Origin of the sequence: Microbacterium sp. DT81.1, assembly GCF_049844955.1 — a bacterium.
Classification (GTDB): Bacteria; Actinomycetota; Actinomycetes; order Actinomycetales; family Microbacteriaceae; genus Microbacterium.
In genome coordinates, this window is the sequence record NZ_JBNCMA010000003.1 from 536924 (window position 1) to 591691 (window position 54768).

Genomic DNA, 54768 nt, shown 5'->3' on the forward strand with positions numbered 1-54768 from the left:
CCCGCCTCGGCAAGCAGGTGCAGCAGGTCATCCAGGCAGCACGCGCCGGCGACTGGAGCGAGGCCGACGGCGTCGTGACCGCCGGCGGGATCGCCCTCGAGCCGGGGGAGTACGACCTCGTGCTCGAAACCACGGGACGCCCGGAGGGCGAGGCTCTGGCCCTGCTCCCCTCTGCGGAGGGGGGCGGCGGCGGCTTCGTGCTGCTCGACACGACCATGACGCCGGAGCTGGCCGCCGAGGGGCTGGCGCGCGACGTCGTGCGCGCCGTGCAGGACACGCGCAAGGCGGCCCGCTTCGACGTCAGCGACCGGATCCGTCTCGAACTGGCCTTCGCCGACGGCGACGACGCCCGGGCGGTCGCGTCGGCCTTCGACGTCGCCGACGTCGCCGGGGAGACCCTGGCGACCGAGTTCTCGGTGCGGGGCTCCGCGGGCGAGACGCTGCTGGGCGAGCAGCTCGATGGACGAACGCCCGATCACTCGGCGGAGTTCGCCGCTGGTGCGTTCGCGAACGCCGGCGCCTTCAGGGTGTCGGTCCAGAGGCTCGTCTCGGCCGAGAAGCTGGGGGCGTCCGCGTGAACGACCGAGCGAGGGCGGATGCCGTCTACGCGACGCTGCTCGAGCGTCGGGGCGAGCGGTGGGTGCAGCCGCGCGTCGAGCGCACCGCCCGTGTGCTCGAGCTGCTCGCCGATCCGCAGCGCACGTACCGCGTGGTGCACGTCACGGGGACCAATGGCAAGACGTCGACCAGCCGCATCATCGAGAGCCTCGTGCGGGCGCATGGGTTGCGCACCGGCCTCTTCACCAGCCCGCATCTCGAGCGCTTCACCGAGCGCATCATGATCGACGGCGAGCCCGTTTCGGATGCCGCGATCGCCGACGCGTGGGACGAGATCTCGCCGTTCGTCGACCTGGTGGATGCCCAGCTCGAGGCCGCGGACGATGCGCCGCTGACCTTCTTCGAGCTGCTCACCGTGCTGGCGTTCGTCGCCTGCGCGGATGCCCCGGTGGACGTGCTCGTGCTCGAGGTCGGGATGGGCGGATCCTGGGACTCGACGAACACCGCCGACGGGGACGTGGCCGTCTTCGCGCCGATCGACATCGACCACGCCGACCGCCTGGGCGAGACCATCCGCGAGATCGCCTCCGTCAAGGCGGGGATCATCAAGGACGGCGCCGCCGTCGTCTCCGCGAAGCAGGACCCCGCGGCCGAGGCCGTGCTGCGCTCCGCCGCCGCGGCCCGTGAGGCATCGATCGCCTTCGAGGGCGGCGAGTTCGCGCTGACGGATGACCGCCTGGCCGTCGGTGGTCAGCTCATCTCGGTCCGCGGCCTCGCCGGCACCTATCCCGAGGAGTACCTGCCGCTCTATGGCGCGCATCAGGGCGCGAACGCCGCCCTGGCGATCGCCGCGGTCGAGTCCCTGATCGGCGGTGGCCGGCAGCCGATCGCCGGCGACATCCTCGCCGAGGGCCTGAGCGAGGTGCTCTCGCCGGGGCGCCTGCAGCTGGTGGGCGTGGCCCCGACGGTGCTCGTCGACGCGGCCCACAACCCGCACGGCGCGCGGGCGCTGGCCTCCGCGCTGACCGATTCGTTCGACTTCGACGAGTGGGGTGTCGTGCTCGGAGTGCTGGGCGACAAGGATGCCGCGGGCATCGTGGATGCCCTGGCCCCCCGCGCCGCGCACGTCTTCGCGACGGCGCCGGACTCGGATCGCGCGAGCGATGCCGACACGATCGCCGACCTGGCCGAGGCCCACGGACTCGCCACGACCGTGCACCACGACGTCGCCGACGCCGCCGCGGCGGCGCGGGAGTGGGCCGCGGCATCCGACCGCCGGGCCGTCGTCATCGCCGGCTCGGTCGTGCTCGCGGGAGAGGCGATCGCCGTCGCGTCGGCCGAGGGGTGGAAGGCAGGGCTCGACGCATGACCGCCCAAACGGCGCCCGAACCCGCCCCGCGCCCCCGGCGCCGCAGGACCCTGGTGGAGAATCTGGGCGCGATCGTGCTCGGCTTCGAGTCCGTGGTCGTCTTCCTCGGTGGCCTGGTGGTCTACGGCCTCAACGTGCTCCCTGAGGGGATCCCGTCCTGGTGGGGGGTCGTCACCGGGTCGGTCCTCGCCGTGCTGATGGTCCTGACCGCCGGCATGCTGCATCACCGCTGGGCGATCGCCTTCGGCTGGGTGCTGCAGCTGCTCGTCGCGCTCGGTGCGTTCCTCGTCCCCGCGTTCCTGCTCATCGCGCTCGTTTTCGGCGGCATGTGGGCGTATGCGACGATCGGTGGAGCACGCATCGAGGCTCGCTCGGCATCCGGCGCCGATTCCCCGTCGCAGCAGCAGGATCACCCGACGCAGCCCCAGACCCCGGAAAGAGAGTGACTGACAATGGCCACTGAAGAGACCCTCGTCCTCGTCAAGCCCGACGGCGTCGCGCGCGGCCTGACGGGCGCGATCCTTGCCCGCGTCGAGGCGAAGGGGTACTCGCTCGTCGACATCCGCCTCGCCGAGCCCGACCGCGACGTGCTCGAGCGGCACTACGCCGAGCACGAGGGCAAGCCGTTCTACGAGCCGCTGCTCGAGTTCATGATGTCGGGACCCTCCGTCGCGATCCGGCTCGCGGGCAACCGCGTCATCGAAGGATTCCGCTCGCTCGCCGGCACGACCGACCCGACCACCGCGGCGCCCGGCACGATCCGCGGCGACTTCGGCCGCGACTGGGGCCTCAAGGTGCAGCAGAACCTCGTGCACGGCAGCGACAGCACCGAGTCTGCGGAGCGCGAGCTCGACATCTGGTTCCCGTAGCTCGAGCGGCACATTCCTGCACGCGCTGCGTCGATTCGCGACGCGTCGACAGGAAAGTGCAGCGCAGCTAGAACAGGTTGCCGATCACGTCGAGGCGGAGCTGCGCGAGGACCGCGATGACCGCGTAGCTGAGCACCGCGAAGAGCGGCACCCATCCCATGAGGTGATCGGCGCGCCGTCGCACCGCGGCGGAAACCGGCACTGCTCCGTTGCGCAGCACGTGCAGCGTGACCGCGTAGACGGTGGGGATGGTCACGAGCCACGTCACCATGCACCAGGGGCACAGTGTGCCCAGCACGAAGATGCTCTGCGTGATGAGCCAGATCACGAAGACGAGGGCGAGCACCATCCCGGCCTCGAAGAGCAGCCAGAACCACCGCGCGAAGCGCGCGCCGGCGAGGATGGCGACCCCGACGACGATCGGGGCGATCCACGCCGACAGGCCCAGGATCGGATTCGGGAATCCGAACAGCTCGCCCTGCCACGACTCGAGGTTGGCCCGGCACTGCACCAGGATGCTGAAGTCGCAGCCCAGCGCCGCATCCGGATCGGCCAGCAGCTGAAACCGTTCGAGCGTCAGCTGGAACGCCGCCCACCACCCGATTGCGCCGGCGACGATCAGCCAGACGGCGAGGGCGGTCGGGCGGGTGCGCTGTTCCGGCATGCTCGGATTATGGCATCGCCTTCCGGGACGAAGCCGCGCGCACCACGGGTGGCGGGCACCGCATGCGTGGCGGAAACACGCGATCCCATGGTTTAGTGCGATAATGGCTGTCGATGCATCCGCGGCCGCGCCGCGAACCGCATCGCAGAAGACTTCGGGGCGACGAATGCCCCGCGACCAGAGCCAGGAGCCGGTCGCAGACCGAGTGAGTTCGCGGCACCGCAGGTGCGGCACCGCCTGAGATTTCGCCGGGTGACGCGCGGATGTCGCCCCGCAGGGAGTGCCAGTGATGGCTGATGAGAGCAATGACACCCTTGACCGCCACGAGAACAACGCAGATCAAGGCACGCAGCCGGCGGTAGAGACGCCGGATCCAGCGGGAGCGGCCGAAGCCGGTGAGCCCGATGCCACGGCACCCTCACCGGCTCCAGAGCCCACGCAGGAGCCCCTCGAAGGCCCCGACGTCGAGCTGCCCACGGGCGAGCCCGAGCCGTCCGACGCCGGAGGAGACGCCCCCGGCACCGAAGCGGAATGGCTTCCCGAGCCGCTGGAAGGCCCGGACGTGGAGCTGCCCACCGGCGGCGAGCCCGATGCCGACGCCGAACCGGATGCCGAGCCCGACCCCGAGCCCGGCCCTGTCACGGCGGTGAGCCTCGGCCTGCTCCCGGAGGTCTTCGTCTCTCAGGTCTCCACGCAGCTCCTGTTCTACGCACCCGAGATCGCCCCGCTGCCCGAACGAGCGCCGCAGGATGACCGGGATGACGTCGAGGAGCAGACCCCGTCATCCGCCCGCCGCCGCAGCCGTCGCCGAGGCGACACGCGTGACGACGACGTGCAGACCGACGCGGCTGCCCCGGCCGAGCGCCCAGCGCGCGAGCCGCGCACCCGCCAGCGCGCGGTGGAGTACATCACCGAGCCGCAGCGCATCAAGGGCTCCACTCGCCTGGAGGCGAAGAAGCAGCGCCGCCGCGACGGTCGCGAGGCCGGACGCCGCCGTCCCGTCGTCACCGAGGCCGAGTTCCTTGCGCGCCGCGAGGCCGTCGACCGCGAGATGATCGTCCGCTCGAAGAACGGGCGCATCCAGATCGCCGTGCTCGAGGACAAGGTGCTCGTCGAGCACTACGTCGCACGCAACCAGGATGCCTCGCTCATCGGAAACGTGTATCTCGGCCGCGTGCAGAACGTGCTGCCGAGCATGGAGGCGGCCTTCGTCGACATCGGCCGCGGCCGCAACGCTGTGCTGTACTCCGGTGAGGTCGACTGGGATGCCGTCGAGACCGGGAACCAGCCTCGTCGCATCGAGCTGGCCCTCAAGTCGGGCGACCGCGTGCTCGTGCAGGTCACCAAGGATCCGGTGGGCCACAAGGGCGCCCGCCTGACGAGTCAGATCTCGCTGCCCGGTCGCTACCTCGTGTACGTACCAGCCGGCTCGATGAACGGCATCTCCCGCAAGCTTCCCGACACCGAGCGGGCACGCCTGAAGCGGATCCTCAAGGAGGTGCTCCCGGAATCGGCCGGCGTCATCGTGCGCACCGCAGCCGAAGGCGCCACCGAGGAGCAGCTGACGCTCGACGTGCAGCGGCTCACCGGCCAGTGGCAGCACATCAGCGAGCAGCTCGAGACCATTCAGGCACCGGCGCTCCTGCACTCGGAGCCCGATCTGCTGGTGAAGATCGTCCGCGACGTCTTCAACGAGGACTTCACCCGGATGCTGATCCAGGGGGATGACGCACAGCACACGATCGAGAGCTACCTGCGAGGCGTCGCGCCGGACCTGCTGGAGCGCGTCGAGCGCTACGACAGCGACGCGGATCCGTTCGACGAATTCCGGGTCACCGAGCAGATCGAGAAGGCGCTGGACCGCAAGGTGTGGCTGCCCTCCGGCGGTTCGCTCGTGATCGACCGCACCGAGGCCATGACGGTCGTCGACGTCAACACCGGCAAGTTCGTCGGCACCGGCGGCAACCTCGAAGAGACCGTCACCAAGAACAACCTCGAGGCGGCGGAAGAGATCGTCCGCCAGTTGCGACTGCGCGACATCGGCGGCATCATCGTCGTCGACTTCATCGACATGGTGCTCGAGTCCAACCGCGACCTCGTGCTGCGCCGACTCGTGGAGTGCCTCAGCCGCGACCGCACCAAGCACCAGGTGGCCGAGGTCACCTCGCTCGGGCTCGTGCAGATGACGCGCAAGAAGCTCGGGCTGGGACTGCTCGAGACCTTCAGCGAGCCCTGCGACGTGTGCGCGGGCCGCGGCGTTGTGGTGCACCACGATCCCGTCGTCCGGCACCGCTCGGCGGCGCCGCAGAACGGGACGTCGGCCCGTCGCCCCGCCCGCGGAGGTTCGACCTCCTCGGGCAACGGCGCATCGGGTGGCACCCACATGATCACCGAGGGCATGAAGTCCGCGCTCGCGCAGATCGCCGCGTCGACCATCGCCGCCCCGCACCCGGAGCCGGATGTCGTGACCGTGGCCCCGGACGTGGCCGCGCCCGAGGCACCCGCGGCCCTGGAGCAGGAGCCCGCCGAGCGGCCGAAGAAGGCACGCAAGAAGCGCCAGCCGGCCGACCGCGCCCCGAAGACGGAGGCCGACCAGCTGCTGGACTCGGTGCTCAAGGCCCTGCCGGAGCCGAAGGCGCCCGGCCAGGGGCGGTCGCGACGCCGCGTGACGACGGCGGCGCTCAGCGGCACACCCGTGGTGCACGCTCCCCAGGGGGAGGAGTAGGTCAGCGGCCGTCGCGGCGCTCGCGCGCCGTCACGCGCAGTCCTGAGGCGATGAGGGCGCGCACGAGCTCGTGCGCGCTCACCGGCCGCGCCCCGGCGGCGACCAGCCGCCCGAGCGCTTCGACGGGAACGTCGTAGTGATCGCGATCGAATCCGCGGCGGGGGATGCCGTTCGCCTCGGCGAACGCGTGCAGCTCGTCGAGATGCGAGTCGCTGATCAGGTGGGCCCACAGCCGGCCGTGCGCCGGCCACATCGCCTGGTCCACGAGGATCGTCACGCGATGATCCTATGCGCGGCGAGAGAGTGGGAGTCCGCCGTGAATGCGGTCGCGGGGGCGACACGCACAGCGCTCGCTTTGCGACATTGCGCGAGCGTCAGGTAAAGTAGTCCTTTGGTGCGTCTTGTGGCGCCGCATGGTCGTCAGCCCCCGGGCCTCGACCGTGCAGAGCCACGACAAGAGCGTTGCTTCCGCACCCTTGCATCCGCAAGCAAAGACTTCCGTGATATCCGGAGCCCCGTGCTCCCCAACGAAACAGGTGTGAAGTGGTTTACGCAGTTGTGCGCGCCGGTGGCCGCCAGGAAAAGGTCGAGGTCGGCACGATCGTGACCCTCGACCGCCAGAAGGCCAAGCAGGGCGAGAACATCGTGCTCCCCGCCGTGCTCCTGGTCGACGGTGACGATGTCACCACCGACGCCGACAAGCTCGCGAAGGTGACCGTGACCGCCGAGGTGCTCGGCGAGCTGCGCGGCCCGAAGATCGTCATCCAGAAGTTCAAGAACAAGACCGGCTACAAGAAGCGCCAGGGACACCGTCAGGACCTCACGCGCGTCAAGGTCACCGGCATCAAGTAAGCACGGAAGAGACTCAGACATGGCACACAAAAAGGGCGCAAGCTCCACCCGTAACGGTCGCGACTCCAACTCCCAGCGTCTGGGCGTGAAGCGCTTCGGCGGCCAGAAGGTCAACGCCGGCGAGATCCTGGTCCGCCAGCGCGGCACGCACTTCCACCCCGGCGCCAACGTCGGTCGCGGTGGCGACGACACGCTCTTCGCCCTCGAGGCCGGTGCCGTCGAGTTCGGTCGCAAGGGCGGCCGCAAGGTCGTCAACATCGTCGCCGCTGTCGGCGCCGAGTAATCACTCGTACACAGCACTCGAACGGGGCGGGCTTCGGCCCGTCCCGTTCTGCTTTTTCCACAACTTCAACCCGCTAGGGGGCAGGCACACATGGTCACATTCGTCGACGAGGTGACGCTCCACCTCCGCGCGGGCAAGGGTGGCAACGGCTGCGTGTCGGTCAAGCGCGAGAAGTTCAAGCCGCTCGCCGGACCCGACGGCGGCAACGGCGGACACGGCGGCGACGTCGTCCTGGTCGCGGACCCCCAGGTGACGACGCTGCTGTCGTACCACCACTCGCCGCATCGCGCGGGAGGCAACGGCGGCTTCGGCATGGGCGATCACCGCTCCGGCGCGCAGGGCGAGTCGCTCGAGCTCCCCGTACCGGTCGGCACCGTGGTGAAGGATGTCGACGGCACGACGCTCGTGGACATGATCGAACCCGGCATGCGGTTCGTCGCCGCTCCCGGCGGCATCGGCGGGCTCGGCAATGCCGCACTCGCCTCGCCCAAGCGCAAAGCCCCCGGATTCGCTCTGCTCGGCACGCCCGGCTGGGAGGGCGACCTCGTCCTCGAGCTGAAGACCGTCGCGGACGTGGCCCTCGTCGGCTTCCCATCGGCAGGCAAGTCGAGCCTCATCGCGGCCATCTCCGCCGCACGTCCGAAGATCGCGGACTACCCCTTCACGACCCTGCACCCCAACCTCGGCGTGGTGCAGTCCGGCGACATCCGCTTCACCGTCGCCGACGTGCCGGGTCTCATCGAGGGCGCGAGCGAGGGCCGTGGGCTCGGCCTGGAGTTCCTCCGTCACGTCGAGCGCTGCACGGCGCTCGTGCATGTGCTCGACTGCGCGACCCTCGACCCCGGTCGCGACCCCCTCAGCGACCTCGACGTCATCCTCGCGGAGCTCGCCGCCTACCCTGTGCCCGAGGGGCAGACGCCGCTGCTCGAGCGGCCGCAGCTCATCGCGCTGAATAAGATCGATGTGCCGGAAGCGAAGGACCTCGCCGAGATGGTGCGGCCGGAGCTCGAGGCCCGCGGTTACCGCGTGTTCGAGATCTCGACGGTCGCGCACAAGGGTCTTCGCGAGCTCACCTTCGCCCTCGGCGGCATCATCGAAGAGCACCGTGCCGCGCTGGCCGCGACGCCCGCGCCTGAGAAGATCGTGATCCGCCCGCGCGGCGCCCAGAAGGAGTTCACCGTCCGCGTCGAGGGCGGAACGTACGGGAACATCTACCGCGTGCTCGGCGAGAAGCCGGTGCGATGGGTGCAGCAGACGGACTTCACGAACGACGAAGCGGTGGGCTACCTCGCCGATCGCCTCGAGCGCCTCGGCGTCGAGGACGAGCTGTACCGCTCGGGTGCCACCCCCGGTTCGACGGTCGTCATCGGCGAGGGAGATGGGGTCATCTTCGACTGGGAGCCCACGGTGTCCTCGGCCGCGGAGCTCATCTCCGCCCCCCGCGGCACCGACCCGCGTCTGTACGAAGGCGGCCGCAGGACGACGACGCAGCGCCGCGAGACCTATCACGACCGCATGGACGCCAAGGCCGAGGCCCGCGCCGAACTCGAGACCCAGCGGCTGGCCCGCAGGGACGAGGAGGGCGAGGAGTGACCGCAGTCGCACGAGCCGACGTCCGCGCCGCCCGGCGTGTCGTGGTGAAGGTGGGATCCTCCTCGATCAGCGGGGACGGCGCATGGCGCATCGGCCTCATCGTCGACGCGCTGGCGGCAGCTCACGCCCGCGGCACGGAGGTCATCCTGGTCTCATCCGGTGCGATCGCGACCGGGATGCCGTACCTCGCACTCGACGCCAGACCCAGCGATCTCGCGACCCAGCAGGCTGCCGCGGCCGTGGGGCAGAACGTGCTGATCTACCGCTATCAGGACTCGCTCGATCGATTCGGAATCGTCGCCGGCCAGGTGCTCCTCACCGCCGGCGACCTCGAGAACCCGACGCACCGCAACAACGCGCAGCGTGCGATGGAGAGACTGCTCGGCCTCCGCATCCTGCCCATCGTCAACGAGAACGACACCGTGGCCACGCACGAGATCCGCTTCGGCGACAACGACCGGCTGGCGGCGCTCGTCGCGCACCTCATCTCCGCGGACGTGCTCATCCTGCTGAGCGACATCGAGTCGCTCTACACCCGCCCACCGCAGGACCCGGGTGCGGAGCCCATCGACACCATCGCGCACGATGACGATCTACGAGGACTGGAGTTCGGGTCGGTCGTGGTGAACAGCGTCGGCACCGGGGGAGCGGCGACCAAGGTGTCCGCGGCACGCCTCGCCGCGGCATCCGGAATCGGAGTGCTTGTCACGAGCGCCGATCTCGTGCGCGAGGCACTCGAAGGCGCACCCATCGGCACCTGGTTCGAGCCTCGGCCCGACACGGCTGCGCCCATGACAGGGCCCCTGGATACACTGAAACGGTGACTCTTTCCGCAGTCGAGACCGCCGTGGGCGGCGTGCCGGTCCCCGGCGCACCCGCCTCTGCCATCCAGATCGACGACGTGCACGCTCGCCTGGTGCGCGCCAAGGACGCCTCGCGCGCAACGGCCCGGCTGACCAGCGACGACAAGGCGAGCGCCCTCGAAGCGATTGCGAAGGCGCTGGTGGATGCCGCGGACGAGATCATCCGCGCCAACGGGCAGGACATCGAGCGGGGCCGTGCCGACGGCATCGGCGAATCGCTGATCGATCGGCTGCGGCTGGATTCGAAGCGCGTCACCGCCCTCGCCGATGCCGTGCGGCAGATCGCCGCGCTTCCCGATCCGGTCGGCCAGGTCGTCGGCGGCCACCGGATGCCCAACGGCGTGGGGCTCGAGCAGGTGCGCGTGCCGTTCGGGGTGGTCGGCGCGATCTACGAGGCGCGGCCCAACGTCACGGTCGACATCGCGGCGCTCGCCCTCCGCTCGGGCAACGCCGTGGTGCTGCGAGGCGGCAGCGCCGCCAAGGAGTCGAACAGCGTGCTCGTGCGCGTCATGCGCGATGCGCTGGATGCCGCCGGCGTGACCCCCGAGGCGATCCAGTCCGTCGACGACTTCGGGCGCGAGGGCGCCCGTGCCCTGATGCAGGCGCGCGGCCTGGTCGACGTGCTCGTCCCCCGCGGCAGCGCCTCGCTCATCGAGACGGTCGTCACCGAGTCCAGCGTGCCCGTGATCGAGACGGGCGCCGGCAACGTGCACATCGTGCTCGATGAGTCCGCCCCCCTGGACTGGGCGCGCGACATCGTGGTGAATGCCAAGGTGCAGCGCCCGAGCGTGTGCAACGCCGTCGAGACGGTTCTGGTGCTGCGCCCGGCAGCGGAGCGCCTCGTGCCCGTCGTGGTTCCCGCGCTGCAGGCGGAGGGCGTCACGGTGCACGGCGACGAGACCGTGGCCTCGCTCACGTCCGACGTCGTCGCGGCGACCGAGGAGGACTGGGCGACCGAGTACCTGAGCCTCGACATCGCCGTGCGCGTCGTCGATTCCCTGGATGATGCGCTCGCGCACATCCGCCGGTACTCCACCGGTCACACCGAGTCGATCGTCACCACCGACACCCGCAACGCGGAACGATTCCTCGCCGAAGTGGACTCCGCGGTCGTCATGGCCAACGCGTCGACGCGCTTCACCGACGGGGGCGAGTTCGGCTTCGGCGCCGAGGTCGGGATCTCGACCCAGAAGCTGCACGCGCGCGGTCCGATGGGCCTCGGCGAGCTGACCAGCACCAAGTGGCTCGCGCGCGGTTCCGGACAAGTGCGCGGCTAACCCATAAACTGGACCAGCCGGTCTCTCGACCACCCGACCCAAGACCACTCGAAAGGGAGTACGGATGTCTCTCGCCACACTTCTCGTGCAGGCCGCCGCTGAGTCGGAGAAGCACGGAAACGTCGCGCTCGAGACCGTCGGTTATGGGATCGTCGCCCTCCTGGTCTTCGGCGCCCTTGCCCTCGTCACCCTGTCGTACCGCAACGTGGCGAACCGCCACGCCGGAAAGTCCGCGGCCTTCGCCGCCGCCCACGGCAAAGAGGAGCACGGGACGGGGCAGGGCCACTAGGGCGACTGAATGACAGACGCCACGCGGCCCTTGCGGATCGGGGTGATGGGCGGGACCTTCGATCCCATCCACCACGGACACCTCGTAGCCGCGAGCGAGGTCGCGCAGTGGTTCGACCTCGACGAGGTGGTCTTCGTCCCCACCGGTCGCCCGTGGCAGAAGCACGAGGTCACCTCCACCGAGCACCGGTATCTGATGACCGTGATCGCCACGGCATCCAATCCTCGTTTCACCGTGAGCCGCGTGGACATCGACCGAGCCGGTCCCACCTACACGATCGACACGCTCCGTGATCTCAAGGCGCAGCGCCCGGATGCGGAGCTCTTCTTCATCACCGGCGCAGACGCCGTAGCGCAAATCCTCAGTTGGAGGGACCATGATGAGTTGTGGAACCTCGCTCATTTCGTCGCGGTGTCGCGTCCAGGGCACGTGCTCAGCATCGCGGGCCTGCCCAGCGATGACGTGAGTCAACTCGAGGTTCCCGCACTCTCGATCTCCTCGACGGACTGCAGGGATCGCGTGCGCAAGGGACATCCCGTCTGGTATCTCGTTCCCGACGGGGTGGTCCAGTACATCGGAAAGCATCATCTGTATCGGAGCAAGGCATGAGCACACCCGAGCAGCCTGGCGAGCCTCAGCTGACCCGCAAGCAGTTGCGTGAGATTCGAATGACAGGCGCCACGCCGATCATCGGCCCGGACACCGTGATCCCCGGCACCGCCAAGGCGCCGGTCGAGCAGCCGGTGAAGACGATGGAACGCGAGCCGGCCGAGAGCGAGCCGGTGGAGAGCCCGCCCGCCGAGAGCGAGCGGGTGGACAGCGAGCAGGTCGAGAGCGCGACCGGCGAGAGCGAGCACACCGCCGGGCCTGCCCCGCGGCCGGCGCCGAGTGTGCACTTCGCCCGCCCCGCCGAGCCGGCGGTCGTGTCTGCGGTGCCGATCGCCGATGCGAACGTCGACCTCGGGGTCGCGCCGCTCACCCGGCGCCAGGCACGCCAGCAGGAGCGCATCCGCACCGCCTCCGTGTCGGTCATCACGCCCGACGCGATGGCGGCGCATGCGGCCGCGGCGGCCGGAGCGGTCGAGCAGGAGCGCGCCGATGAACTCGCGGCGTCGGGGGAGCCGCACCCGGTGTCCGAGCCGTCATGGGCTCCCAGACCCGCCGGGGTCGCCGAGCCCGCTGAGGATCCCGAGCACGCCGATACTCCCGAGCCCGCCGCCGAAGAACTGTCCGGGGACGCACTTCCAGCGGCATCCGATGACGACCGGCACGACGAGCTGGTGGCGGAAGAGTACGCCGATGGCGACTCCGCTTCGGCCGAGCCGGATGCCGAACGGCCGGTGCTGCGGCCCGGCTTCGGTTCGGAACTGCTCGCCGGCGCTGAGCCCGTCGCACTGCCCCCGTCGTTCGACCAGCTGATCGCCCGCAGTGCGACCTCCACGGGCGCGCAGTCGACCTCGAACGCGCTGATCCTCTCCCAGGCGCCGTCGCACTCCCCGATCGTCGGGCCCGTCACCGCGACCGGCGAGGTGCTCATCACCGGCTCGATGTCGCTGCCGGAGGGTCTCGGCTCTACCGGGCACGCCGCCGGCACCGCCGATGGCAAGGAGACGGATGCGGTTCTCTTCGATCGCGAGATCCCGGCCTCGTCGTCGCCGACCCCGATCGCCGCGAGCGCCGCGATCAGCACCGTCAAGGGTGCTCAGGAGATCATTCGACCGCCGGCACCCGAGAAGGGCAGCCGGCTCATGCTCACGTTGGCGATCACGGCGGGCGCACTGGCGCTCGCCCTCGTCGGGGTGCTGATTCTTGCTTTTGTGACAGGAGCTTTGCGATGACCGCCACCCCCCAGGCCGTAGAGATGCTGCAGATCGCGGCACGCGCCGCAGACGCCAAGGGCGGGGAGGATCTCATCGGGCTCGACGTCTCCGGCCCTCTGCCGCTGGTCGACATCTTCCTGCTCGTCACCGGGCGCAACGAGCGCAACGTCGGTGCGATCGCCGACGAGATCGAGGAGAAGCTGCTCGAGGCTGGGCACCGGCGCGTACGCCGCGAGGGCCGGCAGGAGGGACGCTGGGTGCTGCTGGACTTCGGCGATCTCGTCGCCCACGTCTTCCACGAGCAGGAGCGCGTCTACTACTCGCTGGAGCGCCTCTGGAAGGACTGCCCTGTCGTGCCGATCGAGCTGCCGGCACGCACCGCGGCAGACCCCCGCGCGGTCTGAGCGCCGAGCCGCGGAGCCCCAGCTCCGCCTACTGAAGGCAGAACTCGTTGCCCTCGGGGTCTCGCAGCTGCCAGTAGCGCTCGGGCCACGGACCCCACGATTGGTCGACGAGCCGCACGACCTGTGCGCCGAGCGCGACCAGTCGGTCCTTCTCGGCATCCAGCTGCTCGGCCGTGGTGCCGACGCCCGCGGCCGGGTTCACGGACACGTCGAGATGCAGCCGGTTGCGCCCCTGCTTGGGCCCGTCGGCGTGGTGGAAGAAGAGACGCGGTCCCTTGCCTTCGGGGTCCTCGGCGAGCGCACGCGCCCCGAGGTCCGCTTCGGTCAGCCCCGCATCCAGCAGCTGCTGCTTCATCGGGTCTTCCCACTCGAGCTTCGGATAGCCGAAGACGTCTGACCAGAAGTGGGCGAGCGCCTGCGGATCCTGCGCGTAGAACACGATGTTGCCGAGGACGGCCATGGTGCCTCCATTCGTCGTGCATCAGACAGTAGGGCGACTCTCCGACATCCGGCGCCGGTTCGTCGCACCGCACGCGATGTAGTAATCTAGTGGGGTTGCCCCGGCCGAGCCGGGAAAGCAAATCTGGGCCTGTGGCGCAGCTGGTAGCGCACCTGCATGGCATGCAGGGGGTCAGGGGTTCGAGTCCCCTCAGGTCCACCAAAACTCCCGGTGATGTCCCAAATCTTCACTCCCTGATCAGGGAGCTTGAATGTTTGTTAGTCGTTTACTGGACACTTCGCCGAGTCGCCGAAGTGCGCTCTCGGACCTTCTCGAAGTATCTGGAACGTACGCGGTGAGGCCCGCGCACCTTCGCTATATGGACGCTGTTGGCACCTCCGAGCCAGGACACGGGAACTACGTCTCGTTGGCCGAGCTTGCGGACGAGTTGAAGGTCTCCGTCCAGACGATCTACGACCTGCGCAGCAAGGGCCGCGGACCCCGTGGATTCCGCGTCGGCACGCAGTTGAGATTTCGCAAGAGCGAGATCGACGCATGGGTGCACCGAATGGAGCTGGCCGACCAGCAGCGACACAGCGGCGGAGTGTTGTGAACGGGGGGCGGCCGCGCACCCTGATCGGCTCATACGGAACCATCAGTGTCAGCAGGCGAGGATCGTCGTACGTGGCGTTGGCGCGCATTCGCGACGCAGACGGGCGCCTGCGCAGAGTGACGGGTGCTGCACGTACGGAGTCGGCCGCTCGAGCCCGTTTGAAGGAGCGCCTGCTGGACAGGCCGGGCTTCGGGGCGGGAGGCCTGCTCGATTTCAGCAGCTCCTTCCGTGACCTCGCTGATCTGTGGCTCGAGGATCTGGAGATGCGCGAGCTGTCGGATGGGACGAAGAAGAACTACCGCGATGATCTCCGCCTCCGCGTGCGGCCGCAGTTCGAGCATTTCTCGCTCGGTGAGATCACCACGGGCCGCGTGGAGTGGTTCCTCCGCGCTGAGAGGGCCGTGTCGTTCTCTCGAGCGCACCACTCGCGGACGATTCTCAATCAACTCTTCGGTTTTGCTCTTCGGCACGACGCGATCCCGCGGAATCCGGTGCAGGGAACGAGCCCACTGCGCCGGCCGAAGGGCGAGCGTCAGGCGTTGACCGTCGAGCAGATCGATGCGATCCGCGATGCCGCGGGTCGCTGGCGGACCGGACCCGACGTCAAGGGACCCAAGCCCGACGGGCAGGTGCGCGACATCATCGAAGTGCTCCTCGGCACCGCACTGCGCATCGGCGAGTGCCTCGCTCTCCGCGTGTGCGATGTCGAGGACCGTTCCAGCGGGATGACGATCTCGGTGACGGGGACGGTCGTGTTGCGCACCGGCAGCGGTGCCGTCCGTCAAGACCACCCGAAGACCGAGCACTCTATCCGCCGAATCGCGGTCCCCGACTTCGCTGCGGACGTCGTTCGAGCACGGCTCGCCGGCACCCTGACTACCGACCCGGAACGGACCATCTTCGCCAATCGTGCGGGCAAACCACTTAGCCCGTTCAATGTGCGGCGTACCTTCCGAGCGTTCCTCGAGTTGGCAGATCTTGCGGGGGAGGGGATCACGTTGCGCTGGTATCGGCGGACCGGTGCAACGGTCATCGCGCGTGGGGCGAGCGCCGACGCTGCCGCCACCTTCCTCGGCCACGGATCGACCGCGATCACAGAAGGGCACTACATCGAGCCCGACCGCAGCGTGGATCGGGGGCCGGCAGGAATCCTCGAACGGACCCTACGCCGCGTGAACCCCGATACCTCGCTACTCTCGACCGACGACGGAGCGGGCGATGATCCGGCGCTCGACTTCCTCGACGAGGAAGACATCGAAGCGGCCTAGCAGCTATTCGATCGGTTGACCTCGCTCGTTCGTGCCCCAACTCGCGATCGGTCCGCCGTTCGGGCCGTGGTTCCGCAGGAACTCGCCGTGAACCCGCTCGCAGGCGAGGCGGAGAGTTGTTGACCAGCCGATGACCTCGCCCTGAAAGCTGGCACGGTAACGGACGTCGTTGACGTTCAGTCGGCGGATCTCGATGGTGCCGTACACGCGGTCGTACGCGTCCACCAAGGTCCACGTGCCCGTCGGACCTTCCTGCGTTGCGAGGAGCGGGTGCCATCGGCTCGGTTCGACCATGGAGCCTCCTCGTCCGGCCGAACATGCAAGACAGTAGACCGACCAGCCGACATCGCTGTGCCAACTGTGGGCGGTGGGCGCGCACCTTCCTGGCATGAGTGATCGTGAACGCGCTGACGCTGTCCTTGAGCACGTGGCTGTGCTCGCGTTCCTGTACTACCCCGGCATCGAGGTGGATGATCCGCGCTACAGGCTCGCCGACGACATCGAATGGTGTCTCGCGCGGCTGGGCGATGTGTCCGACGTCGAGCGCGAACGGATGCGTGCGCTTGTCGCAAGAGCGATCACCGACCCCACCGCGACGCGCGAGGAGTTGTTCACCGCGCTCGTTTCGCTCGACGGCGTGCTCATGGTGGATCCGATATGAGTGACGCACAGCCGAGCGACGACGACGAGCGTGCTGCGCGCCTGGCCGCACAGCGGAAGGCATGGAACGAGGCCCACCCGACGTACTACGCCGAGTACCGCGAGCGGAACCGCGAGGACATCCGCCGCAAGAACCGCGAACGCGAACGTGATCGTGCTCAACGCGAGCGGGAGGAGAAGGCGCGGCGTCAGAAGGGGATCGATCGCGCGAAGGCCTGGGCCAAGGAACACCCGGAGGAACGCCAGCAGGCGCGCGAGCGGTACAAGCAGAAGCACCCGGAGACTTACAAGTGGGCGCAGCGCGACTACTACCACCGCAATCGCGACGCGATCGCTGAGCGCCGGCGGGCACGTGAGGCTTCTGACCCAAAGAAGGCGAACGAGGCGCGACGCCGCGCGGTCGACCGTGCGCGGGCTGCCGGCCGCGACCCTGCATGGTCGCCCACTCCTGACCAACGCGCGACCTATCGTGAGCGGGAGAACAAAGCAAGGCGGCTCCAGCGTCGCCGCGCGCGTGCCGGACTGCCCGAGCGGCAGCTTCACCGAGTACTAGCGCCGGAGCGACGCCACAACGATGCCTCGGCCGACGCCTTCTTCGCGCAGAAGCGCAGCGGTGAGGACATCGCCCGAATCAGAGCTCAGGACGAGCCGACTCCTCCGGATCTGGTGCACGCGTTGCAGGAGCGTTCGGAGAACCGACGTGTCGTGCGCGAGATCCTTGCGATCGCCGAGGAGTACTTCGCCGATCATGAAGTCGAGTTGCGGGCGCGAGTCGCCGAGGTGTCTCGAGCGCGTTTCCGCGGCGGGATGCTGCCCCTCGACGTGTACACGGAGCCGCGCCGTCACGCTCTCGAGTTCGCGAGCCGTGGCTACGTTCGCGCCAACGTCGCCTCCCCGACGTCATCGCTGCCGGTCTTTCGCTGGCTCACGACCGAGATCGCCCAACGGCAACCCGACATCACGCTTTGATCGATCCCTGTGCGGGCAGCTCGCTATAGCCCGACCGTCCCCGTCAGCCGCCGGGCGCGGATGGGCGGTGCTGGTCGGCGTGGATTCGTGGTGCGCCGTACTATTCGCGCATACCGATCTTGGGAGGATGCTTCCGCTGCCTGCACTGATCGGGCGGGCCCTTCCACCGATGGGTCGGGGGACGTACGGTGTGCGCATGGGATTCGAGGGCGCAGCGGTCGATTACGACCGCTTCATGGGTCGCTATTCCGAGCTGTTGAGCTCCCCATTTTCGAATTTCGCGGGTGTCCAGCAGGGTCAGCGCGTGCTCGATGTGGGGTGCGGGCCCGGGGCGCTGACAGCTGAGCTCGTCGCTCGACTGGGAGCGGCGGCGGTCACCGGAGTCGAGCCCTCAGCGTCGTACTCAGCGGCGGCGCGGGAGCGCTTTCCGGGAGCACGGATCGAGATGGCGGCTGCGGGCGATCTTCCCTTCGAAGATGCCGAGTTCGACGTCGCGCTGGCGCAACTGGTGGTCCACTTCATGAGCGACCCGGTGCACGACCTTCGGGAAGTGGCGCGTGTGGTCCGCCCCGGCGGCGTCGTTGCAGCGTGCGTATGGGACCACGCCGGGGGTACCAGCCCGCTTAGTCAATTCTGGAAGGTGCTCAGCACGGTCGATCCGGACGCGCCGTCCGAATCCGAGCGCCCGGGTACTCGACGGGGACAGCTCGGCCGCTACCTGGCTGCGGCCGGGCTCCATGAGATCGCCGAGACCGTGTTGACGGTGCGCGTGCTCCATCCGACTTTCGAAGACTGGTGGCAACCCTACGTGCGCGGCGTGGGTCCGGTCGGGGCGTACATCGCATCGCTTGACGACGCGGGACGGCTGCGGTTGGAACACACGCTTCGGTTCGAGATGCCGCCCGCCCCGTTCGAAGTTACGGGGTCAGCGTGGACAGCACGGGGAACCGTGCCCGCGCAGCCGTAGAGCCGCAACGCAGGATGCTCCTGCAAGCGGGACACCGAAGTCTCTGGAGAGCGCAGAGCCCATCCTCCCGAGGGTCAACGGCGTAACCACGGATGTGCAACTGCCGATCCCTCTGCGTGCAGGTTGACCGATCTTCGCTCGTTGGCTGTCTCATTACGCCGGACGACGGGCGCGACAGCGCGCGGCTTTGCGAAGAGTACGCCCTACCGCCCAAGCTGCGTCACGCGTAGATGCCGCAGATTTCCATCCGTCGATTGACGCCCACGTCCTTGAAAACGTTGAGAGGGTGCGGCCGCTCAGGAGTCCGTGCTCAGAAGCAATGAAAAACTGCGCAGCGCTCGATCGAACGAGAAAAGGTGATGGCTACGCGCTCGTCACCGGCCGTTGCCTTCTCTATGCCTATCGACTCCGTTTGCATGGAGGCGACTCTGGCTGCACGTACTTCACCGGAGTCACTGATCACGAGTGCGTGTTGCATCACCGATACGTCCTCGTGAAGAACTGCGAAGGCTGCTGTCATGTCGGAGAGGGCAGGCGCGTCAGGATCGATATCGCCGAAACGGCGCATAACGTGAGCCGGAAAGGCTCGGGCACAGGCGACCTGCAAACAGAGATAGATGCGGCGTACGAATTCCGAGATGGCATCGATCCATTCGACCATGAGGTCCGCCGACAATGTCGCAGCCGGAAGATCGCCATGCGCCAGATCGTTGCGCTCACCGACCAGACGATCGACAAACGATTCGAGCGTCTCAGTGGACGATCCATACGGCTCTCGCATCCACACCATGTCCGCATCTTCAGCGCCGACTCGCCGTAGCCACTCGCGGACGTTCTGCACCCAGCCGTTCTTCTCGATGCGGAGCAGGACGGACACCGAGGCCCAATCTGAACCGAATGCACGGCTCAAGAAGTCTTCCGGATCGATATCCTGTCCCCGGCTCGGAACTCGTTGGGAAAACGCCTCGCTCGCACGGCGGACCACACGCTCAGCGTGCGCCCGACGAATGTCGTCAGGAAGGTCGGCAGGGGTCGGCGCGAATTGCCCTAGGTGACCGATCGTCGCTTCGCCGAGATTTCGAAGAGCGGCCTCATACGAGGCGTAAGCAAGCAAGATCCACGAAGCGTAAACGTCGCTGGTGAAACCTGCGGCGTTCTCGTGCGAATGATGCACGTAGCGTTGGTGACGTTCGAAGCGCGCCTGTGCGTCGCTATGGGCGGCTGTTAGAGACAGCATTGTCAGTCAATGAAGCTACGCAAGAATCCCTCGAAGAGGATTTCCCTGTCCATCAGGTCGGTGCGCGTCTGCCCTCGTAGGTTGAACTTCCGTGCGTTCTGCTCGTAGAACTCGTCGAGGTGATCGAGGATCGATTGTCGATTCGCGCGCAGCTTGTCGCTGGATGGCAGCAGTCGGGAGAGCACGTTGGTCAGGGCGTCGTATATCGAAAGCGACGGGACCGTTCGCCACTTCCGATTTGCCCTCCTTTGGAAGGCGTGATCCCCGAAGAGGTCGAGCGCCAGATTCATGGTCTCCTCGAACGTCACACGCAACTCGCTCAGTGTGTGCTCTTCGTATTTGTTCGCTGCCTTTAGGTACTCGTCGAGGTAGTCGCGCAAGTTGTCGCGGTAGAGCAACATGCGCTGCCGATTTGCGAAGAAACGCAGCACGAGCTCGACGTCAGCCATCTCGCGGTAGATCCTTGGCACCGGATCTACCTGCCCCCCGCTCTCAACCTCGAAGTCGAGCATCGACTCGTCAGGGATGATGACCTCTCCCGCGTCCATGAGCTCTTCGACGTTCTGTGGGATCCCCCACATAGCGCGGAGTGCAGGCCATGCCGAAAGCTCCTTGCAGAGTCGATTCATGGGACCGTCGTAGAGCGCGTTTCTCAGTTCCTGGTCAGTCAGCTTCACCCCGCCCGTGTTGATTCGCCCGAACACGAATCGCTTCAGCTGCTCCGGATCCTCATCCCCATGCGATGTTTCTCGCAGCAAGATGATGGAGGAAACGTAGCGTCGGTCGATCCCCGCTTTGATCCGCGATGGAAGGTCTGCGTATCGCCTGCCCTCCAACTCCTGCCAGTACTCGAGACCAGTCAGGGCGAAGGCGTCCTCGTAGAACTCCCGAACCGCGGTCATGCGCTGGAGACCATCCATCACCTCGTATTGATTGAAGTCCCATTCATAAAGGAAGACAGGGGGCACAGGCACGTTCATGATGAATGATTCGATGAGGCGGCTCTTCTGGGTGACATCCCATCGTCGACGCCTCTGATAGTCCGGGTCGAGCTTGTAGTTCTTTCCACTGAGCATGTTGCTGATTGAATCGAGCGGGTATCGACCCTGCTCAGTCACGATCCGAATCTCACCGCGCTCGTACTTGCGGTTGATTTCGTGGTCCGTGAGCGAAGGCGGTTCGACGGCTCCGCCCAGCCCCGCCTTGATGAACTCATCGGTGACGAGACCGGCGCGCTGTCTAGCGTTCAACTCGCGGCGCGTCTGCTCATCCAGATGATCGTCGTACACAGCAGGCTCCTCCGTTGAACTCCCTCTGGCTGACGCTATCGCTAAGGGGTCAGCAAGGCTGACATAGACAGGCAGTGTGCGAGCGGGGCTCGTCCCCTTGATCAAGAGTCAGCGGGACGGTCATCGATCCGTCGCCGGCGGGGTTGCAGCTCCGGTCGCCCGGATGCCGGTCGTGCGGCGGGCGCCACTCCAGGTGGTCAGCTCTCTCGATCAGCTTCGGGAGCCCCTCACTTGGATAGCCACTGTGTCCTAGATCGCTTGGTCAATTCGTGGAAGGTCAGGCTCCCGACGTGATGAGCGACCACCCTTCCTCGACCGAAGCGACCGCGATCTGCTCTGCCTTGCCGTCGGGCACGGTCGAGGTCACTGCCCAGATCTTCCTGCCCTTGCGCTTCACGTATCCCAACCGCTCATGAGTTGGCGTGTCCCGCTCGACGCTCCATATGGAGGCGCCATCTCCCATCGACTTCGTGATGCGGAAAGTGTGGCCGGTGCGGTCGTCGGTCCAGATGTCGTAGTGCGTCATGATGCCACCATAGGTCCGGCCGTCCTACAGGCCGGGCCTATGGTGGCGCGGCATCGCCGGCAGCAAGCCGGTCCTTCAGCGACGCAGATCCGCTTGCTGCCGAACCGGTGAATGTACAGAGGTGACGACGCCGCGGACATAGACACACTCCCTCAGAATCGGCCTGCATCGCGGACCAGCGGACAGCACGGATATCGCGACTTCATCTCAGCAGTCTTCACTAGGTGCGCCGTCAAGCTGCCGAGAGCGGCGAAATCGAGTTCCCACGGCACCGGCTCGCGGGTTCTCGCCTGCCCTCTGCTCGGGCACGGGTGTGCTCGAAAAGCGGTCCGCTATCGGGGGCAGCGAGCCGCCCATCGGGCGCTGTCGGGTGTCAATCAGTCGCCTACTCGCAAGCCGGTCCCCCAGCGGTCAACCGACCTTCTCCCGCACGCAAAGTGCCCGATGACCGGACCGGATCGGACTCGGGGATCGCCGATGATGTCGAGCTGACTCTCGCTACTGATGTTGGAGCTCAGGGCGACGACTCGGTCGAGGGCCGCGTGGGATATCCACCCCGTGGCAGCGAGCGAACTGTCTCATCGCCAAGTGAATCACCGTCTTGGCGACCTCAGGCTTCGTCAGGGTACCCCCCTTTCCGGGTGTTGTGCCCGGGCGGATAATCAGGGCATGGATGCGCCGCGAGGGTCGGCCGACTTCGAGGAATCGGACGAGTTGCAGCGCCTGCGACGACGCGCGTACGGACCGGATGCCGACATCGCGGGGGATGCGGCGGCTCAGGCTCGACTTTCCGAACTGGAAGCCGCCCAACGTCCAGAGCGGGCTCCCGTCGTCGGTACCGCCGCAGCGCTCCGAGCCCCGGTGTCGGAACGCGTCCCGGTCCCTGAGCGTCTCGAAGGGTCGCGCCCTTGGTCGACATCGTCGGCGCCGCCTGTCACCGGGGCGTCCGCCGAGCATGAGGCTCACGGAGGGTCGGTCACCGGGCAAGACCCCGCCGGGGTGCCGATCGCCGATTCTGGACCGATCGACGGAGCCCGCTCGGCACCGTGGTGGCGCCGTCGCCGCCTGCTGCCCTGGGTCATCGCCGCGGTGGCGGTGCTGGCCGCAGCCATCGGCACTGGTGTCTTCGTCGTCGATGAGCCGAACCAGCCCGAACCCACTCGCGCGTCATTGCGACCTCAAGAGGACGGGCGGCCGGTCGCACAACTCACTCCGCAGGGCCCACCCGAGAGTGCGTCCATCCCTGTCGACGATGAGGTCCCTGTGAGGTATGGCTTGACGGTCGCGGACTTCGTCTCGTACGGCTCGTACGGGCCGCTGCGGATATGGAGCACAACGAAGCTGGAGAATGAGCGATGCATCGCCGTGGTCAGGGGAAATCACATCTCGGTGTTCGAGTGCACGGCGCCTTCTGTGGACACCATCGCCGATTACAACCTCAACCTCGACGAGCTCCCACCCGCGCCGTCCGGTGAGCTGTCGCCATACGTCCGATTCGTGCTGCACGATGATGTGGTCGACGTGTACCGACCGACAACCGGGGGCGAGTTTTACGGCGGGGATTGCTGCTGACATGGTCGCAGACGGCGCCGACACGATCTATGACCCCGAGCATTGGGTGGTCGCTTTCGTACATTGACCCGCGCAGCTATATCGGTGCGGTTTCCAACGCCGGCCGCGTGCTCATCAAGACCGGCGGGCAATAAGAGACGTCGCGACCGCAGATGCTCTCGGCGCCCTCGCCGGCGGAATCGGAAATGCCGTCAAGGATCTCATCTTCGGACCGGGCGTGCTAGTTGAGGCCGCGAAGGGTGCTATCGCCACAGGAATCGGAGCTTCGGCGAAGAGCCCGCTGGCCTAATTCCGCCGACAGGACGATGGCCGGTGATGTCCCTGCCCGCGGGCAGGTCCTTCCACGGACGCCATGTGCCTAGGACTGGTGGAGCTCCTGTCAATGGCTCGCCCGTGGAGAGTCGCGAGTCCGTGTGCCGCGTACATCGGCAAGAGTCGTAGGAAAGGCAACGTGAGGCGGCAGCGGGCGCGGAGTCGCAGCCCCGACTTGTGCTTGCCGCTCGGCTTGTTCGCCGTCAGCCCGGGGCTGGCCCCCATGGCATCGCGCGCTGCCGGATCGGTGACACCGCGGCCCTGTTAGCCTTGCGACGCGCTCGGGTCGGCGGCCCTCTCGTACACGTAGACGTTGACCTGGTCGCCCTTCAGCGCGAACACGATGACACTGCCGACCGGCAGACCCTCGAACACTCCCGGGGGGTAGCAGCATCCGGAGCTTATCGGCAGCTCAGCGATGGGGTCCAGGCCTCTGGGGGAACACGCTTCGGCGCCAATCCCTTCCCTGAGACCCTGGCCGGGGTGAGCGACGAGTAGGCAGGTCGTGCCGTTGCGAGACTCTCCGCTCCAGACACGGAGGCCCCCCAAGTCCTCATAGCGCCGCATCGCATCGGCATTGAGTCCCAGCGCGGCGAGAGTGCCGTGGTTGTCCTTCGGCTTATCGGCGTCGGTACCGACCGACTCGAGTGCGAGCACGTAGCCCTGCGCAACCACGTAGTCCGATCGGCCCTCCAGATCGGGGACGGGAAACAGCTTCGCGGTGTCGGTCCGGGTTGGAGTGGCCTTATCAGAAAGCAACTGCGACACCCCCATGACGAGGGCGGCGTTCAGGGCGAGGGCAGCGATGAAGCCGCCGACGATCACGAACCAGCGGCGGCGTCGCCACCACGGTGCCGCAGAAGGTCCATTGACGGGGTCGGAATCGGCGGTCGACCGCTCGGCGGGGTCTGGCCCGGTCACCGACCCTCCGGCAGGCTCATCCGCGGCGAACGCCCCCTCGACAGGCTGCGTGACCGATGTCGAAGCAGAGCGCGGCCCTTCGACAGGCTCAGGGAGCGGGACGCCTTCAGCGACCGCGACGCGCTCGGGGACCGGGGTGGGGGCCGCTGCGACGGCAGCATCTACGCCGGGAGCCGGCCGTCCGCGATGGGCGCCTTCCAGTTCGAAAAGCCGCGCCTGCGCCGCTGCATCCCCGGCGATGTCGGCATCCGGTCCGTACGCGCGTCGACGCAGGCGTTGCAGCTCGTCCGCTTCCTCGAGCTCGACCGACCCCCGCGGGGCATCCATGGCCTCATTCTCCGCCCACGCAGGAGACCGGGAAAGGGGGCCACAGGACGAGCATGACAGCGCCAGGAACGGGGTTCACTTAGCGGTCGGCCGGCGGGCGAATGTTTGCGATGAGTCGGACTGGAGCGCGGCGCTGATTCGCGCGCGCCGTCCGAGTTCAACGCGACCGCAAGACCTGTGCGCTGGCCGGCACGTTCATCGTGGGCTTTGCGCGCATTGGCTGTCGTCATGCCGCATCGGTCACATGGTGGAGGACGACTGGGCCTTCGAGGCTCTCAAATGAGCCTTGAACGCTTACGCCGAGTGGCCAGCCTCTGCGGCTATGTACGCATCCTCGGCGGCCCGCCTGCGCGCGACGTCCTCGACGACGAACCTGCGGAAGTCGGCTCCGCGGTCCTCGATCGCGACCTCTTCCACTGACGGTGCCGGATCCTCCCCGGGCCATGCCGTCTGACGTGTCGCCCTGTCGCGGTCGAGCCGCGAACCACAAGCGGCGACCCAGTCGTGCAGGCGCTCTCGGGCCTCGGCGAAGTCCTGGTGCCAGCCGAGGGGAGCGGAGCCGTGCTGCTCGTTGTCGTAGGCGCAGAGCCAGTGCAGGTGCAGGGCAGAGAGCTCCCAGACAAGTTCGGAGTGTCGATGCCACAGCGGCGGGATTATCGACGGTCCGAGCCCGTAGGTGCGGCGTAGCCAGTTCACCCACCTGTCGAGTTCGACCCACTCGAATGCCGCTTGATCCGAGGTGAGCACGTTCCAGTTCACCGGGCGGGGCACGCCCGGCAGGCCATCCGCCTCGGCTTCAGGGCCGTCCGGCGTCGGGGGCTCGAAAGCGTAGCCGGGGAAATGGAGGGGCTCGTCGGCAGTCATCACGCGCGCTCAGAGGGCCACTGGTCGGACGGCTTGCTTCGCAGTCGACGGGGCGGATGCCGCCACCGGCGGAAGCGCGTTGCGCCGGCGTTGCAGGGTGTAGTTCGTGCGCGCGGAGTCGTGGCCGAGGCGCTTCGCGACGAACTCCTCGGTCTCGACTGTGTCGCCGTCGCGTTCCCGCGTCGAGGTGTGCGTGTATCCCTCGGCGATGAATACGTCGCCCTTGTTGAACATCGCGTAGGCCCGCTCCGCGTTGCGGCGAAACATCACGAGGTCGTGGTACGTGGTCTCGGTCTGGGTGAAGGTGCCGTCTTCATTGCGTTCGAAGTGCTCCTGCCCGATGCGCACCCAGAAGCGGGCTTCGCCTTTCGCGTTGAATGCGAGTTGAGGCTGCGACGCGATGAACCCGGAGAGGGACTGCTGGGTATGGATAGTCATCGGATGCTCCTACCAGGGCCGCAGGTCGGCCATCACCTGGTAGGTGCGTCGCCTATCCCCGCCGCAGTTGTTCCTCGACTCGAGCCCGCTCCGCGCGAAGTTCTGAGGCGTCGGCGCGGGCAGTCCATTCGCGCATGCGTGTGACGATTGGTGGCGCCGACCTCAGCAGTAGGAGCGCCGTGCCGTACGGCATCGTGCGAATCACGTCGGGCGGCATGATCGGAACCCGGCGCGTTGATCGCTGGTTGGAGCGCATGCCGCGTTCACCGATAGTGATCGAGTCGGTGGCCTCGTCGCGGTCGCCAATCAGGGTGGCGATGTCTTGGAGGTCTCGAGACCCTGAGGCGCCGCCGAGCACGATCTTGGCGATACTCGCGTCCCAGATCGCCGTGGCTGCGTTGTCGCCCCACCGCTGACGGGCCTGCGCGAGCGACTGAAGCACCGGCATCGTGGTGACACCGGTGCCTCCGCCTTCGGCCATCAGGACAGGCAGCGACGGCAGAGGGGCAAGGTTGCCGATCTCATCCAGCGCGAGAAGCAGCGGCGGGTCGAGGCGGGCGCCTGGGGATCTCGCGGCAACGCGCCTCGCGGTTTCGACGAGGTCTTCGACCAGCGCGGCGACGAGGGAGGAGGATGCGCCGGCGCCGGCGCCCGTCGCGAGAAGGTACAGGGTGCCGTTGCGTCGGAGAAAGGTCTCCGGATCGAACTGCTCGTCTTCGCTCGGGCTGACTGCATCGAGAACACGAGGGTCAGCCAGAGCAGCCAACGCCAGGGAGACGCCCTGCCAGATCGAGTCGCGCGTGCGGGGGTCGGCGTCGATCATCGCCTCAAGCGACTCGGCCCATCCCGTCGCGGCGGCAGGGTTGGATGTGAGGATCGCGACTGCATCCTTCGCCGCGGCCGGGTCGAGCGTCCAGCGAAAGAGTTCACCGGGCGAGCGGCCGTCGAGTGCCGCGGCGTGCAGCAACGATTGAAGGGCTGTACGGGTTTTGCCCTCCCAGAAGCCGCCGTTGTCTACCCCAACGCTCGACAGGCCTGTACCGGCTGCGAGTCCCGCGGCGCGAATCATCGCGGTGAGTGGGAGCTCGCAGCCGCGTACCGGCGACCACCGCAAGCCTGCCGGCACTCCCGGAGCAAGATGTTGCGGATCAAACACCGCGACGGGCCCACGTCTCATGCGCGAGCGAATGGTGGTCGTGAGGTTGTCCGGCCTGGTGGAGGTCGTGACGACGGCGCCAGGTGCATCGAGGATCGCGTTGATGACGATGTGGGCGCCCTTGCCCGACCGGGGAGGGCCGATCACGAGGATCGAATCCTCGACCGACGTCCACACCTTCGTTCCTCGTGCAACGCCCACGAGATAGCCGACGTCCTCGGATCGCGGCTTATCGACGGACGCGCGAAGGTGGGCAGCGCGCTTCAGCAACGCGCTATCGGAGGCAGCGCGGCGCACGTCGGCTATGGTCGCGATTCCCGCAATCCGGTTCGGGTCGGACCTGGCGTGACGAGTGTGGCTCCGGGTGACGCGCCACACCCACCAACCCGAAACGCTGAGCAGCGCCACGAACGCCACGACGACAGCCCAGTACGCCACAGCGTTTAGCCCAGGAGATCCGAGTGCCGCCCCCGGGTCAGCGGGGGAGCCGAAGACACCGAGCCCCGCGGCCAGACCACCTGTCGGCTGCTCCGCTCCTGATAGGAAGGCGGCGAGATTGCCGCCCACACGCAGGATGCCGGCGATCGCAACGGCCCCGCCGAGAGTGAGCAACGCGAGGTTGGTCAGCCCGTCGGGACCGGAGACACCGACACCGTGGGGACCCGTCATGTGACGATCCCGAAAACACACGTGCCGGAGATTCTCCCCACGAGGACAATCTCGCCCTCGGCGGTCACGCGGCAGAGCCCCGGTTCCAGCAACGCTCGAGCGGACCCGTCCGCAGAAGCCTTGATGTGACGCACGATGATCGCTAGGGCAACATCTTCGCCCGGGAGGAAACCCTCTTCGCCGTAGACAACGCGAGGCGGCTCGATCAAAGGCGTCGCATCGATGAGTGCTGCGGGTGCGGCCAGCGGCTCCGCCGGAGAGCTCGACCCTCCGTCCCGCACCTGCAGCGGCGCACTCGGGGCGATCGAGCCCTGCAGCGGCCGGGTGATGAGGTCGGTAAAGACCGTGCCGTCTGCCTCGTGGACGACGACCCGCACCGGCGACCCGTGAGCGAGCAGGACCGTGTCTATGACTTCCGCAAAGGAAGCGCGGGCCCAGGGTGCCCCGAACCGAGGCGGTTCGAACGGCGTCCCATCGACGGCGACGGTCATCGTGCCGTCCGCCGAGATCGTCATGGTGATCACGGGAAGCACCGCCGGCACGCGGATCGCGTCGGTGGATCGTCGTAATGCGTGCGCTGTCGTCATCTCACGCCCTCCGTCATCCGGCTCGTCGTGTCGAATGCTGCAAGCTCCGCGGGATGCAGCTGGTGCTGAACCACGAAGCTACGATCCTTGATCCGCCAGAGACCTTGACCCGTTGCCAAGCCGGGCAACAAACTCTGCTCAGTGCCAGTGAGGCCCAGCGCGGTCGCAGTCGCTCCGAGCTGGTCCGCTTCCTGCCGGTAGATGATTCGCGTCTCCGCGTTGGCGAGGAGCGACGATGCGATCGCGCGCATCGCGGAGCCCTGGTCACCGACGTTGTCGAGGTCGGAGAGCTTGTGGAAGATCAGCAGGTTCGCGATTCCATAGTGGCGGGCGAGTCGCCACTGAGCGTCCATTCGTCGCAGAAGGGCGGGATGCGACATGAGGCGCCAGGCTTCGTCGTAGATGACCCAACGCTGCCCACCGTGAGGGTCGAGGAGCGCGGACTCCATCCAGGCGGAGGAGCACGTCATGAGGACGGACACGAGCGTCGTATTCTCGGCAACACGCGACAGGTCGAGCGAGATCATCGGCAGGCTCGGGTCGAAGGTGACAGTGCTGGGACCGTCGAACAATCCGGCGAGATCTCCGGCGACCAGCCGACGGAGTGCGTGCCCAACGACCCTGCCGTCCTCGACGAGGCGGCGGTCGGATTGCTGGGATACGTCCGGGGAGAGGACGCGTTCCACGACCATCGGCAGAATCGGGGTCTCACATGAGCGGACAGTGTCCGCGAGAGCGAGGTCGATCGCAGTGTGCTCCAGTGGGCTCAGTGGTCGTTCGAGCACGGTTTCGGTCAGGGCGCCGATGAGGTCGCGGCGACGAGAGGCGACCTGACCAGCCCAGCTCTCGTCAGAGACGCCGGATGGGCGATGCCCTTCGTCGAGCGGATTGAGTCGGTTCGCCATGCCGTGCCCGAGCACGATTGCCTGCCCACCGACCGCTTCGGCGACGGCAGTGTGTTCGCCCTTCGGGTCGCCGGGTACGTAGACGCGGCGGCCGAAGGGGATCGAGCGCGTGTAGAGGCTCTTCACGAGCGATGACTTACCGGAGCCCACGATCCCAGCCAGGACGATGTTCGGCGCGGTGATCATCCCACGTGAGTACAGCACCCACGGGTCATAGACGAATGACGCACCCGAGTAGAGGTCCTGGCCGACGAAGACGCCTTGCGAGCCGAGTCCGCCTTCGGCGAGGAACGGGTAGGCTCCGGCGAGCGTCGCACTGGTGTCCTGGTGGCGCGGTATCCGCAGGCGGCCGGGGGTTCGGAGCGCCGCGGGCCGCGACTCCCCGGCGGCAGGCAGGTAGGCCGTCGTGCGTAGATCCGCGCGCCGCGCTTCGACCTCGGCACGGTCGGATTCGGTGCTGGCAGCGCGAGTGGCGGCACCGAGGCGCTGGGATGCCTTTCGTCGGGCACGACGCTCCTTCCTACGTTCGCCTGCCGGGTCCACGAGCGTTGTGGTGTGAATGCGCTCACCCCCTTGCGCGTTCACAGCGACATCCCGTTGCGGCGGTGAACCTTCGCACCAGACCCCTGGAAGGCGAAGGGGCCAGGGCGCTGAAACGAGTCGTTCGGATTGACGCGGGGCGCGAGTGATTCCGAGACCGGCGCGACGACGGCGGAGGATCCCCATGCAATTCGGCCTGAGTGCTGAGATGCCCGATCGAGGGCCATGCCGGCCCGAGCGACAAGGGCCGACGCACGCCGCAGCGCGAGGGCGGCTGCATGGGCTTCCTCCACCCCAGCCCAGTGATCACCGTCGTCAGTCCGGGCGATCGCGTCCGAGCTGGTGTGCGCGAACGCGAGCTGATCGAGCACCTGTTCGAGCGACCGCAGGCCGCCCAGAAGACCCCCGACCACCTCGTACGTCTGTGCCGGGTCATCGAACGTGCGCGTGGCGTGCGCGAGAGCGCGCAGAGCGTGACATGCTTCCTCGCCATCGACGACAGGATCCTGAAATGTAGGCATTGCGTGTCCCTTGCAACAGAAGTCGTCAGTCAGGTGCGCGAGGTGTCCCCGCGCGTCATACGGTTCGGCACAGGGGCAGCGCGGCGACGGTGAACGCTTGCGCCTGCTGACCCACGAGCCTCCGTGTTTCGCAGGCAGCTTGCACGGCGGCCTGCTCGATCACCGCGACTGCGGCATCCAGCTCGTCGACGCTCGGCGCCGACACTGCGACGAGCCCAGTAAAACGCAGCACGCCGTGACCAGCCGTAAGGTCTGACTCTTGCTGCACGACGTCGTTGTATTCGGCGGCTCGCGCGGCATCCTCGATCTGCCCGACCTTCGCCCGCTGCGCGGCATCCGAGAGAAGCCCCACCTTCTTTCTCCTGATGTCCCTCGCGGCGAGGTCGGCACGCACCGGTGTGCACGTCAGAGTGAATGTGCGTTGGATACCCGAGGTCAGCAGCAAGGGGGAGAGGAAGCCTGGGTACACCTGCGACCTCGGCCACTCTGAGATCCAGAGAACCGCGTGGTCGGCCGAGTCGGTATGCAGCCGGTCCCAGGTTTCGGAAACTGCGATGGGGCCGGCCGTTGCGAGAGATCGACCGATGTCCCCGTGTCTCTCGAGCGCGGGAGCGGCTGCGGGATCGTATGCGGAGCGCAGCACGACCGCGACCTCGCCTGGGTTCAGCCATCCTGTGGGCGTTAGGTCGGCTGCCCGCAGTGCTGCCACGAACGTCGTCATCTCCTGACGCAGTACGCTCGCGGCCCCCTTCATGCCACCCCCGGCGGCGCGGATCTGGCGGGCCGCCGCGCGCATGTCGAGCGCGAGGGCGATTGTCGTCTCATGCCGTTCGCCGGCGGGGCCGGCGCGCTCAATGAGCTCCTGGTACGTGACCGCGGGCCAAGAGTCATCGTGGACGCCATGCCGGGCCCACCATTCGGCGAGCCCGCTTCCGGAGCTGGGCACGGTGCGCTCGGAGATCTGCACGCGCGCGATGCGGCCCGACCGGCAGACGGTCGCGAGCACACGCCCCCAGCCGGTCACCCGACGCTCCTGTTCGCCGCTGTCGAGAAGAACGAACGCTGGATGCGTGATGCCGGCGATTGCCGTCAGGGTCTGAGTGTGAGGGTCTTGGATCATGGCGGCGCCCGTCTCGAGGTCGACCCACTCTCGGAGCGCGGCGGCGTCGCCGGGGAGTGCGAGCGTGCCCGCGGGGCGCGGCTTGACCACGTCCGCGCGGAATCGCAGCTGCCCGCCCACGCTTCGCCACACCCAGCGGATCGAGATCGGCACCCATTCAATGAGCTTCCGGCCACCCACGGGAACAAAGGCAAGAGCGACGCTCGTCACCCAGATCGGTGATGTGAGGCCGAACAGGATGCCGCCGCCCAGGTACACCGCACTGGTGAACGCGACTAGCCCGATGGCGAGTGTCACGAGCTGTGCCAGGGAGAGGCCGAGCATCACGCCTCGCTTGGACAGACGGGAGAACTGAACCGGGTGCAGTTGGTTCGCGCGCGGGGTGTTGCTCGCTGTCATGCTGTCGTCCTTTCGCGCGGAGTGGGGATCGGCCGCGGGGGCGGGGTCGGTGTGCGCGGCTGTGGGATCGGTTGCCCGGCAGCCGGGGAGGTCGTCGGTGACGGTGGTCCGTCTGTCGGATTGGCGCCCTCGGAATGTCCCATGGCTGCTGATCCGGTGGCGTTGCCGAGCTTGGGTCCAGCGGAGGCTGCCTTGCCGACCACCTGACCGCCGACGATGACTGCGGCGGCCGGGCCGGCGGCCGCCGCAGCGCCTGAAGTTCCTGCGCCATACGCTGCTGCACCAGACGCACCCGCGCTGGCACCCGATCCGGTGGCGGCGCTCGTTGCCACCGGGGCCGCCGACCCGCTCGAGGTGCCACCTCCGTCGAGGATCGACTTCGCAGACTTGGCAGTCGCGGGGCTAACCGGCACCGGGACGGGCCGATTCAGCGCTCCCTTAGCCTCCTGTTCGGTCGACATCGCGTGGTACATATCGACCCCGACGAACGAGATGAACTTGTAGGTCATGTACGGCGCGAAGGCTGCGACGAGCATGAGCACGACGCCGGCTACGGGGTCGCTGATGGAGGCGAGATCAAGATCGATCGGCGCGGCGGTCTGATTTATCGCGACGAGGAATAGGACGACGAGCACGAGCTTGGAGAAGACGAGGGCCACAACGAACGCCACCCACTTGCCGAACCAGCCGCGGGTAGCATCCCAAGAGAATCCCGCCAGCGCGATCGGCGCGAACACAATCGCCACCAGGAGCAGGGCTTTGCGGATGAGGAGCGAGAACCACACGATCGCGGTAGCAGCGATCGCGAGTCCGGCGAGGAAGATCGTCATGATCGCGCCGACGCCAGGGCTCGCGATGTTGATCGCGACCAGCCCGGCGGCCATCAGGGCGATTCTGTCGCCCATTCCCTCCATCGTGTTGCCGGTTGCCTGGACGATCCCGATGGCCAGCTGATCCGTGAGTTCCAGCACCGTCGCCGTCAGGGCGATTGCGACGAACGATCCGAGCACGGACTTCCCGAGCCCCACAGCAGCCCGGGAGAGCGCAGTCGGATCGCGATGCGCCAGTCCGGTGATCAGTTGCAGGCAGAAGAACACGAGCATGACGAACAGCGCCACGCCGAAGAGCAGGTTGTATACCTGGGTGTACTGGTCACCGGTGACGTCGACGAGGGTGGTCGTGTCGAACACTGCCCAGACGGCTTCGAAGAACCACGCGGCGGCTGCGGCGAGCGTATGGGCGAGCCAATCGAAGGGCGCGGCAACGAGCGATGTGACACCCGACCCGACGGTCTGGCATACCTCGGCGATCGCCGGAATATCGCACACTCCGCCCACTCGCGTGGCTCCGCTCAATCGGCCGCGTCTGTGTCAGACGGACTGACCGACGCCCCAGAAGAAGTTCACGAGGGTGACGGACGCCCCGCAGATGAGTGCCGCGCCGCAGGCCACGAGAACGCCGAGCTTGCCGCGAGAGGCCAGATGGGGGTTCGACGAGTTCGCTCCATACCCCCACGCGACAGCGGCGATGATCAGGGCGAGCACGGCGAGGATGAGCCCGACCGTCATGACTGCGCCGACGATGACGCGGAGTTGTTCGATGCCGGGAAGCCCCGACCCGTTGGGAACGATGTCGATCACGCTCGTGCTCCTTGTCTGCGCAGAAACGAACCTGCGTACAAGGTGCGTTCGCCGTCCCCGCGATCCGGTCGAGCTGCCAAGCCCGTGCGCTCACCCGGGCTAGAGTTGCCGGCCGACCCCGATGAGGAAGTTCATCCAGGCGACCGCCGCGCCGGCAAGCGCCGCTGCGCCGACCGCGACAAGGAGGCCGGTACGGGCTCGCATCGCCGACTGGTAGTTCCCGCTCGTAGACGCAATCGCCCATGTGGCGGCGCAGATGAGGATCGCAAGTACCGCGAAGACTAGGACATACGTGAGGAGCGCGCCGACGATCGCGCGGAGGTCACCCGCACCTCCAACTGCTCCGAAGTCCGGGAAGATGTCCATCTCGGTCACCTCATGCGCCTGTCGCGCACGCCGTCCTGCCGGAGGTCGCGGCATCCAACCCTTCGGCCCCATGCTCGGCAAGCCACGGGTCTGCGTCGATAGCCAGCTCGAACGCTCCACCGGGACGGATCTCGAAGTGCAGATGGGATCCCGTGGACTTGCCGGATGCCCCTACGTCCCCGATGTGCTGCCCGGCCGTGACGCGCTCACCGACCGACACGTGTATGCCGGTCGCCCACATGTGCGCGTACGCCGACGCCACCCGCTCTCCGCTGACGGTGTGCTCGATGACTATGAGCTGCCCATAGCCCCCATACGGCCCTGCCCAGCTGACGATCCCGTCAGCGATCGAAAAGATGGGTGTGCCATCCGCCGCGGAGAAGTCGGTTCCTGCATGGAACGCAGGTCGACCGGTCATGGGGTCGGTGCGCCCGCCATAGCCGCTGGCCCGGACCCACGTGTCGCTCGGGAGGGGGAAGACGATGCGGGTTGTCTCGGGGACGGCATCGAGAGGTGCGCCGCCTCCGGTCGCCGACGCGATCGGCCGGGTAAGCGCGACGAGGATGGCTTCCGCGACGGGCTGATGCTCCTGATAGCGGTCGGGGAACGCTGAGCGCTCGACAGATTGCGCAGCCGAGCCCGGATCAGCTGACTGCCAGCCCGGGGTGTCGAGGAGCCCCGCGGGGGAGGGAAAGTTGGGTCCTTCTGCTCCGCCGAAGAATGCGCGCACCTGGTAGTCCGGATTCATGAGCTCATCCACGGTGCCCCAGCCGGCGGTCGGTCGCATCTGAAACAGGCCGAGTGAGTCGTGGTCGCTCCCGATGCCGTCGTTGGGCATGCCGAGCGATGCGGGATGGGCGGCGTTCGCGAGCATCCTCAGGCTCGACTCGGTGAGCGCGGCCATCAGCCCGATCACCACCCCGTGCCGCCCGACACCCTCAACACCGCTGCCTACCGTGATGATCGTCGCGGCACGGGTGAGTTGCGTGTGCCCGAGGGTCACCGGCACGCCGTCGCTCCGTACCGCAGTCAAGCTCTCCGGCACGGCGGCGACGACGAGCTGGCCGGATGTCTGGCAGGCCGCGAGTGCGGCGGGGGAAAGGACGAGAGGGAGCGCGATCAAGCCGGCGAACGGCAGGGTGAACAGAGCGACAGCGAGGGCTATCACGAGTTTCTTCATGTTCGACACCCGTCACCGAAGTGGATTGTCGACCTCAGAGAGCCGGAGCAGGCGGCACTCGTCGAAACTCGGCTCGCACGCGATGAAGAGGGTGAATGCGATCGGTCGAGACGTCTCCTGAGCCTGCGTCCCCACGATGCCGGCGCGATGGCGTGTTCCCGTGATCGTGTACGCGATGGTTCCGGGGAGCAATTGCCCAGGCGTCGCTTGATCGATCGCGTCGCTCCAGGATGCCGGCACGAACGCCTCGTCGATGGTGAGCCACTGGCGCGTGCCATAGGTGCCCAGTGCCAACCAAGCGTCCGCCGTCGGCAGGTAGGTGCGGACATCGGAGGCAAGCCCGGCGGTCTCGGTACCAGAGGGATCCCCTGCGTCGACGATCACCTGTGCGTAGTCGGCCGGATCGAAGTCGGTGGCGGCGTCCCAGTGGATGAGCGCGCGGGCGGCATCGCGCGCGAAGGACTCGGCATCGGATGTCGAGCGGATCGGGGGAAGCGTTGCGCTCGAGGCGCTCGGTTCAGGATCGACGGCCACGGCAGTCGGGGCCGTCGGCTCGGCGGAGGTCGTCGGCGTGCTGGGCGTCGGTGCCAGTACCAGGCCGTACAGTCCGACGCCGACAAGTGCGGCCAGCACACCGAACCCGATCCAGAGGAGAAGGACGAGGCGCCGCCCAGGGCGCACAGTGGCGGCCATTACGCGATCTCCCTTCCCAGTTGGACGCGTGCGCTGCGGATCGCTGCGAAGAAGTCGACGGTCGAAGCGAGCGTCGCTTCGAACTGCTCGAGTTGCTCGTCAGTCAGTTCAGTAGCCACAGCCGCGACGTCGAAATGGGTCCACCAGAGATCCAGGTCCTCCCACACACGTACGAACGCGCGGACGGGAAAGACATGTGCGGTAGCAGCACGAGACCTGGAAGGTCGCCGATTGCGCTTGGCCTCCTTGACTCTCGCAAGAGCCGCCTTGGCCAACTGCTCGAGTTCGTCGGGCGGCTCGAGGTCGTCGGGCGCTTCGAAGTCCTCGAACTGCCGCAGCGGCTCCGGATCAAGCAACTGTCGGAATCGCGCGTGTGACGCGGCGACACTGCCGCCCTCGTCGATGAGCCGCAGCTCTTCACTCGCCTTCTCTTTCAGGGCTGGGTTTGCACCGGGGTCAGCGACAAGGCGTTGCAGTTCGGCGATCCGCTCCAGTGTTGTGTAGGACGCCTTGCCGGTGACCATCTGGGCTGCCTGTGTGCGACTCTTTCCTGACTTGAGCTGCGGTGGTGCCACGGTGGCACCACCGTCACTTCCATCCCGAGCATCCGGACGGCTGAAGCGCGTCGCGGCCTGGCGGCGCGTCGCGTCGTCGGCGATGTGATCCTTTAACTCGGTGTATAGCGCGGCGGCTTCGGTCGGAGTGAGCGGCTTGTGGAGGACGTTCTCCGCCTGCTCTGCCAATAGTTCGGCGAGTCGATCCGAGATCCCAGACCTCACCCATACCTTGATCGTCTTCTCACCGAGCCGCTTCAGCGCTTCGAGCCGACGAGCGCCGCACACCAGGACGCCTTCCGGTGTCACCGTGACCGGCTGTAGCAGTCCGTCGCGGGTGATCGACTCGGCGAGCTCATCGATGTCTCCGAACTCGGTACGGTGCCGCTTCCCGACGATGATCGATTCGATCGATCGTTCGAGCTCGATGTGGCCGATTCTGGTTCCCACGGTCACCGCCTCGAGCGCTCGGCGGGGGCGGCAAGACTGACCGCAAGGACGAGGTCGTCATCCGTTAGCAGCGAACGCAGCGGTTCACCGATCAGCAGGCGGAGAAGGATGCCGCGTCCAGCTGTCGTCCGGGCGACTTCCGGTTCCGGGTTGCCGAGGACGGCGCGGAGCAATCCGTTCCACGATGCGGACGACAGGTCGAGGAGGGTCCTTCCGTGAACGTCGCGACGCAGCGATTCCCAGGCGGTCGCGCGCGAGGGAACCTCACTGAGCCGTGCGCAGATGTATTCCATCGCGGTACGCGCGGGCGTGCGCGGCCAGCCCAGCAGGGTCATGAAAGCGATCGCATTCTCGACTGCCTCACCGATCCCGGCGCCGTCAGATGAGCAGCTGTCATCGGGCGCGTCCTCGATCGACTGCACACGCAGTGACGGGTGATAGTCGCTCAAGGGGTTCTCCCGGTCACTGAATCGCTCGGGATCATGAAACGACGAGAACTCGGGTCGGCGCGCCTGGTAGACCGAGCACAGCAGGCCGTTCGCCCGTTCCTCCGCGATCAGCGTCACCTGCACCGCCCGTGTGACCACCGCCCAGGGATCGTCGGCGTTGCGCACGGCCGACGAGCGCATTGCGTCGAATGCGGCCGCGGCTGCATCCCATGGATCGAGCCCGTGCTTGCGTGCCAGCTTTGCGTAACGCCGAACGACATACCCCATGAGCGCTGCGGCTTCGTCGTCGCGGCGCCAAGCGCCGTGGTCCTGCGCGGCGAGGCGTTCGAGCACTTCGCGCAGCCCCTCCGAGCTCTCGAACGCAGCGGGGACGCTCGCCGGCTCGGACGAGTCGGAAATGCGCCGCGATTGCGCCGATCCGGCGGCAACTGACGGGGAACCCTGGCTCGACATGGCAACCTCGCTACCGACCGATTCCAGAGCGGCGGACGGACCCGTGATCAGCGCGGCCGTTTCCGAACGCCTCTACCGGCGGGAGGTGAAGCGCCCGTTCACGGATTGCGCGGCGAGTTGCCGCGACCCCCTGCGTCGGGAAAGCGCGCGCCCGCCGGGCGAGCGAGGACTCGAGGTCGATTCCCTGGCCCGCGACGCGCCCGGTGACGGCGGGAACGAGTTCCGTAGGTCGCATCCAGACAACCTCGCTTCGAACCCGCTCAGCGCCGGATAGGGACAGTGGCTGCCTCGCAAGTGAAGGATCGCCGTGCCGCGCCAATTCGGAGACCTCCTCGGGGGACCGCTTGTCGACGAGTTCACGTTCACGCTCGGACGCGTCCGCGCGAAGCGGCAGGCCGGGCGGCTCGACTCGCTCGTATTCGTTCATGACGTAGCTCCCTTCTGAAACTCAGGTGTGCCGAGCGTCCCCGCGAACCATCGGCCGACTGTCGACGGATGAACTCCCGTGGCGCTCGCGATCTCCTTGTTCGACATCCCGCGCTGACGCATCAGCGCGGCAACGCTTCTACGGGAACCCTCCTCCGGAACATCGGCCAGCGGGCGAAGCTGTACGACTTCTGTGGACAGGTCTCGTGACGTCTCTGTTGTGCAGGAGACGCGAAGCCGGAATCGCTGGGTGAGAACGACCGTGAGGTGTGTGATCGCGAGAAGCACCAGCGGAGGTACTGCGGCAACCGACGCTGCAAGCACGGGAAGAACATCGGCATCGGCCGCGACAACGGCATGGATCGAGTTTGCGGCGACCGATACCGCAGCGCCGATCATGAGCAGCATCCACGGATACCACGCTCCCCGCTGTCCGGCGAGCGCGACGACGGCAACGGTTCCGACGACGATGATCCCGTCCACGATGAGCGGCCACGCCCACGCCTGCGTCGGCGCGATGCCGGACCGGCGGGCGAGATCCGCGAGAGCGGTGAACGACAACCAGAACGCGCCGACAGCGATGAATACGGTGCCGACAACCGCGGTCCATACGGCAATCCGTCCTGACCGCGGGTCCGTAGCGCCGGGGATCACGAGATCGCCTGCCCGCTGAGCGAGCGGGAATCTGCGTTGCCCCCACCGATGCGAAAGGGTGGCGTCGGCCCCACCACCGTTCGATACGCAGATCGGATGGTGGTCATGATCTCGGCCGGGTGCAGCCCCGCCTGCTCCGCGGCCGGCCCGAGTACATTGCGCGCGCTCTGATCAGTGATCCCGTTCTCCGCGAGACGGCATGCGGCCCAGTACAGGGCGCGGTTCCGTTCGCCCTCAGCCCGTGTGGCCAGCCAGGCTGCGATACGCTCCGCGTCGACATCGCAACGGGCCTCCGCGGGCATCGTCGCAACAGGGTTCGGCCTCGGGTCAACGAACCGTCGTAGCGCCGATCCGTCGATAGACACGGCGGCCCCGCGTCCAGCGCCGATTAGCTCATACGCAGACCGGTTACCTTCGAACAGCACCAGCGACGGCGGCACGATTACGTAGCCGCCCTCGCCCCGGAAGTCGATGCCGGCGCTGGCGGCCTGCCACGACGCCTGAGCGCGATCAGGGTCTGCGGGGTAGTAGGCGTGCATCCCGCCGGATGCCGTCTTCACTAGCGCCTGCCAACGATCCACGAGACCCTCCCGACGCGCGAGTTCGAAGGCAGCGAATCCACGCACCCGGCCGTGCACATCGACGTCTACGACCTCGACGCCGGAAGCTCGCCCGGTCGGCATGCCAATGTTCGCTTCGGGCCATCGAGACCACCATCGGGCGATCTGGCTGCCGTCGGAGGTCGCGTCGCGGAACCCGTGCTCTGTGAGTGGTCGCTTCTCCGCTGGCTTGCAGGGGAAGATCGGGACTCCTGCCGCAGCGAATCGAGCGGCTCCCTCCCGTGGCGAGAGGCCGATCATTCCGGCGAACAGGGCGACGGTGTCCATCACAGACCCCGGGCCGAGATTGCGGACTGTGCGATGGAGTGCCGAGCCCTTGCGAAACGGACATCATCGAACCGTTCGACGGGACCAGCGACGCTTGGCTGAAGTGCACCGTGCTGCGCTTCCCTCGTCACACCCGGCGGGTCGCCCGAGCCGGTCTGCATCGTCGGCAGTCCCTTGAGGATCGCGACCGCTGCCGTCCGCACTCGCTCACCAGTCGCTTGCACGACTTCCACCGGCGTCTTTCCATCGACGGACGTTGCCCAGGTCGCCACATACGGGATGGTGTAGCCCGATGTGTCGACGCCGTGGGCCGCTCCGATCATCAGAGCAACGGACTCCGCTTCGACCTCCCCGATCCCGCGATGGAGTACGGCATCCGCGTTGTCAGGGCCGTGCAGCATCACGTGCGCCAGCTCGTGCGCCAAGGTCTTCGTACGCGCCGCGGGTTCTATGTCACCCCGAATGGCAACGCTCCGAGTCAGGTAGTCAGTCATGCCGTTGGCTCCGCCGAGATCGCGATCGCTCCTAACAATGCGCAGTGTGTACCCGTGTCCGCGTACCAAGGACGCCAGACCATCCCAAAGACCCCGTGGTGCCTCGCCTGCGAGCAACTGCGGCGTGGGCACCTGGGGAATCGGGAGACCACTCGTCTGCGAGGCGTCCCACACGTATGCGGGCCGCACGCCGACCAGTCGCGTGCGCAGGACGTCGTTGCGTCTCGGGATCTCGCGAGGCGCAAGACGACGCCATGACTCGGGGACATGTGGGGTGGGCGAGGCGAATCGCGCGAGGATCGGCGCAAAGATCAGGTAGCCGGTCTGGCCACGCTCGACCGACCTTCCAAGCGCGAGCCACTGCCGGAACCCCGCGACGTACTTCGGCGTGGGCTCAGCCACCCTGCCCTGCTCGAACGCGGCGAGGTGTTGCATCCAAATGAGCACGGTGTTGTTGAACGAACGCGATCGGAATCGAGCGGCGAACTCGAGAGCCCGCACCCAGTCATCGCCCGTCACGAGCGTGGCCACAGCATCCGCCAACTGCGCGTGCAGCCGTTCGAGCTTCGCCTCCGTGGCACCGACGGTGGGGTGTTGGTGAGTCATGGCGGGGCACCTCCTTCTGGTCAGCCGGTGTAGCGGCTTCTTGTGGGAGGTACGCGTCATCTCACCGTTGACGTCGTCCGCGGGCCGGCGGTGGGCGAGGCGCTGCAGCAGATCGGTATGCGTACATAGGAGCACCATACGCCTGCTGTGTCCAAATAGGTATCAAGCGTCATTGCAATGCATAGCGATAGCCTGTTTTTGTGGGTAGACGTTCCCAGGGCGAGGCCGGCGCGTGGTCGATGGACCTGGTGCGCGCCGTTTCGACTCTGCGCGACGCGGCCGGGATGACGAATCAGGAACTGATCGACCGGTCAGGTATGTCAGCGAGCTACTTCTACGGGCGATTGCGGGGCGCCGCGCCCTTCGACGCGAACGACATCGAAAAGCTCGCGCGCGCCTTGGGGACTCATCCGCATGAGATCTCGCGCGTGGCGGCATCCGTCGGCGAAGCGCACGCGATCGAGCCCATGGTCGATATAGAAACCAAGGAGCTAGGCCGCCGGCTGACCGCGGTCTCCCGTGCACCTCGCCTTGACGGTTCGATGTTTGACGTGGACGGGCTCGTAAGTGAGCTCGCGGATCGCGGCGTCGCGCTGGACCGGGATGAGTGGTCTGCCCTCCTTGGCGGAGACTCCACGTCGCCAGTGCGTGTGCGAGTTCTCGAAGGCGTCGGAGTGTACGCGGGCGTCCCTACCGCGTACCTGCTGGATCTCGGCGATGCTGCCGCGGTGGAAGCAGCCGAAGCGAACTTCGAGTTCCGTGAAGCACTCAAGGCGTCCGGTGCGGACTCTGTGTCAGCGCGTGCCGTCGGTGAAATTTCACCTGCCGCGTTGCGTGCGATTGCCCAGACCCTTAGGTCGATCTCTGCGCAATAACGTACTGACCTGACCTCTACTGCGCATCGGCGTACAGTGGAAGTATTCGAGCGATCGCTGTGCCGAGGTCGTGATCGGAGGTCGAGCGTCATGAGCTACCGCGCATCTCGAGATCACGAAGAGTTGCGCGCCCGCGCGGAAGCACAGCTGGAGCGCCTCGAGCTTCCCTCCGACGTACAGCTGGAAGACATCGTTCGGCAGGTCGCGTCGGCCACCGGCAGGCGGATTGAAATCGACCCGGTCGGAGATCGGGACTGGGAGAACATCACCGGACTGGTTCTCCTCACCGCCGATTCAGCCACGATCCTGGTGCGGAAGTCCGATCCTCGCTGGTACCAGTTCCACACCGTCCTCCATGAGCTGTCGCACATCCTGTTCGAGCATGCGGGTTGTGCGACCCTGCCCGTCAAGCATCCAGGTTCCCGTCATGTGCGCGCCGGTCAGACCGTGCTTGCTCGCGGCGTCGTTACGCCTGACTTCGAGCTCGACCTGGACTTCGCCGACACGGAGCTGGTGATCGAAGCCGAGGCCGAGAAACTCTCGCAGCTGCTGTCGCGTCTGCTGCTCCGTCCGCGTCACGGTCACGACGAGGCGGTGTTCGGCTGATGTTGCTGCGTATTGAAGCGGTCGCGTTCTTTGCTCTGCTGGTCCTGACGCTGATCCGGCTGCCGTCGGCGATCCGGGAGCCGTCGAGCCGACTGACCTGGGTCGCCACTATCACCGGACTGGCAGCGGTCTTCATGGTCGGCGTCGCGGTTCCACTATCAATCGTCGACGGCTGGCTCGGCGGAACGAACGTGGCGAACCTGCTCCAGAACATCCTCGCGACCGCTGCCTTCTGGTTCGTGATGCAGGCCGCCCTCACGCTGGACGGCAGCCGGTTCAATCGGCGCAGCCTCTTGGAACTGCCGATCATGTTCCTCTCCTTCACGATCCCGTTCCTTTTGATCGCCGATCGAGGATCCACGACCGATAATTTCGTCAAGGAGACCGCGGATCACTTTGGCCTGTGGGCGTACGCCTCGATCTATATGGGATGCGTCGTGGTGATCATGGCCCGGATGCTCCGCGGCATCCGCGGTCGCAAACCGCGGCCATACATCCTCATCCGCGTCGGCGCCTGGGCGATCCTGTGCGCCAGCCTGATCGAGATCCTCTACCTCACGCTCCGCGTTGCCGGACTGGGGCGAACCCGGTCCGTCGAAACGGTCGGAAACCTCTTCACGATTCCGTTCTATGGCGGGGTGGTCCTGGTGTGTGCCGGGATCATCACGTTCGCGATCGCCCGCGCAGGCCGCCGGTCGATGAATGCCGCGCTGGGTCGCCTGCTCACGAGGGCGAACGTCGGCCGGGGAATGCTCGTGACTCCCATCCCGGACGAGGACCCCATTCACGAGACCTACCGGCTCGCGGTTCGTCTCACCGACATCGCCAACAGCCAGGAGCTGACGAAGCGTGAGCGAAACCTGTTGCGCGCTGCGACCGCGATGCTGGATCGACAGATGAGAGCGCCCGCCATAGTGCGGATGTCCAGCACCGCGGGGAGGGTGACCGCACCTTGAAAGTGATCGCGATAATCGTCGCATTCATGGCGGTCGTGCTGGCTACCGTTGCGACCCTAATCCGGCTTTTGGCTCGACGTGTCGTTGGGGTCGAGCCGAGACGCAAGACCATCATCGCGCGCCGTGTCGGCGAGGGTGTCGAGTTGCCAGAGAGTGTTCTGACGTCGGTGGCGGGTAGCTACGGACTGTGGTTCGGGGACCGCTTTGAGCACCACGCGCTTGTTGGGCCCGTGGTGCGCTCCGAAGGGGAACGAGTTGTGCGCCGCGTTCTCAAGGCGACGGCACCGCTTCCCGCCCAGCCATTTCCGGCTCAATGGACGGGTCACGTCATGAGCAGTCCGTCGGAAATCGACAGCAGGTGGGAAGACGTCACCGTCCCGCTTCGCGACGGCGCATCCGCCCCGGCCTGGCTGTTCCGCGGTGACAGTGCCGACAGGGCATGGGTTATTCACGTCCAAGGCATCCGGACGTCCCGGCTGGTTACTCTCCGTTCCGTTGAAGCGGCGCAACGCGCCGGACTCACATCCCTGGCCGTCACCTACCACGGCTCCGGAGATGGGCCCGCGACTGTCGCCTCCCACCTCGGTCAGCGAGAGTGGACCGATCTGGCCGACGCGATTGCCTATGCCCGAGCGAAAGGCGCCCCGGAAGTGTACGTTGTGGCGTGGTCGATGGGCGCCGGGATCGCGCTCGAGCTGTTGCGCCGCGAGCCGGGAGCCTTTGACCGGCTCGCGCTGGTCGCTCCGGCGACCAATTGGCGGCGCATCATCCGACAAGGCGTGAGGAACGCCGGTCTGCCGGGGTTCCTCGCGCCGATCGTGACGTGGGCGTTGGGGTCTCCGGCGGCCAGTCGGATGATCGGAATGCCTGCCCCGCTGGACTTCGACCGACTCGACTGGAGCGAAGCGCAGTCGCTCGACATCCCCACTCTCGTCCTGCACTCCGAGGGTGACATGGAGATCCCGTTCCAACTCACCAAAGACTTCGCTTTGGGGCATCCCAACGTCACCCTGGTGGAAACCGCCGCAGCACCCCATGGCTGGGAAGCGAACGTCGACCCTGAACGATTCCAGTCCGCGCTGACATCGTGGTTCGCCACCCAGAGCCTGACGTAGCCATTCGGGCGAAGAGTTCCGCAGAAGACAGCGGGCTTGTCAAACCGCTAACCGCTTTCATGCCGCCGGTCGAAGCGAGTTCGGTCAATACACCGGCTCAGCGCCCGATTCGTCCGTCTCTGTCCCGAGTTGCATCCGGAGAGGAGCTTGGCACCGTGAGATCCGTCCAAAGATCCGGGTGACGATAGCTATTGGGTGTCGTTGCGAGGGCGGAGCGCGATCCATAGACCGCAGCGTCGGCAGATGAATGCGGCTCCATCGCTGACCGCATGCACTTTTCGTCGCGGCAGGGTTCTTCCGCAACACCCGCACTGGACCCGCGCGTCACTGTCCACGGGAGACCAACGCATCGAACTGTTCAGTTGTGGGCGTGCCGGCCAGTCCAAGCGCGGTTTGGTACACCCGGCATGCCAGGTCAAATGTTCGCTGGGTCGATGGGAAAAGATCTTCGCCGTTGACAAGAATCGTCGGTGAGCCGGCGAATCTCACGTCGGTGGCAACACCTGCGGTCCCAAGGATTCGATAGGTGATCTTGGTGTCACCGAGTCCTGCAGCGGTCAGGGCGTCTTGAAGACGGTTACCTGCTTCCACCCAGCTCGGACAGTCGTCGATATGGAGCAGCTCGATCTTCACATTCCTCATCATCCTCCTCGGGGGGGATGATCCTGCCTGGGTGCGCGCCAACTTAAAAGCGGTTGGCAACGACGGGTTAGGATCGCTGGACCTTCACGCCACTAGAAGGTTTATGGTGGCGGGATGAGTGAGCTTCGGATTTCAGAGGTTGCGGATCGGACGGGGTTGCCGGCAAGCACGATCCGGTATTACGAGGCTGAGGGCTTGGTGGCGCCGGCCGAGCGAGGACCCAACGGGTATCGGCGGTACGGCGACGCGGATGTGCATCGGCTTCTGTTCATTGCGGGTGCGAAGCGACTGAATCTTGGGCTTAGGGAGGTGCGAGACCTTGTCGCTGCTCGTGAATCGGACCTGTGCGAGCATGTGCAGGCCGACATGCGGGAGGTCGTCGCTGCTCGGCTGCGGGATGCCCAGGATCCCCGACTGATTGAGCCGCTGCGCGGCGCTGATTCCTAACAGGCGACGGTTGCCGGATCTCCGAGCCTGAGTCAGCTCGATCGGCTCCGTTCCCTCCGGTCGCTGTTTGCAGACTCCACCCTCCGCTGCGCTCCGGGCTCCGCTTAGCTTTCGCGTCATCAGTCAAGGTGTGGTTCGGGCGTGGGCGATCTGCCCGGAGCGTAATGATGGCGTCCGAGCTGGTGGGTGTGATGAACTGCGTCCGTGTGGAGGATGGGCCGCTGGAGGTTCGGCAGGCTGATCAGGCGCCGCGGTGCGGCAGGCTTTCGTGTTCGCCGCGGGAGGCGGCCCCGCGCGGACGGGCGGCAAGCTAAGTTGCGCCGTCGAGCGACATCAGGTCAAGCACCGGCAAGTCCCCGCCGTTATCGCGGGCGCCGTGATCGGCCCCACGAAAAGCCCGAGGGCCGTCATGGCCGGAGGTAAGTCGACGGGAGCTGCGCATCGTCGAGGGTGGTCGCTCACTCGGCTCGCGAGTAGTGTTCGCGCTAGGAAGACCGGGGGCTAACGCGCAGGAAGGAAGGGTCACGATGCCGCGAATCACTCGACTCGAACCAGAGGGTGGGGACACTGAGTACTCGTTACCGCCAACGTTCCATCTGAAGTTCAGCAAAGAAGAGTTCCCAGAGTTTCTTGCCCAACCAACGGCTGTGATGAAGGGCCTCGGACACGAGGTCGCAAATCTCACAGTCTCCGTGAAAGATCACGTCTGGGATTCCCGTCAGCGCGAGTGGATAACGGGTGAGACGGACAAGCTCTTCACCGCTGCTGACGATGGCGTGACCCTGCCGACTGCCCAACATTGGGAATGGTGGTGCTACTACTCCGACGAGATGTGCGTGTGCGACAGAGTGATAGTCCTGTAAAGACGCGACACTGCCCTCGTCGAAGTTCGCCTGAGGCAAGCCTGCGGTAGCTTGGAAGTCGCTCGGCGCGCGTCCGCGCGTCGGGGGTCGGAAGACGGTGGGTGAACGTGTCGGTCGGTTTGCTCGCAGTCGTGGACGACATCCTCACCGCCGCCGTCAAAGCGAGCGCGAAGACCGCCGGCGTTGTGATCGATGACGCGGCCGTCACGCCTCAGTACGTGCAGGGGGTCACTCCCGCACGCGAGCTGCCGATCGTCGGGAAGATCGCGATCGGGAGTCTCGTCAACAAGTTCGTCATCATCATCCCCATCGCCTTGCTGCTCACCGCCTTCGCGCCCTGGGTGCTGCCGTGGCTGCTCATCATCGGCGGCTCATATCTGTGCTTCGAAGGCGCTGAGAAGGTCATGGAGTGGTTCGGCGCTCACCACGGTCCCGGTCAGGATGAACCGCGGGACGAGCGCAAACTCGTGTTCGGTGCGATCCGCACAGACCTCATCCTGAGCACGGAGATCATGCTGATTGCCTTGGCCAGTCTCGATGCGGACTTTGGAATCTGGATGACTGCCGGCGCTCTGGCCGTGATCGCTCTGGGTATGACGCTGCTCGTCTACGGTGCTGTCGCGCTCCTGGTCAAGATCGACGACATCGGACTCGGGATGGCGCAGAGCTCCGCGAGCGGGGTGCGCCGCACCGGGGAGCGGATCGTGGCATCGATGCCGACGGTGTTCCGCATCATCAGCATCATCGGCACGGTGGCGATGCTGTGGGTCGGCGGCCATCTTGTAATCGCGAACCTGGCAGAGACGTTGTGGGCGGGCCCATACGACCTGCTGAGCGCCGCGGAGCACGCGATCGAGTTCCTCGGGCCGGTCGTGGTGTGGATCGTCGACTCGGCTCTGTCTGCCTTGTTCGGCCTCATTCTCGGCCTGATCATCGCAGGGATCGTGTTCGCGGTGATGAGAGTCGTGAAGCGCAAAACCCCGGCGGGCACGACCCATTGACAAGCACGAGGCGGAGTCGACTCTCGTGATTCGCTGTACCGGCCTAGGTTGATGAGGGAGCCGGCACTGCGCCACCGGCGTAGACGGACCCGGGTCGGATGACAAGCGAGCGCGGCGCGGCGACTGCGACCATCCGGTGTCGACCGTTGGCCCCGGCGAGCATGGCGGCGCGTGCTGCCAGCACGGCGTCGGCCAGTTGCGGTCCGCGGCCGAACTGGCGTTGGCCGCCGCGGGCGTAGCTGGCTCGTTCTATGCTCTGCACCAGCTCTGCGACAGCGTCGTGGGGTGCGCGGTAGCCGCTGACGAGCCGGGCGCCGAGTGCGCGGGGCGTTTCGCTGGCCGGAACGGGGATGCCGAGGTCCAGCGCCGTGTCCTGCAGTTCGCGCCACGCGGCGCTGGCGTCGCCTGCGCGTGCGGCGGAGATCCGGGTGCGCCGTCGTGCCTCGCGAAGGAGGGCCGGGATGGCGAGCAGGAGGGCGATCGAGAGCCCGGCAGCAAGTCCGGGCAGGGGGTTCACGGCGGTGCCTTCGGACCCGGAGGAGCCGGTGAGTGGGGGTCCGCCCGGTTGTCCGGGGACGATCGACGGCGACGGCGCCGGGCTCGAGTCGTCGGTCGGGTTGGGGTCGACATCGGTGCCGTCGGGAGCGAGCGGCACGGATGCCGGCGCGAATGTGGTGGGAACTCCTCGGCCGGGGGTGGCCTCGAAGGGAACCCAGCCGATGCCCTCGAAGTACACCTCTGGCCATGCGTGCAGTTGAGAGCTCATCACCGAGTAGACCGTCTGGCCGTCGATCGATTCGCCCGTGGATGTTCCGGGCAGGTACCCGACGACCACACGCGAGGGCATGTCGAGGATGCGCGCCATCAGAGCGAAGGAGGCCGCGAAGTGTACGCAGTACCCGGACCGGACCTGCAGGAACTTCTCCATCGCCTGCAACCCTGAGCCGTCGAAGCCTTCCTCCACCGGGGCTTCCAGGGAGTACTCGAACTCGCCACCGCGGAACCAGCGCTGAAGCGCGACGAGCGCGTCGTAGTCCGTCGTGGTTCCGGCGGTCACCTCCCGGGCAAGGTCGCCGACGATCCCCGGGACACGATCCGGGACCGACGTGGTCTCATCGGGGGCGGCGCCGAGTCTCGCGTCGGCGGCGCGTATCTGCTCCAGCGTCGGTCGCGGCACGTGCGTCACCACGTCGTAGGTCTGCCGGTTCGACGAGAAGTCCTCACTCACCACGGTGCGGTTCTCGCGCATGGCGGACCATTCACCGTCCAGACCCGTGACCTCGACGGCGGGATAGGCCACGGGGAGCCATTGGCTGGTCAGATCGATGATTTCCACGGACGTGGTGTATTCGGTGACCCGCACGTTCTCGGCAACGATGACCTCGTCGAGATCATCGGAAAGCGGCGTGACGGCAGTGGCGTCCGGAATCCATCTGCGTCCGGTGAACTGCGAGACGGTCGCTACCCGCAGGTAGGGGGTGGTGAACGCGTCGGTGCGCAGGCGAAGTACCTCGGAGTCGCGGGGCTGGCGGAGGTCGCTGCCGAGTTCGAGCGACGCGTCGATGGAGTTACCTGGGGAGTCGAAGCCCAAGCCGGCGCCGGGCTGCGCCTCCGCCACGGGCAGCAGCGGTGTGGCCGAGACAGCGACGACGACGGCGATCGCGCCGATGCCGGATGCCACCGCGGACACCCCCGATGGGGTAGCAGTCGTTGCCAGCCGCCGGGATTCGCGGGTCCGTGTTTCGGCGCGCAGCAGGAACAGAACGCCTGCCGCGAGCAGGACGAAGGATGTGACATCCACGTCGCTCGGCACCGCCATCGCAGGGATCAGCGACACGGCGATCAGCCCCACTGCGGCCACGAGCGGCAACCTCGCGGACAGCACGACGTGATCGATGAGCATGGCGAGCAGACCGACAGCACTGATCAGGAGGAATGCCAGGGGCACGCCGGCATCCAACGGCGCGGCACCCAGAGCGAGTTCCTGGACAGCCGAGTCCAGCAAGAGAGGGACGCTCCGGAACGTGTCCGGGGTCGGGATCACGCCGAGCAGGGCTGTGCTGCGGCCGAACAGGATGGTGAGCAGAACCAGCCAGACCGCCGCCTCGACGAGAGTCACCGCAACCGCGGGTGCGGCGAAGCGCCGGGCTAGGTAACCGGCGGCCAGCACGAGCGCGACTACCGTGAGTGTCCCCAGCGCCCACCACCCCGGCGAGATGACACGGAGGAGTGGCAGAAGGGCGGCGAGCACGGTGACACCGACACCGACCGTGAGGCCGAGCTCGGCGCCCCGACGCACCCGCGGCGTCTGCGCGAGCGAAGACCCAGCCCTACCCCGGGCGAGGCGGGGCCAGGCACCGGCGAGCTTCTCGCGCGCAGACGTCGACGCCGACGGAGCCGCTGTCACGACCCGGTTCATGCGACCCCCCTCGCATCGGCGATCCGTCCAGCGCGGAGCGCCCACATTCCAGATCTCAACGGTATGCCGCGCCGGAGGTGGCGTCTTCTGGGAAGTCCCATATATTGGGTTGTTTCGCAGCCCCAGTCCAGTGCCGATGGCGATCGGAGTGGCAAAGCTCGCTGCAAGCAGAACGAAGAGCTGGGCATCATGCCTGTCAGCCTGCCGAATCAGTGGATGATGCTCTTGAGCGCGATCATCACCATTCCGAAACCGGCCGTGCTGACGGCACCGACGATTCGCATCGGCCAGCTCGCTCCGCGTCGAAGGAACGCGGCATAGCCGAGGACCCCAAGCACCACCACCCCAGTCCACAGGGCCGCCCAGATCGCCACCGGGTCGGGTACCGCCTTGGTCGCGCCGAGGAGGAGGATCGTGCATGGGATGAGAGCGGAGGCGAGTAGGCCCCAGGACTGCGCGAGGGCCTGACGGAACGACTCCCGGATTCCGAGAACGCGACCGTGATCGAGTCCGTGGTGGGCGACGGTTCCCGCGTACACGTGGGCAAGCCAAAACACCACCACGGTGACCAGGACCGTCCAGAAGACTGTCCACGACGTCGACTCGGCGGTTCCGGAGACGACGATCATTCCCGAAACCAGGATGACGCCGTACACCGCCTGCTCGGTAGCGAATGCGGTGCGGATCAGCTCAGTCTTAGGATCGGGCTGCGTCATGTGCGTGATTGTAGGGGCGCGCCTGCCGGATGTCCGTGCTCTGATGGGACGCACTAGGTCACCCAGCAGGAGTGCACGGTGCCGGTCGTTGCTCGGGCGACGGTGGGAATGGTTTCGACGAACGCGCGAGCGTTTTCCTCGAGCGAGGGGTATTCGAGGACGCGCCACCCGACGATGCCGAAGTCCTCGTCGAGCGCTTGGATGGCGCAGGCGAACGCGGCGCCGGCCGGTGGAGTGGCTTGGAACGACACTCTCACGGTGCGGTCGTCGATGATCTCGTGGCCGGTGTTGTCGAAGCTGACTTCGTTGAGTGAGTTGGAGATGGTCACCCAGGAGAGGGTGGCGACGGCTGCGGCGGCGAGCACGGCAACGGTGATCCAGAACGCGAGGCGACGGCCGCGGCGCGGGCCGCGGCCGTACCGCGCGTCGAGCTCTTCCTTCGTGGTCATCGCTGCTGCGGCGGCTCTCGCAAGGTCTTGATGGTCGCGCCCGCGGCGAGGAACATCGCCGCGGCCAGGATGTGTGCCCCGTCCCAATAGGTTCCCGCGAACGGGAAGGGGTACAGCGGGTTCCACACGACGGCGATCGCAAGCATGACCGGCACCCACCACCATTGCCGGGCCTGCACCGCGAACCATCCGATGATCAGCGCCAGGATGGCGATGACGAATCGGACCCCGAGGTAGTACTCGTGGCCGACCAGGGCGATCCCGACCAGGCAGGCTGTCGCGGCGATGATGCTCGGCGCGAACGCGTTCCGCTGGTACTGGGACGGGGGACGTGTCGACGCTTTTGCCATGTGCGGCTCCGCTCGTGCAGTAGTTGGGGGAGGGGGTTCAGAGGGGGAGTTGGACGCTGGCGGCGAGGGATCCGAGGTAGGACATCACCGTGGTCCACACTCCGGTGATCATCAGCACGCCGAGGACGATCAGCAGAATCCCACCGATCAGGTTGATGGTGCGGATGTGCCGGCGGACGAATGTCATCGCGTTGCTGGCCCAGCCGATGCCGAGAGCGATCAGCAGGAACGGTATGCCCAGGCCGAGTGAATACGCCAACCCCAGGGTCGCTGCGCGGGGAATGTCGCCGGTGTTCGCGGCGATGACCAGGATCGTGGCGAGGGTCGGGCCGATGCACGGCGCCCACCCGATGCCCATCGCGGCGCCGAGGAGCGGGGCACCCGCCAGGCCGAGGTTGGTGCGGATGGTGGGCCGGAGGGTGCGCTGGAATTGCGCGAACGCGCCGATGAAGACCAGGCCCATCACGATCACGAAGGCTCCGGCGATGCGGATCAGGATGTCGCGGTACTGCATCAGGTACAGGCCCGCGGCCCCGGTGATCACGAACGCGACGAGGAAGACCGCGGTGAACCCGCCGATGAACAGCAGCACCCCCACGATCAGCCGGAACCGTATCGCCACAACCGTGCCCGCGCCCTCGTCCCGGCCGGCACCGACCGGGTTGGTGGCGGCCATGCCGGAGACGAAGCCGAGGTATCCCGGGACCAGGGGAAGCACGCACGGAGACAGGAAGGACAACAGTCCGGCGAGCACGGCGATGGGAATCGCCGCGAGAAGGGCTCCGTCGTAGACGATCGCGCCGGGCTCCACTACTGCCCCTCCTGAATCAGGTCTTTGACGATGGTGCGCAGCGTGGAGGGGGAATCGATAGGGCCGGAGATGCGGGCTGCGACGCGGCCCTGCTGGTCGAGCACGAGAGTGGTGGGTGTGGCCTGCACCGGGGCGACCTGCGCGAACGCGAGTTTCGCGGCACCGTTTTCGACATCGATGACGCTTGGGTAGGTGATCCCGTACGTTTCCGCGAACGAGGAGGCGGTGGCGGGCTGATCGTACGTGTTGATCCCCAGGAAGTCTGCCCCTGCGCCGGCGAACTCCTCGTAGACCGCCTGCAGATGCGGTGCTTCGACACGGCAGGGACCGCACGCCGCGTACCAGAAGTTCACCACCAGAACCTGCTCACGGTACTGGTCACTGGTGACCGTGGTTCCGTTCTCGGTGACGCCCTCGAATTCGACGGCGTCGCCCCGCTCACCCGCCGGGATCTCCACGATCCGGCCGTCCCCGGAGATGTACCCCTTGTTGGTGCCATCCCGGTACTGCCCGGCGAGGTCATCAGCGGCGCATCCGGTCCCGGCGAGCAGTAGGACCGCGGTGGTCGCCAGGGCGGTCGCGTGTCGTCGGAACGCAAGCGCACGTCGGGGCCGGAATGCACCGGTGGTCACGGTCGCCCCTCACAGGCGACGTCCAACCGCTCAGGGGTGTCTTCTCGGTCCGGTTCACCGTCCCGGGGTGATCGGCTCAGGATGACGATCATCGCGATCATCGCGAATCCCGCCACGAGGAGGATGTCGGCGACGTTGCCCACGAACAGATCGCCGTAGGCGAGGAAGTCCGTGACGTGGCCTTGACCGAAGGCGGGCGGGTTCATTAGCCGGTCGATCAGGTTCCCGATGGTTCCGCCGAGGATCAACCCCAGCGCGATGCCCCACCAGATGCCCCGCAGCCGTGTCGCGTACCAGATGGCCACCCCAACAGCGAGGACACCCAGCACTGTCAGGATCCAGGTGCTGCCGGCGGCGAGGGAGAACGCCGCCCCCGGGTTGTACACCAGTGTGAGGGCCAGCAAATCGCCGAGAAGGGGAATCCGCTCCGTGGGGTGCAGCCACGCGGTCGCCATCGCCTTCGTTGCCTGATCCAGGATCAAGCCCGCCCCGGCGACAGCAAGAGCAATCCCCAGCGCGCCCCTAGGCATCGTCGGCCGCTCGCTTCTCGCGGGCCGCGTCGCGGGCATCCTGGTCGCGCCGTTTCTGCCGCAGGCCCAGAACGGCCACGACAGCAACCCCCAGCACCACCACGATGCCGGTGAGCAGCGCAATCGGGAAGACCTCGCCACCGCCACTGGGTTGGCCGCCGTACCCGCTCGGTGACTCGCTAGCCGAGGACGCTGACGGCGTGTTCGACGGCGTAGGTGTCGTCGTTTCCGACGGGGAGGGCGTCGGGGCCACGGCCGGTGCGGCAGCTTCAGCGATGAAGAAATGGAAGTCCGAGGCGATCGGGTGCCCATCGCTGGACACCACCCGCCAGGTGACGGTGTAGTCCCCGGCCGGGAGCCCGGTCCTGACCGGCTGGGTGACGGTGGCGCCCTCGATCGCGGCGTCGCCCTCGTTCACGACGGTGCCGGCCCCGTCTGTCACCTCGATCAGGACGGCGCTCGCTCCTCCATCCAGGAGGTCACCGCTGAACGTCAGCGACACCGACGCGGGCGCTTCCGTCACCGTCTCCCCGCCCGTGGGAGTGGAGGACACCAGATCGTCATGTGCGGCAGCGGGAGTAGCCATGCCGGTCACCACGGCGACAGCGAAGGTGAGTGCGGCGGCGGTGCCGAGCATGCCGCGGATCGGTCTAGCCATGGGGCAGGTGGTCCTCTTGGTAGCTTGCGGGTTCGATCTGGAAAGTGGAGTGCTCGACACTGATCGGGAAGTGCTCCGACACACATGCCTGAAGTTGGCGAAGCAGATCGCCGCCATTGCCGGCGCCGAGCCAGTCGTCCTCGGCCACCACGTGCGCCGTGAGGACCGGAAGGTCGGTAGAGATATGGGACGCATGCAGGTCGTGTACCGCGACGACGTGAGGCAGCTCGAGAATGTGCCGCCGTACCTCCGCGAGGTCCAAGCCCTTCGGGGTGGTCTCCAAAAGCACACTTCCGCTCGCTCGAAGCAGCACGAGCGTGCGGGGGATGATCAGCAGAGAGATTAGAATCCCGGCGACCGCGTCGGCCCGATACCAGCCCAGCGTGGCGATCAGGATGGCGCTGATGATCACCGCGATCGAGCCGAGCGCGTCGTTGAGGACCTCCAGGAACGCGGCCCGCATGTTCAGGTTCTCCGACCGCCCACTACTGAGGACAAGCAACGAGATGATGTTCGCGACCAGACCGATGATTCCGAACAGCAGCAGGCTGCCGGAGGCGATCTCCGGTGGCTCGAACAATCGACGGACGCCCTCCACGAGCGCGAAGATCCCGACGGCGAGGAGCAGCGTCGCCTGCGCCAGGGCGCCGAGGACCTCCGCACGTCTCAGCCCCCACGTGTGCCGGTCTGAGGGGGGTCGATCCATCAGATGTGCTGCTGTCAGAGCGAAGGAGAGCCCGATCACATCGGTGAGCATGTGCACCGCATCCACTAGCAGCGCCAGGCTGCCGGTGATGATCGCGCCGATGACCTCGATGACGAAGACGGACAGGGTGATGCTGAACGCGATCAGCAACCTGGAGCGCGGCGTCTTGGCTCCGGCGTGACTGTGTCCTTCACCCATGACCGGCGTCCTTCCTCACATGCGGGGCGGTGCTCACCGCGGACCCGCTCGCGCGGGCGAGCAGCTCGAGCCCCGCG

At 67.0% G+C, this 54768-nt stretch carries 61 protein-coding genes and 1 tRNA gene (1 of these 62 running past the window's edge); 27 read left to right on the plus strand and 35 right to left on the minus strand.

From position 1 onward, the window contains the following. The 4 genes in view from ileS to ndk are tightly spaced (at most 6 nt apart) and all read left to right on the plus strand, a layout consistent with a single transcriptional unit that may run on beyond the window. Positions 1-578: the 3' end of an isoleucine--tRNA ligase gene (gene ileS, locus ACLQ2Q_RS11090; RefSeq protein WP_425820490.1), read on the plus strand. Its footprint begins 2815 nt before the window's first position; only the last 578 of its 3393 coding nucleotides appear in the window; its start codon lies off the left edge, out of view; it ends in the stop codon at positions 576-578. Continuing rightward, positions 575-1927, plus strand: coding sequence for a bifunctional folylpolyglutamate synthase/dihydrofolate synthase (locus ACLQ2Q_RS11095; protein WP_425820491.1), 1353 nt, complete (start codon positions 575-577; stop codon positions 1925-1927). The genes ileS and ACLQ2Q_RS11095 overlap by 4 nt, the downstream gene beginning before the upstream one ends. Further along, the gene (locus ACLQ2Q_RS11100; RefSeq protein ID WP_425820492.1) at positions 1924-2373 is read left to right on the plus strand and encodes a DUF4233 domain-containing protein; all 450 of its coding nucleotides are present in this window, start codon (positions 1924-1926) and stop codon (positions 2371-2373) included. Before ACLQ2Q_RS11095 ends, ACLQ2Q_RS11100 begins: the two co-directional genes overlap by 4 nt. Positions 2374-2379: 6 nt before the next feature. Beyond that, entirely contained in the window at positions 2380-2796 is a 417-nt protein-coding gene (ndk, locus tag ACLQ2Q_RS11105; protein ID WP_425820493.1) for a nucleoside-diphosphate kinase, read from the plus strand. 67 nt (positions 2797-2863) lie between these two features. On the opposite strand, the gene ACLQ2Q_RS11110 is transcribed toward ndk, so the two are convergent. Beyond that, a complete protein-coding gene (locus ACLQ2Q_RS11110) occupies positions 2864-3460 on the minus strand; it encodes a vitamin K epoxide reductase family protein (RefSeq protein WP_425820494.1) in 597 nt (198 codons plus the stop codon). Between the two features lie 289 nt (positions 3461-3749). Between ACLQ2Q_RS11110 and ACLQ2Q_RS11115 the strand changes: the two genes are divergently transcribed. Then, the gene (locus ACLQ2Q_RS11115; protein ID WP_425820495.1) at positions 3750-6185 is read left to right on the plus strand and encodes an Rne/Rng family ribonuclease; all 2436 of its coding nucleotides are present in this window, start codon (positions 3750-3752) and stop codon (positions 6183-6185) included. A gap of 1 nt (position 6186) precedes the next feature. Here ACLQ2Q_RS11115 and ACLQ2Q_RS11120 read toward each other — a convergent pair whose 3' ends face one another. Then, positions 6187-6462, minus strand: a complete 276-nt coding sequence (locus tag ACLQ2Q_RS11120) for a DUF4031 domain-containing protein (protein WP_425820496.1) — start codon at positions 6460-6462, stop codon at positions 6187-6189. Positions 6463-6728: 266 nt separating this feature from the next. On the opposite strand from ACLQ2Q_RS11120, the gene rplU reads away from it, so the two are divergent. The 9 genes from rplU to rsfS all read left to right on the plus strand — a co-directional run bounded on the left by rplU (position 6729) and on the right by rsfS (position 13566). Next, positions 6729-7037 (plus strand): 50S ribosomal protein L21, encoded by a 309-nt coding sequence (gene rplU / locus ACLQ2Q_RS11125; RefSeq protein WP_425820497.1) that lies wholly within the window; start codon positions 6729-6731, stop codon positions 7035-7037. A 19-nt stretch (positions 7038-7056) separates the two neighbouring features. Continuing rightward, positions 7057-7320 carry a 50S ribosomal protein L27 gene (gene rpmA, locus ACLQ2Q_RS11130; RefSeq protein ID WP_425820498.1) on the plus strand — a complete coding sequence of 88 codons (264 nt, stop codon included), beginning with the start codon at positions 7057-7059 and terminating at the stop codon, positions 7318-7320. 90 nt (positions 7321-7410) lie between these two features. Beyond that, on the plus strand, positions 7411-8913 hold the full coding sequence (gene obgE, locus ACLQ2Q_RS11135; protein ID WP_425820499.1) for a GTPase ObgE: 1503 nt from the start codon (positions 7411-7413) through the stop codon (positions 8911-8913). Beyond that, positions 8910-9737, plus strand: a complete 828-nt coding sequence (gene proB, locus ACLQ2Q_RS11140) for a glutamate 5-kinase (RefSeq protein WP_425820500.1) — start codon at positions 8910-8912, stop codon at positions 9735-9737. Before obgE ends, proB begins: the two co-directional genes overlap by 4 nt. Positions 9738-9769: 32 nt before the next feature. Continuing rightward, positions 9770-11053 carry a glutamate-5-semialdehyde dehydrogenase gene (locus tag ACLQ2Q_RS11145; protein WP_425820588.1) on the plus strand — a complete coding sequence of 428 codons (1284 nt, stop codon included), beginning with the start codon at positions 9770-9772 and terminating at the stop codon, positions 11051-11053. A gap of 64 nt (positions 11054-11117) precedes the next feature. Further along, the gene (locus ACLQ2Q_RS11150) at positions 11118-11342 is read left to right on the plus strand and encodes a hypothetical protein (RefSeq protein WP_425820501.1); all 225 of its coding nucleotides are present in this window, start codon (positions 11118-11120) and stop codon (positions 11340-11342) included. 9 nt (positions 11343-11351) lie between these two features. Further along, positions 11352-11951: a nicotinate-nucleotide adenylyltransferase gene (gene nadD / locus ACLQ2Q_RS11155; RefSeq protein ID WP_425820502.1), complete on the plus strand. Its 600-nt coding sequence runs from the start codon at positions 11352-11354 to the stop codon at positions 11949-11951. After that, the gene (locus tag ACLQ2Q_RS11160) at positions 11948-13180 is read left to right on the plus strand and encodes a hypothetical protein (protein ID WP_425820503.1); all 1233 of its coding nucleotides are present in this window, start codon (positions 11948-11950) and stop codon (positions 13178-13180) included. The genes nadD and ACLQ2Q_RS11160 overlap by 4 nt, the downstream gene beginning before the upstream one ends. After that, on the plus strand, positions 13177-13566 hold the full coding sequence (gene rsfS / locus ACLQ2Q_RS11165; RefSeq protein WP_425820504.1) for a ribosome silencing factor: 390 nt from the start codon (positions 13177-13179) through the stop codon (positions 13564-13566). Before ACLQ2Q_RS11160 ends, rsfS begins: the two co-directional genes overlap by 4 nt. A 28-nt stretch (positions 13567-13594) precedes the next feature. Here rsfS and ACLQ2Q_RS11170 read toward each other — a convergent pair whose 3' ends face one another. Next, a complete protein-coding gene (locus tag ACLQ2Q_RS11170) occupies positions 13595-14026 on the minus strand; it encodes a VOC family protein (RefSeq protein ID WP_425820505.1) in 432 nt (143 codons plus the stop codon). A gap of 125 nt (positions 14027-14151) precedes the next feature. Here ACLQ2Q_RS11170 and ACLQ2Q_RS11175 point away from each other — a divergent pair. From ACLQ2Q_RS11175 to ACLQ2Q_RS11185, 3 genes are all read left to right on the plus strand, one after another. After that, positions 14152-14227: transfer RNA gene (locus tag ACLQ2Q_RS11175), tRNA-Ala, on the plus strand. 157 nt (positions 14228-14384) lie between these two features. Then, a complete protein-coding gene (locus ACLQ2Q_RS11180) occupies positions 14385-14618 on the plus strand; it encodes a helix-turn-helix transcriptional regulator (RefSeq protein WP_425820506.1) in 234 nt (77 codons plus the stop codon). A gap of 71 nt (positions 14619-14689) precedes the next feature. After that, positions 14690-15886, plus strand: a complete 1197-nt coding sequence (locus tag ACLQ2Q_RS11185; RefSeq protein ID WP_425820507.1) for a site-specific integrase — start codon at positions 14690-14692, stop codon at positions 15884-15886. Positions 15887-15889: 3 nt separating this feature from the next. On the opposite strand, the gene ACLQ2Q_RS11190 is transcribed toward ACLQ2Q_RS11185, so the two are convergent. Continuing rightward, the gene (locus ACLQ2Q_RS11190) at positions 15890-16180 is read right to left on the minus strand and encodes a hypothetical protein (protein WP_425820508.1); all 291 of its coding nucleotides are present in this window, start codon (positions 16178-16180) and stop codon (positions 15890-15892) included. 94 nt (positions 16181-16274) lie between these two features. Here ACLQ2Q_RS11190 and ACLQ2Q_RS11195 point away from each other — a divergent pair, with 94 nt between their 5' ends. The 3 genes from ACLQ2Q_RS11195 (at position 16275) to ACLQ2Q_RS11205 (ending at position 18482) form a co-directional block, all read left to right on the plus strand. Further along, the gene (locus tag ACLQ2Q_RS11195) at positions 16275-16547 is read left to right on the plus strand and encodes a hypothetical protein (RefSeq protein WP_425820509.1); all 273 of its coding nucleotides are present in this window, start codon (positions 16275-16277) and stop codon (positions 16545-16547) included. Beyond that, positions 16544-17515 carry a hypothetical protein gene (locus ACLQ2Q_RS11200; RefSeq protein WP_425820510.1) on the plus strand — a complete coding sequence of 324 codons (972 nt, stop codon included), beginning with the start codon at positions 16544-16546 and terminating at the stop codon, positions 17513-17515. Before ACLQ2Q_RS11195 ends, ACLQ2Q_RS11200 begins: the two co-directional genes overlap by 4 nt. Before the next feature lie 196 nt (positions 17516-17711). Continuing rightward, complete coding sequence (locus tag ACLQ2Q_RS11205; protein ID WP_425820511.1) at positions 17712-18482, plus strand: class I SAM-dependent methyltransferase; 771 nt, start codon at positions 17712-17714, stop codon at positions 18480-18482. A 310-nt stretch (positions 18483-18792) separates the two neighbouring features. On the opposite strand, the gene ACLQ2Q_RS11210 is transcribed toward ACLQ2Q_RS11205, so the two are convergent. The 3 genes from ACLQ2Q_RS11210 to ACLQ2Q_RS11220 form a co-directional block, all read right to left on the minus strand. Further along, complete coding sequence (locus ACLQ2Q_RS11210) at positions 18793-19719, minus strand: HEPN domain-containing protein (protein WP_425820512.1); 927 nt, start codon at positions 19717-19719, stop codon at positions 18793-18795. A 2-nt stretch (positions 19720-19721) separates the two neighbouring features. Further along, positions 19722-21008: a DUF262 domain-containing protein gene (locus ACLQ2Q_RS11215; RefSeq protein ID WP_425820513.1), complete on the minus strand. Its 1287-nt coding sequence runs from the start codon at positions 21006-21008 to the stop codon at positions 19722-19724. 277 nt (positions 21009-21285) lie between these two features. Continuing rightward, a complete protein-coding gene (locus tag ACLQ2Q_RS11220) occupies positions 21286-21534 on the minus strand; it encodes a hypothetical protein (protein ID WP_425820514.1) in 249 nt (82 codons plus the stop codon). 669 nt (positions 21535-22203) lie between these two features. On the opposite strand from ACLQ2Q_RS11220, the gene ACLQ2Q_RS11225 reads away from it, so the two are divergent. Further along, positions 22204-23106, plus strand: a complete 903-nt coding sequence (locus ACLQ2Q_RS11225) for a hypothetical protein (RefSeq protein WP_425820515.1) — start codon at positions 22204-22206, stop codon at positions 23104-23106. A 576-nt stretch (positions 23107-23682) separates the two neighbouring features. Here the strand turns inward: ACLQ2Q_RS11225 and ACLQ2Q_RS11230 are convergent. From ACLQ2Q_RS11230 to ACLQ2Q_RS11315, 18 genes are all read right to left on the minus strand, one after another. Beyond that, entirely contained in the window at positions 23683-24666 is a 984-nt protein-coding gene (locus ACLQ2Q_RS11230) for a hypothetical protein (protein WP_425820516.1), read from the minus strand. 294 nt (positions 24667-24960) lie between these two features. Next, a complete protein-coding gene (locus tag ACLQ2Q_RS11235) occupies positions 24961-25530 on the minus strand; it encodes a hypothetical protein (RefSeq protein WP_425820517.1) in 570 nt (189 codons plus the stop codon). A 9-nt stretch (positions 25531-25539) separates the two neighbouring features. Next, complete coding sequence (locus ACLQ2Q_RS11240) at positions 25540-25968, minus strand: single-stranded DNA-binding protein (protein ID WP_425820518.1); 429 nt, start codon at positions 25966-25968, stop codon at positions 25540-25542. Between the two features lie 52 nt (positions 25969-26020). After that, entirely contained in the window at positions 26021-27793 is a 1773-nt protein-coding gene (locus ACLQ2Q_RS11245) for a type IV secretory system conjugative DNA transfer family protein (RefSeq protein WP_425820519.1), read from the minus strand. Continuing rightward, positions 27790-28380: a hypothetical protein gene (locus ACLQ2Q_RS11250; protein ID WP_425820520.1), complete on the minus strand. Its 591-nt coding sequence runs from the start codon at positions 28378-28380 to the stop codon at positions 27790-27792. Before ACLQ2Q_RS11250 ends, ACLQ2Q_RS11245 begins: the two co-directional genes overlap by 4 nt. Then, positions 28377-29870 (minus strand): ATP-binding protein, encoded by a 1494-nt coding sequence (locus ACLQ2Q_RS11255; protein WP_425820521.1) that lies wholly within the window; start codon positions 29868-29870, stop codon positions 28377-28379. The genes ACLQ2Q_RS11250 and ACLQ2Q_RS11255 overlap by 4 nt, the downstream gene beginning before the upstream one ends. Beyond that, on the minus strand, positions 29867-30346 hold the full coding sequence (locus tag ACLQ2Q_RS11260) for a hypothetical protein (protein WP_425820522.1): 480 nt from the start codon (positions 30344-30346) through the stop codon (positions 29867-29869). The genes ACLQ2Q_RS11255 and ACLQ2Q_RS11260 overlap by 4 nt, the downstream gene beginning before the upstream one ends. 55 nt (positions 30347-30401) lie before the next feature. Continuing rightward, positions 30402-31865, minus strand: a complete 1464-nt coding sequence (locus tag ACLQ2Q_RS11265) for an SCO6880 family protein (RefSeq protein ID WP_425820523.1) — start codon at positions 31863-31865, stop codon at positions 30402-30404. Beyond that, positions 31862-33202: a conjugal transfer protein TrbL gene (locus ACLQ2Q_RS11270; RefSeq protein ID WP_425820589.1), complete on the minus strand. Its 1341-nt coding sequence runs from the start codon at positions 33200-33202 to the stop codon at positions 31862-31864. Before ACLQ2Q_RS11270 ends, ACLQ2Q_RS11265 begins: the two co-directional genes overlap by 4 nt. A 33-nt stretch (positions 33203-33235) precedes the next feature. Then, positions 33236-33505: a DUF6112 family protein gene (locus ACLQ2Q_RS11275; RefSeq protein ID WP_028495551.1), complete on the minus strand. Its 270-nt coding sequence runs from the start codon at positions 33503-33505 to the stop codon at positions 33236-33238. A 99-nt stretch (positions 33506-33604) separates the two neighbouring features. Then, complete coding sequence (locus ACLQ2Q_RS11280; protein ID WP_425820590.1) at positions 33605-33871, minus strand: DUF6112 family protein; 267 nt, start codon at positions 33869-33871, stop codon at positions 33605-33607. Between the two features lie 10 nt (positions 33872-33881). After that, positions 33882-35051 (minus strand): M23 family metallopeptidase, encoded by a 1170-nt coding sequence (locus tag ACLQ2Q_RS11285; RefSeq protein ID WP_425820524.1) that lies wholly within the window; start codon positions 35049-35051, stop codon positions 33882-33884. Between the two features lie 12 nt (positions 35052-35063). Next, on the minus strand, positions 35064-35744 hold the full coding sequence (locus tag ACLQ2Q_RS11290; protein WP_425820525.1) for a hypothetical protein: 681 nt from the start codon (positions 35742-35744) through the stop codon (positions 35064-35066). Continuing rightward, positions 35744-36754: a ParB N-terminal domain-containing protein gene (locus ACLQ2Q_RS11295; protein WP_425820526.1), complete on the minus strand. Its 1011-nt coding sequence runs from the start codon at positions 36752-36754 to the stop codon at positions 35744-35746. Before ACLQ2Q_RS11295 ends, ACLQ2Q_RS11290 begins: the two co-directional genes overlap by 1 nt. Then, positions 36751-37650, minus strand: coding sequence for a hypothetical protein (locus tag ACLQ2Q_RS11300; RefSeq protein WP_425820527.1), 900 nt, complete (start codon positions 37648-37650; stop codon positions 36751-36753). Before ACLQ2Q_RS11300 ends, ACLQ2Q_RS11295 begins: the two co-directional genes overlap by 4 nt. 423 nt (positions 37651-38073) lie before the next feature. Next, positions 38074-38730: a DUF2637 domain-containing protein gene (locus ACLQ2Q_RS11305; RefSeq protein WP_425820528.1), complete on the minus strand. Its 657-nt coding sequence runs from the start codon at positions 38728-38730 to the stop codon at positions 38074-38076. Beyond that, a complete protein-coding gene (locus ACLQ2Q_RS11310) occupies positions 38727-39617 on the minus strand; it encodes a bifunctional DNA primase/polymerase (protein WP_425820529.1) in 891 nt (296 codons plus the stop codon). The genes ACLQ2Q_RS11305 and ACLQ2Q_RS11310 overlap by 4 nt, the downstream gene beginning before the upstream one ends. Then, entirely contained in the window at positions 39617-40717 is a 1101-nt protein-coding gene (locus ACLQ2Q_RS11315) for an ArdC-like ssDNA-binding domain-containing protein (RefSeq protein ID WP_425820530.1), read from the minus strand. The genes ACLQ2Q_RS11310 and ACLQ2Q_RS11315 overlap by 1 nt, the downstream gene beginning before the upstream one ends. 200 nt (positions 40718-40917) lie before the next feature. On the opposite strand from ACLQ2Q_RS11315, the gene ACLQ2Q_RS11320 reads away from it, so the two are divergent. The 4 genes from ACLQ2Q_RS11320 to ACLQ2Q_RS11335 all read left to right on the plus strand — a co-directional run bounded on the left by ACLQ2Q_RS11320 (position 40918) and on the right by ACLQ2Q_RS11335 (position 44269). After that, complete coding sequence (locus ACLQ2Q_RS11320) at positions 40918-41592, plus strand: helix-turn-helix domain-containing protein (RefSeq protein ID WP_425820531.1); 675 nt, start codon at positions 40918-40920, stop codon at positions 41590-41592. A 90-nt stretch (positions 41593-41682) separates the two neighbouring features. Continuing rightward, positions 41683-42198 carry a hypothetical protein gene (locus ACLQ2Q_RS11325; protein ID WP_425820532.1) on the plus strand — a complete coding sequence of 172 codons (516 nt, stop codon included), beginning with the start codon at positions 41683-41685 and terminating at the stop codon, positions 42196-42198. Next, complete coding sequence (locus ACLQ2Q_RS11330; protein ID WP_425820533.1) at positions 42198-43154, plus strand: hypothetical protein; 957 nt, start codon at positions 42198-42200, stop codon at positions 43152-43154. Before ACLQ2Q_RS11325 ends, ACLQ2Q_RS11330 begins: the two co-directional genes overlap by 1 nt. A 2-nt stretch (positions 43155-43156) precedes the next feature. After that, a complete protein-coding gene (locus tag ACLQ2Q_RS11335; protein ID WP_425820591.1) occupies positions 43157-44269 on the plus strand; it encodes an alpha/beta hydrolase family protein in 1113 nt (370 codons plus the stop codon). Between the two features lie 324 nt (positions 44270-44593). On the opposite strand, the gene ACLQ2Q_RS11340 is transcribed toward ACLQ2Q_RS11335, so the two are convergent. Next, positions 44594-44902: a thioredoxin family protein gene (locus ACLQ2Q_RS11340; RefSeq protein WP_425820534.1), complete on the minus strand. Its 309-nt coding sequence runs from the start codon at positions 44900-44902 to the stop codon at positions 44594-44596. A gap of 123 nt (positions 44903-45025) precedes the next feature. Between ACLQ2Q_RS11340 and ACLQ2Q_RS11345 the strand changes: the two genes are divergently transcribed. Both ACLQ2Q_RS11345 and ACLQ2Q_RS11350 read left to right on the plus strand, forming a co-directional pair. After that, positions 45026-45358, plus strand: coding sequence for a MerR family transcriptional regulator (locus ACLQ2Q_RS11345; protein ID WP_425820535.1), 333 nt, complete (start codon positions 45026-45028; stop codon positions 45356-45358). Between the two features lie 970 nt (positions 45359-46328). Next, on the plus strand, positions 46329-47222 hold the full coding sequence (locus tag ACLQ2Q_RS11350; RefSeq protein ID WP_425820592.1) for a DUF808 domain-containing protein: 894 nt from the start codon (positions 46329-46331) through the stop codon (positions 47220-47222). 43 nt (positions 47223-47265) lie between these two features. On the opposite strand, the gene ACLQ2Q_RS11355 is transcribed toward ACLQ2Q_RS11350, so the two are convergent. From ACLQ2Q_RS11355 to ACLQ2Q_RS11395, 9 genes are all read right to left on the minus strand, one after another. Then, positions 47266-49641: a transglutaminaseTgpA domain-containing protein gene (locus ACLQ2Q_RS11355; protein WP_425820536.1), complete on the minus strand. Its 2376-nt coding sequence runs from the start codon at positions 49639-49641 to the stop codon at positions 47266-47268. A gap of 209 nt (positions 49642-49850) precedes the next feature. After that, positions 49851-50357 (minus strand): hypothetical protein, encoded by a 507-nt coding sequence (locus ACLQ2Q_RS11360; protein WP_425820537.1) that lies wholly within the window; start codon positions 50355-50357, stop codon positions 49851-49853. Between the two features lie 53 nt (positions 50358-50410). Next, the gene (locus ACLQ2Q_RS11365) at positions 50411-50806 is read right to left on the minus strand and encodes a DUF4307 domain-containing protein (protein ID WP_425820538.1); all 396 of its coding nucleotides are present in this window, start codon (positions 50804-50806) and stop codon (positions 50411-50413) included. Then, positions 50803-51156 carry a DUF6804 family protein gene (locus tag ACLQ2Q_RS11370; protein WP_425820539.1) on the minus strand — a complete coding sequence of 118 codons (354 nt, stop codon included), beginning with the start codon at positions 51154-51156 and terminating at the stop codon, positions 50803-50805. Before ACLQ2Q_RS11370 ends, ACLQ2Q_RS11365 begins: the two co-directional genes overlap by 4 nt. Before the next feature lie 37 nt (positions 51157-51193). Beyond that, complete coding sequence (locus ACLQ2Q_RS11375) at positions 51194-51967, minus strand: cytochrome c biogenesis CcdA family protein (protein WP_425820540.1); 774 nt, start codon at positions 51965-51967, stop codon at positions 51194-51196. After that, a complete protein-coding gene (locus ACLQ2Q_RS11380) occupies positions 51967-52599 on the minus strand; it encodes a TlpA family protein disulfide reductase (RefSeq protein WP_425820541.1) in 633 nt (210 codons plus the stop codon). The genes ACLQ2Q_RS11375 and ACLQ2Q_RS11380 overlap by 1 nt, the downstream gene beginning before the upstream one ends. Next, positions 52596-53129, minus strand: coding sequence for a signal peptidase II (locus ACLQ2Q_RS11385; RefSeq protein ID WP_425820542.1), 534 nt, complete (start codon positions 53127-53129; stop codon positions 52596-52598). The genes ACLQ2Q_RS11380 and ACLQ2Q_RS11385 overlap by 4 nt, the downstream gene beginning before the upstream one ends. After that, positions 53122-53787 (minus strand): copper resistance CopC family protein, encoded by a 666-nt coding sequence (locus ACLQ2Q_RS11390; RefSeq protein ID WP_425820543.1) that lies wholly within the window; start codon positions 53785-53787, stop codon positions 53122-53124. Before ACLQ2Q_RS11390 ends, ACLQ2Q_RS11385 begins: the two co-directional genes overlap by 8 nt. Beyond that, positions 53780-54691, minus strand: a complete 912-nt coding sequence (locus ACLQ2Q_RS11395; RefSeq protein WP_425820544.1) for a cation diffusion facilitator family transporter — start codon at positions 54689-54691, stop codon at positions 53780-53782. Before ACLQ2Q_RS11395 ends, ACLQ2Q_RS11390 begins: the two co-directional genes overlap by 8 nt. Positions 54692-54768 lie beyond the last annotated feature (77 nt).

Bases quoted from the DNA above. Each gene is read 5' to 3' on its own strand.
- ACLQ2Q_RS11190 (WP_425820508.1), bottom strand. From the start codon at position 16,180: ATGGTCGAACCGAGCCGATGGCACCCGCTCCTCGCAACGCAGGAAGGT.
- ACLQ2Q_RS11310 (WP_425820529.1), bottom strand. From the start codon at position 39,617: ATGGACACCGTCGCCCTGTTCGCCGGAATGATCGGCCTCTCGCCACGG.
- rpmA (WP_425820498.1), top strand. From the start codon at position 7,057: ATGGCACACAAAAAGGGCGCAAGCTCCACCCGTAACGGTCGCGACTCC.
- ACLQ2Q_RS11325 (WP_425820532.1), top strand. From the start codon at position 41,683: ATGAGCTACCGCGCATCTCGAGATCACGAAGAGTTGCGCGCCCGCGCG.
- ACLQ2Q_RS11330 (WP_425820533.1), top strand. From the start codon at position 42,198: ATGTTGCTGCGTATTGAAGCGGTCGCGTTCTTTGCTCTGCTGGTCCTG.
- ACLQ2Q_RS11225 (WP_425820515.1), top strand. From the start codon at position 22,204: ATGGATGCGCCGCGAGGGTCGGCCGACTTCGAGGAATCGGACGAGTTG.
- ACLQ2Q_RS11355 (WP_425820536.1), bottom strand. From the start codon at position 49,641: ATGAACCGGGTCGTGACAGCGGCTCCGTCGGCGTCGACGTCTGCGCGC.
- ACLQ2Q_RS11220 (WP_425820514.1), bottom strand. From the start codon at position 21,534: ATGACGCACTACGACATCTGGACCGACGACCGCACCGGCCACACTTTC.
- ACLQ2Q_RS11210 (WP_425820512.1), bottom strand. From the start codon at position 19,719: ATGCTGTCTCTAACAGCCGCCCATAGCGACGCACAGGCGCGCTTCGAA.
- ACLQ2Q_RS11170 (WP_425820505.1), bottom strand. From the start codon at position 14,026: ATGGCCGTCCTCGGCAACATCGTGTTCTACGCGCAGGATCCGCAGGCG.
- ACLQ2Q_RS11115 (WP_425820495.1), top strand. From the start codon at position 3,750: ATGGCTGATGAGAGCAATGACACCCTTGACCGCCACGAGAACAACGCA.
- ACLQ2Q_RS11365 (WP_425820538.1), bottom strand. From the start codon at position 50,806: ATGACCACGAAGGAAGAGCTCGACGCGCGGTACGGCCGCGGCCCGCGC.
- ACLQ2Q_RS11205 (WP_425820511.1), top strand. From the start codon at position 17,712: ATGGGATTCGAGGGCGCAGCGGTCGATTACGACCGCTTCATGGGTCGC.
- ACLQ2Q_RS11110 (WP_425820494.1), bottom strand. From the start codon at position 3,460: ATGCCGGAACAGCGCACCCGCCCGACCGCCCTCGCCGTCTGGCTGATC.
- nadD (WP_425820502.1), top strand. From the start codon at position 11,352: ATGACAGACGCCACGCGGCCCTTGCGGATCGGGGTGATGGGCGGGACC.
- ACLQ2Q_RS11260 (WP_425820522.1), bottom strand. From the start codon at position 30,346: ATGCCTACATTTCAGGATCCTGTCGTCGATGGCGAGGAAGCATGTCAC.
- ACLQ2Q_RS11385 (WP_425820542.1), bottom strand. From the start codon at position 53,129: ATGCCTAGGGGCGCGCTGGGGATTGCTCTTGCTGTCGCCGGGGCGGGC.
- ACLQ2Q_RS11100 (WP_425820492.1), top strand. From the start codon at position 1,924: ATGACCGCCCAAACGGCGCCCGAACCCGCCCCGCGCCCCCGGCGCCGC.
- ACLQ2Q_RS11245 (WP_425820519.1), bottom strand. From the start codon at position 27,793: ATGACGGGTCCCCACGGTGTCGGTGTCTCCGGTCCCGACGGGCTGACC.
- ACLQ2Q_RS11150 (WP_425820501.1), top strand. From the start codon at position 11,118: ATGTCTCTCGCCACACTTCTCGTGCAGGCCGCCGCTGAGTCGGAGAAG.
- ACLQ2Q_RS11315 (WP_425820530.1), bottom strand. From the start codon at position 40,717: ATGACTCACCAACACCCCACCGTCGGTGCCACGGAGGCGAAGCTCGAA.
- ACLQ2Q_RS11285 (WP_425820524.1), bottom strand. From the start codon at position 35,051: ATGAAGAAACTCGTGATAGCCCTCGCTGTCGCTCTGTTCACCCTGCCG.
- ACLQ2Q_RS11395 (WP_425820544.1), bottom strand. From the start codon at position 54,691: ATGGGTGAAGGACACAGTCACGCCGGAGCCAAGACGCCGCGCTCCAGG.
- ACLQ2Q_RS11290 (WP_425820525.1), bottom strand. From the start codon at position 35,744: ATGGCCGCCACTGTGCGCCCTGGGCGGCGCCTCGTCCTTCTCCTCTGG.
- ACLQ2Q_RS11195 (WP_425820509.1), top strand. From the start codon at position 16,275: ATGAGTGATCGTGAACGCGCTGACGCTGTCCTTGAGCACGTGGCTGTG.
- ACLQ2Q_RS11200 (WP_425820510.1), top strand. From the start codon at position 16,544: ATGAGTGACGCACAGCCGAGCGACGACGACGAGCGTGCTGCGCGCCTG.
- ACLQ2Q_RS11265 (WP_425820523.1), bottom strand. From the start codon at position 31,865: ATGACAGCGAGCAACACCCCGCGCGCGAACCAACTGCACCCGGTTCAG.
- ndk (WP_425820493.1), top strand. From the start codon at position 2,380: ATGGCCACTGAAGAGACCCTCGTCCTCGTCAAGCCCGACGGCGTCGCG.
- ACLQ2Q_RS11240 (WP_425820518.1), bottom strand. From the start codon at position 25,968: ATGACTATCCATACCCAGCAGTCCCTCTCCGGGTTCATCGCGTCGCAG.
- ACLQ2Q_RS11230 (WP_425820516.1), bottom strand. From the start codon at position 24,666: ATGGATGCCCCGCGGGGGTCGGTCGAGCTCGAGGAAGCGGACGAGCTG.
- ACLQ2Q_RS11345 (WP_425820535.1), top strand. From the start codon at position 45,026: ATGAGTGAGCTTCGGATTTCAGAGGTTGCGGATCGGACGGGGTTGCCG.
- ACLQ2Q_RS11300 (WP_425820527.1), bottom strand. From the start codon at position 37,650: ATGTCGAGCCAGGGTTCCCCGTCAGTTGCCGCCGGATCGGCGCAATCG.
- ACLQ2Q_RS11235 (WP_425820517.1), bottom strand. From the start codon at position 25,530: ATGACTGCCGACGAGCCCCTCCATTTCCCCGGCTACGCTTTCGAGCCC.
- ACLQ2Q_RS11160 (WP_425820503.1), top strand. From the start codon at position 11,948: ATGAGCACACCCGAGCAGCCTGGCGAGCCTCAGCTGACCCGCAAGCAG.
- rsfS (WP_425820504.1), top strand. From the start codon at position 13,177: ATGACCGCCACCCCCCAGGCCGTAGAGATGCTGCAGATCGCGGCACGC.
- ACLQ2Q_RS11280 (WP_425820590.1), bottom strand. From the start codon at position 33,871: ATGGACATCTTCCCGGACTTCGGAGCAGTTGGAGGTGCGGGTGACCTC.
- ACLQ2Q_RS11250 (WP_425820520.1), bottom strand. From the start codon at position 28,380: ATGACGACAGCGCACGCATTACGACGATCCACCGACGCGATCCGCGTG.
- ACLQ2Q_RS11370 (WP_425820539.1), bottom strand. From the start codon at position 51,156: ATGGCAAAAGCGTCGACACGTCCCCCGTCCCAGTACCAGCGGAACGCG.
- ACLQ2Q_RS11180 (WP_425820506.1), top strand. From the start codon at position 14,385: ATGGACGCTGTTGGCACCTCCGAGCCAGGACACGGGAACTACGTCTCG.
- obgE (WP_425820499.1), top strand. From the start codon at position 7,411: ATGGTCACATTCGTCGACGAGGTGACGCTCCACCTCCGCGCGGGCAAG.
- ACLQ2Q_RS11390 (WP_425820543.1), bottom strand. From the start codon at position 53,787: ATGGCTAGACCGATCCGCGGCATGCTCGGCACCGCCGCCGCACTCACC.
- ACLQ2Q_RS11360 (WP_425820537.1), bottom strand. From the start codon at position 50,357: ATGACGCAGCCCGATCCTAAGACTGAGCTGATCCGCACCGCATTCGCT.